This is a genomic window from Diplocloster hominis (genome assembly GCF_032380655.1).
Lineage (GTDB): Bacteria > Bacillota > Clostridia > Lachnospirales > Lachnospiraceae > Diplocloster > Diplocloster hominis.
Map to the genome: position 1 here is coordinate 1 of NZ_JAWDIY010000006.1, position 57,671 is coordinate 57,671.

Consider the following 57,671-nt stretch of genomic DNA (forward strand, 5'->3'; position numbering starts at 1 on the left):
TAGGGCAGAGGTGGAAGTGCAGCAATGTACGGAGCTGACTGCTACTAATAGGTCGAGGGCTTGACCAGAATGGTCTGAAGGTTCAAGATAAGAGGCTTTGAAAAGAGCCGAACGGATGGCAATGATTTTTACAGTGTGTAGTTTTGAAGGTACATTTTAAGGCCCAATGGCTCAGTTGGTTAGAGCGCCGCCCTGTCACGGCGGAGGTCGCGGGTTCGAGTCCCGCTTGGGTCGCTTTTTTTGACCTTCTTATTTATTTGGGATCTTAGCTCAGCTGGGAGAGCATCTGCCTTACAAGCAGAGGGTCACAGGTTCGAGCCCTGTAGGTCCCATTTTTATCGTATATGGATGGATTCCCGAGTGGCCAAAGGGGGCAGACTGTAAATCTGTTGGCAACGCCTTCGAAGGTTCGAATCCTTCTCCATCCACTGCATAATGCTCATATAGCCGGTTATGGCAAGGAGTTATGCACATAATTAAATAACGCGGGGTGGAGCAGTCTGGAAGCTCGTCGGGCTCATAACCCGAAGGTCATAGGTTCAAATCCTATCCCCGCTACTCAGGACAGATTTGTTGTCTGTCAAAAAACGCCCAGATAGCTCAGTTGGTAGAGCAGAGGACTGAAAATCCTCGTGTCACTGGTTCGATTCCGGTTCTGGGCATTTGTAAACTTAATATGGATATGGGATATTAGCTCAGTTGGTAGAGCACTTGACTTTTAATCAAGTTGTCCGGGGTTCGAATCCCCGATATCTCATTTGGACGATTAGTAATTTGTATTGCTAATCGTTTTTTTCTAGTTATAGAAATTTAACAGGTCAATAGATCATGTATTTGATACATAATAATGGAAGGTCACACTTGATCTATAAATTACTGATAAATATTAGTCTGATAAATATTTGTCTAATAAATATTATAAATTTAATTTGAAACCAAGTGTTTTATTTGCTTTTTATAACAAATATCCGTATAATTATTTTAGATCCGTATAATGAGAGACGTTTCTATAAGTTCAGGTATACATATACTAAAGTACAAGGAGATTTCAATATGGATTATAACCGATGTCCGGAATGTGGGATGCCATTGGAGCCCAATGCAAAAAAATGTACTTTCTGCGGAAAGAAATTAAGAACGAAGAAGGAATCACCGGCAACGTTTAAAACGTACGGCAACACGAATACATCCAATCCCCATAAATATGCAGGACCTCCGTATGAAAAACAAAATGCGCAGGGGTCGGCCGGAAATACTTCCGATTCGAATCGGTATTCCTCGAATCCGAGCCAGAATACCTCACATATGGGCAGTTCCGGACCGGCCAGACAGGCCGGCTCACAATATAATCCTTATGATTCCTTTCCGGGAAGAGGGGCGGCCGGCTCTAATGCCAGTAAAAGCAATAAATGGGTGCTTACGGTTATTCTGGGAATCTGTGTCGTAGTGGTTCTGATCGGAGCGACGGTGATGGCATTCCAGAATGCAGCCAATCGCTTTTATCATCAGGAATATACATTGACGGAGCCTCCGCAAAATAATTATCCATCCTCAGAATTCAGTTCAAATGATGGAATTGATCAAGTTATGGAGGCTATATTTGATAAGCCGTCGGCAGCCGTGACAGAGGAAGAAATCGGCGCGATCCGGTATTTAAAGATTTCAGATAACTATGATGACGGCAGTATTGACATTTTTTTCAGTGACAGGGATTATTATGATTATGGCGGCAGCGATGAGTATTTTGACGATTACGTAAACTATACCTATGTGGAAGACACGTACCTGGAGGCGGAGGATCTGGCCCGCTTTAAAGGCTTGACCAGGCTGGTGCTGGATGGTGCATATCTGGAGGACGTTTCCTCCTATAAGGCTTTGCAGAATTTAAGAGGATTATTTTTATATAACACGGTCTATGGTTACAGCGACCTGGATGTATTTCAAGATTTTCCCCAGCTGGAGGGGATCGGGATAGATTATATTACAGATTTAAGCGGTTTGGATCAATTTACGAATCTGAAAGAGCTGAATTTGTATAATTCAAGCTTTACAAATCTGGACGATATCCTTCCATTAACCAGTTTAGAAAGATTATCCATTGAAGAGAATTATGTAATCAATTCTCTGGAGGGTGTGCAGAATCTTCCGAATTTAAAATATCTGGACCTCTTCTATAATGAAGCACTCAAAGATTTGAGTCCCATCTCCCAATGTGAGGGATTGACAGAGCTCAGTGTGGATTTGGATTACGCTGAGGAAATTCCGGACTTAACTACTCTGACGAATCTGGAAAGTCTGGAACTGGGTTACTTTATGGATTTGTCCGCTCTGAATATAAATAATCTGCCCCAGTTGAAAGAAATCAGTTTCTACAGCGGCAGCTTTGATGATCATAATTTTGTAAATATCTGTTCCATGAGCCAGTTGGAGAGATTGAATATGAACTGGTGCACACTTTACTGTGATACGGACAGTTTGGCCAATCTGGTTAATCTGACGCATCTGGGTATTTCTGAAAATGGGATATCGAATATAGACTTTGTAGAAGGTATGGGGCAGCTGGAATACCTGGATATTTCCTTAAATAAGGTTCAGGATGTATCCAAACTGGCCGGACTTAGTAATCTGACATATCTGGATGTGTCCGGCAATCCGGTGACAGATACCAGTGTACTGGACCAGCTGAAGATGGAAGGTGTGGAAGTTTATAATTATGATGAATAGTGATCTGTATACCCGGCTAAAGGATTACGGCGGTTCGGACTTTTACGGGTTCCATATGCCGGGGCATAAAAGGCAGATGCTGTATCCTTTTGAGAATCCCATGGGTATTGACATAACGGAGATAGACGGTTTTGATAACCTGCATCATGCAGAAGGGATTCTGAAGGAAGCACAGGGCCGCGCGGCGCAGTTATATGGTTCTTCGGAAACTCATTTTCTGGTCAACGGCAGCACGGCAGGACTGCTCAGCGCGATCTCCGGCTGTACGGCCCGGGGCGGTAAAATAATTATGGCAAGAAATTGCCACAAGGCGGTATACCATGCCGCCTTTTTAAATGAGCTGGAAGTTATCTACTGGATGCCGGGAATCGATCCGGTATATGGTGTAAATTGTGGATTACCTGTGGATAACTTAAAAAAATTACTGGAAGAAAATCCTGAAACACAAGCAGTAGTAATGACTTCGCCCACTTATGACGGTGTTGTGTCAAATGTGGATAAAGTTGTGGAAATCGTCCACAAATGTGGAATTCCGTTAATTGTGGACGAAGCACATGGGGCGCATTTTGGGTTCGATCGGCGGTTTCCGGGGAATTCAGTCGGAAAAGGAGCGGATGTAGTTATCCACAGCCTGCACAAGACGCTTCCTTCCATGACCCAGACCGCACTGATCCATTTGAATGGGGTGTTTGCTGACCGGGAAAAGATCCGCAGGTATCTGGCTATCTACCAGACCAGCAGTCCGTCTTATGTATTAATGTCCAGTATAGACAGCTGTATCAGCCTGCTGGCCCAAAAAAGAGAGGAGTTATTCGACTCCTTTTATCATAAACTATCTGCGGTCAGGGATCAGTTGGGAGATATGAAGAAGCTGCACCTGTATACGAAGGAAGATGCCATGAAGCGGGGAGGCGAGGATCTGGACCCGTCAAAATTGCTGATCACTACCGCGGGGACGAATCTGAACGGGAAAGAATTAAGCAGCCTTTTGAGAGAAAGGTACCATCTGGAAATGGAAATGGAAGCGCCAGGGTATGTTTTGGCGCTCACCAGTATTGCGGACACGAAGGAAGGCTTTCAGAGGCTTGTTCAGGCATTAATGGAGATCGACCGGCAATGTGAGGAAGAAAGGAAGTATCGTTGTGTAGAGGATGTCAGGAACACTTCTGATGAGTTTCCATGCGTAAATGAAACCGCCATGTCCATCTGGCAGGCAGAACGTTACAGGAAAAAGAGTGTTCCGTTAATGGAGAGCAGCGGACATGTCAGTGGGGAATTCGTATATAAATATCCGCCGGGAATACCGCTGATCGCGCCTGGAGAGGTGATAAGCAATGAGGTCCTGGAACTGGTCAGCCTGGCGAAAAAACAGGGAATCAACGTCCAGGGTATGAAGGATTTTACTGCGGAATCCATAGAAATTCTGGAAGGGATCAGACCTTGAAAACCAGAAGGAACCGTCTTTTGCATACGTAAAATTCATTCGGTGAAAACTGATCATATTAACGAAAAAATACAATTATTATTGTATACTATGTCTCTTTCTAGTTGGAAAAAACTGTGCTATTCTGTATTAACTTCAATGAAATTCAGGAAGCAGTATTTCACTTCGATGAAGATCAGGAAGAATACATTTATATTGAAAGGATAGCGAGGGATTCACATGGAAAGGGATATGACCAAGGGGAGCCCGATGAAGCTTATTTTGTGGTTTACGGTTCCTCTTTTAATTGGAAATGTATTTCAGCAGTTATATAATATGGTTGACACCATAATCGTGGGCAGATATGTGGGAGTCCAGGCATTGGCGGCCGTGGGGTCCACCGGGACGATTATGTTCTTAATCCAGGGGTTTATGCTCGGACTGACAGCTGGATTTACGGTATTAACCGCACAGCGGTTTGGAGCCGGTGATGTGGAGGGAATGAAGAAGACCGTGGCTTCGGCCTATGTCTTATCGATCGTGATCACGATCGCGGTTACGGCGGTCAGTATAATCGGTATGCGTCCGCTTCTGGAGCTGATGAATACGCCGGAGGATATTATACAGGATGCCTATGATTATATAGTTATCATCTGTGCCGGCACAGGGGCAGTCGTGTTATATAATCTGCTGGCCAGTATTATGCGGGCAGTGGGTGACAGTAAGACACCGCTTTATTTTCTTATCATATCCGCAGTGCTGAATATATTTCTGGATCTGCTGTTTATTATTGTTTTTTATATGGGTGTCAAAGGTGCGGCTTACGCAACGATTCTATCACAGGGAATCGCCGGTGTGCTGTGTCTGATCTATATGCTTAAGAAGTTTCCGAATCTTCGGATACATAAGGAACACTGGCGTCTGGAGAAGAACTGTGTGAAATATCAGATTTCCCTGGGTCTTCCCATGGCGCTGCAGTTTTCGATTACAGCAGTAGGCGCAATTATCCTGCAGAGTGCATTGAATGTATTCGGTTCCACCGTGGTAGCGGCTTATACCGCGGCGAATAAGATGGAGCAGCTGGTGGTGCAGGCGCTTCCTTCCCTGGGTGTGACCGTATCCACCTTCTGTGCCCAGAATCTTGGCGCAGGACATATTCCCAGAATCAGGGAAGGGGTAAAGAAAAGCGTTCTATTGTCGTTTGTCTTCGGTTTCTTCGCTATGGCCATTATGCTGCTTGCCGGTAAATGGCTGGTACGTTTGTTTATAACAGACCCTACCGATGAAATCCTGCACTATGCCGGAATTTATCTGATGGCAAATGGTATTTTTGAATGGCTGCTGGGACTGCTGTTCGTGTACCGGAATGCTCTTCAGGGAATGGGGCGCGGCGTAGTTCCCCTGTTGGCCGGCGGATGTGAACTCTTTGCCCGTGTGGTCGTGGCATTCGTGGGCAAGGGGATCGGAAGCTATATGGTGATCTGTCTGGCAAGCCCGTTTGCGTGGCTCTGTGCGTCGATCCCTCTTATTATCGCTTACTATTGCCTTATGAAGGATTTTATGAAACGCTGGGATGAACGAGAGGCAAAAGAGGGAGCAGGAACAGCTATTAGCAGCAGCTAAGAGCTGATAGGAACGGGATATATGGGATAAATACAAGAGTAAGACCGCCGCAAATAGGAACGGGAATGTTCCTATTTGCGGCGGTCTTTTGATTCGGGTATGTTATCCTAAATGCGTATTTTTATAGCTATGAGTGATTTGGACTAAAGATTTAGTAAGTAAATAACTGTGTCCAATAATTTGTACCGGAACCGTTCTGATAATATCCGACACCGATGGAAGTATAGTTTTTATTTAAAATGTTAGCCCGGTGTCCTTCGGAATTCATCCATCCGGTTACTACTTCCTGAGGACTTCTCTGGCCCCATGCGATATTTTCTCCCGCTCCCCGGAAGTTGATTCCGGCTTCCGTCAGTACGGAACTGAAGGAGGAACCGTTAGGTCTGGTATGAGAGAAGGAAGTCTCGATTTCTTTGGCACGGGTCTGTGCCGCGGAAGAGATATTCAGATCAAAGGTAAGCGGCGCCAGTCCCACTTTCGCTCTTTCTTCATTTACCAGATCTGCGACCTGTTTCGCATAACTGTTTTCCGAAGGAGTCTCATCGGGGGATTCGGTACCTGGCTGATCTGTCTCCGGAGGAGTGATCTCGGGTTTGTCTGTTTCGGGTTTATTCGTACCGGGATTGTCTGTTTCAGGCTTGTCCGGTTTGGGTATGTCTACACCCGGAAAATTAAAGTCGGGACAATTATTCCAGTCAATCTGAATTCCCATCTCTTTTAACTGCTGTTTTAAATCCTCCAGACTCGTTCCGGTAACCTGCTGGACGATGGGACAATCTTTTGTTCCAAGCTGGTTGCAGATTTTATTTAAATCAGCGGTGGGCATTCCACCGGTTGCAGAAGAGCCTGCGATAGTAGTTGCCAGAAGCATAGCTGCCATTTGATACATATGTAGTACCTCTCTTTCTGTTAATTATTACATAAATGTTACATATTTGTTACAAAAAGATAGTAACACAAATTAGAAAGAGAGCCAATGGTAGTTTCTGGGAGCCACTTCAAGGTTTACAATTCTGGCAGGGTTCGTATCCTTCATCCAATGCTTCGTCCCGGGTGTTAAAGTATACCCGGTTCTTTTCCGCTGGCAGGGAAGGACATGAATCGGTGTGGAATTTCTTTGAGTTTACATTTCCAATATAGGAAGCTTCCGGGAGATCATAAAGGCCGTTGCCGTCACCGGTGTGTTCCCTGTCACTCTCAATACCCTGCTGGTCAAAGGTGATATGGGTTCCATCGCTGAAAGCTGTGACTGTTCCCATGGTATCGGTGCGGTAGACAGTGGCTCCTACGTCCCGGAAACGGCTGAGGGCGGCTTCGTGGGGATGGCCGTAGGAATTATCCCTGCCGCAGGAGATTACGACGTTTGGGGGATTTACGGCTCTCAGGAACACATAGGAGTTGGAATATTCGCTGCCATGATGGCCGGCCTGAAATACGTCCGCTTCCAGGGATACACCACCCTCCGCCAGGTCTTTTTCCGGTGCCTGCCCCGCGTCTCCTGTAAATAGGAAGCGGTTCTCTCCATGGGTCACTTTTAGGATCAGGGAGTTGTCATTCGTATCTTCATAATCGGTTCCCGTCTGCAGAAATTCCAGGCGGCAGTCTCCGAAGGATAAGGTATCGTGCTGCGAGGGATGTATCGGGGTAAGCCCTTTTTGTTCTGCAGCGCTGACCAGATCTTTGTATACTTTAGAATCGGGGGTATCCGTATTCATGTAAACGGAATCTGCAGGTATTTTGTCCAGGAGATCGGCTCCAGCCCCTATATGGTCTTCGTGGGGATGGGTAAAGATTATGGCATCCAGTGAGTCAATGGAGTGGGAGTCCAGGTATTGGAGGATGGTTTGGGCATCGTCTCTGTTACCGGCATCTATCATGACGGCGGCATCCTGTGAGAGCAGGAGAGTACAGTCTGCCTGGCCTACATCCAGATAGTGGACTTCCAGGGTTCCGGAAGGGATGGATGAGGCGGTGGATGTACCGGATGATGAGGGGGAGGCGGTGCAGCCTGTCAGGAGCAGAAACGAGGTTAAAAGGGTTATTATGTAGTAGAGGACCGGGGAGTGTCTCGGTCGTTTCTGAGTGTGTAATGGATTGGGAAACGGATTATAGAACGGATTGTCTAAATGGGATCTGTTGTTCATGATTTTCTCCTTGCGTGAGTGTTCTGCTTAAATAGATAGGGGTGTACATATGTTCAACCTTTTTTTGTATATTTTTATTTATGTAGTTGTTTATGATGGTCGTTTATTTTAGCCTATTATATTAGTCGTTTCTTATGATTCGGCGGATGATTGTGGATTATTATTTGGCAGGAAGATCTGAATGTGGAAAACTTGATCTTTCGGTATGATTTCCATAATCCCATTGTATTTGGCTGCTCTTTCCTGAATGGTGTTTAAGCCGTATCCGTGGTTGGAGGCATTGGATTTGGTAGTACGGTAGAGAGTTCCTTTTGGAAGCAGTTTTCCAACGTAGTGGTTTCTACAGGAGATTACGGTTACTTCTGCCGTCGCTTTGATTTCAAAGAGAATAAAGCGGTCGTCTGTGCTATCTTTTTCCAGAGCTTCCAGGGCATTGGTCAGAATATTACCGATAATGACGGAAGTGTCATCGTCATCCATCGGAATGTAATTCACATATACTTCCGGTTCAAATCTGTAATCCAACAATTTACATTTTGCCTGGATGTCGGATAGTATGGCAGAGACTACCGGGAGGCCCTCTATGTATATGATGTTTCGGTAACTGAGATGGCCAATGTTGGTATTCAGGTAGTCCCGGGCTTTTAAGGTCTGGCCTTGGTCCAGATAGGTGTCGATGACCTGGGCATGGTAACGCATGTCGTGACGGAATTTTCGGATTTCTTCGGTGTTGCCGGCTAGGTTTCTGTAGTATTCGGACATTCGTTCGGAGTTTAGGGCTTTTATTTCGGTTTCGTGCATTTTTAGTAGTTGGGCCTGGAGGCGGTTGAATAGTAATAGGGTTACGATAACAATTATAAAATTAGATGTAATAATAATTAGCACTAAATTTTCAAATGATATTTTAGATACACTAGATCTGGAATAATAATCAAAAGTAGATAATAACACAATTATATTAAGTACCATCAATACCATAATAGTAAATATATAGTTCTTTCTATTTATATTTCTATATTTAACCTTAGCCATTATAAATGATATAACTACGAAAACTACTATAAAATTTACATATTTTTGCATATATACATATACTAAATTATCAGAAAAATTATCAAATGACCACTCCATTAGTAATTCTAATAAGAAATTTACAAATAGAGTTATAATATTATTGAGAATAAAGATGAAAACCATAAGTTTAAATTTTTTCAATAAACTTTCTTTAAAACTAATAATTATATAAATAAAATGTATAAAAAGTATAATGAAATCAATAAGAATACTTAACGGAACACATATATTTAGAATAACTAAAATAATACACGAAGTTATAAATATACATACGTTTTTTATATTATTATATTTTTGTGTTAAATATGTATTTGCTATTACTATGCATAAAAAGAAATCAAGTAGTGTGTTAAAAATGATGGGAAGAAACTGTAGTAAGTTCAAAGGGAATTCTCTCCTTTTATTTTTTCAACTAATTATAACATAATATTAGTCAAAATTTATAAAAAGGTTTTTATATCATGTAATATTATTAATCTAACATTTATTTATAGCATCCTACTTTTTACCATGATATATTTTTCAAAAAGAAATGGAGGATAATAATAATGAATAAAAATGACTTTAAAGAATTAGAGAACAAGAAATTGCAGATTATGAATGAAGATGAAACTACCGAAATAAATGGTGGTGGTGCTTATGATCTTATTTTAGACATCATTAATTATTTTAGAGGTAAATAATAATAAAGCTAATTTTCAACCGTTATTACTATGTCCCAAAAGTAACCATAGTAGACTTTTGGGACATAAATATATTTATAAAAAAGGATTATTTTAGATATATCAATAAAAAATTTATATATAGAATATAACTTAGCCAACTTCTAAATTTTGCTCCCATGTCCCGAAAGTATCCGCTGCAAACTATACTTTCGGGACATATTTTTTGGAAATACGAAAGTAATCGCTTAAAAACCAGGCAAATGACCCGAAGCCGGCATCCTGGGACAGGCACCTTGCGCCTTTTGTGGCTTACTGTTTGGGGTTTCTGACGCAAGGAGCCAGTCCCCTCCCATTTTTCGCTTGCACGGGAGGAGTCCCGTGTTATAATGATCCATAGATGTTAGAAAATATTGGGGGGCAGGGTATGGTATACAGGATAGCTGTATGTGATGATTCTGAGATTCACAATATGGAGATTTTGAAGCTGATTCGGGAGTTTTCGCAGGGGAAGGATATTAAGACGCAGATCGATATTTTCCATGATGGTCTGGAATTTATTTCTGCGGCCACACAGGTGAGGTATGATGTGGCTTTGCTGGATGTCGATATGCCCAGGATGAATGGTATCGCTGCTGCTAAGATTGTTAGAAAGCAGGACCCGAATCTGGTGATCATATATATCACGAATTATGAAGGCTTTACGTACGATGCCTGTGAGGTAGAAGCGATCGGTTATATACTGAAACCGTTGCAAAAGGATAAATTGTTCCGGATTTTGGGAAGGGCTTATTCGATTGTCCACGATATCAGGACCAGCCATAAGGAGAACCTGATTACGATTACAACACAGTATGAAAATGTTCCAATCGATATGAATAAGATCGTACGTCTATCAAAATTCCGCAATACGATCCAGATCCTGATGGTATCCGGAAAGGAATATATCTGGTATCAGACTATGAAATACGCGCAGCAGGTTTTGGATGAAAGATATTTTGTAGAAGTCTATAGAGGAATTATCGTGAATATCCGGTTTATTAAAAATATAGCGGACGAATGGATTGAGTTGGAATTCAATAAACAAAAGGAGAATGTACCTGTCAGCAAAAGAAAAGCAGCGGAAGTAAAGAAACTTTATTATAAGAGAAAAGTTTATATATAATAATGAATAGCAGCGCTCGAAAAAACCTCGCTGACCATTTTTCATGCATCGCACATAACCGGCTATAAAACAGCCGCTAAGTGCCCATAGTTATAAAAAATAGCGGCGTTTGGGTTTGTACAGTCGGCTAATCCGCAACTTTTATGTTGCCGATCCGGAAGGCAACTTGCTTGAAATTGGTAGCACGCACGAAATGTAGGTTACAACTTCAAACGCGGCCTTGGCGAATAAGGCGGACTTGACAAGAATTGACATGGTGAGTAAATGGAAATACACGAAGTTGTCTTAATGGAATTGAATACAGGAGCTGAACTGACTACTCATGTTGAAGTTGATGAAGCGGAAATCTCTGAAAACATCTATATTAATGCCAAAATCAAAGAACGAGAAATTACTTCTTCAAATTATAATTACTTGCCTGCCTATCAAGAATTTAGGGATAAATTGCTTGAAATCGGATATGGAATCAAGTGTAACGGCTCACGGCTTAATGCTGTTCAATCTGGAATGATGGGCGCAACAGATAAAGTTTATCTCGTTGAAATAGGCAGGCAGGCTTTGATGAAAGACATTGTTCATATTTGGGATTATGCTGATATAGATACTTTTCCAGATACAAGTCAACAAAACGATTTTTTTGAGCATTGGATTAAGCGTTAAGTTCCAGTTTATCGGGCCGATTCAAGTACTCCTTATTGGTATAATGCGTACTTCCCTTTTAACCGCTCTTAATAGTGGCTAGCAGTGCAAAGTGGTACACACTTTGTGATTTTACCGATTTTCGCCCCGGCGAAAAAATGGAAAATCTGCTTGTTGGGGGCCTCCCCCAATCCCCCGGCAAGGGCCGCTTGCGCTGCCTTGCCAAACGCTCCACCTGTGGAGCGGCTACGCGCCTTTTCGGGCGCTGAATACGAGAGACTTGACCGGCTGGAAAGAAGTATGCTTACAGCGTCCGCTAGGACGCGCAGCCGCCCCGTTAAGGGTTAGTATCCCTTAGTAACCCGTTGTTAAGTTCGTAAATCCGATAGCTAAAATAACATACGAATAACACAAGCTGAAAGAAGATGGAAATGATTTGTATAAAATGTACAAAATCTGCCGTCATTGTTAAATAAATAACTTTTAACCACTCTTTTTCGACATTATATCCCTGGTTTGTTAGCAGCACTTGTCGAAACATGTAAAATGACACAAAAGGATAATGTAGAAGAGGTTGGGGTATGAGATATAATTTTGTCAAACAACTGGACAGTACGGATTGTGCTGCCGCTTGTCTCGCCATGATCTGCCTTTATTACAAAAAAGAAACCACAGTGACGAAACTGCGGGATCTTATGGGTACGGATATTAAAGGAACGAACCTGATCGGTTTGAGTAAAGCGGCAAAGGAACTGGGCTTTGTCAGTCAGGCGGTGAGAGTGGAAGAAGGCGGATTTTTTGTACCGTTTACTCTGCCCTGCATCGCGCATGTGATGACGAAGGAAGGTATTTACCATTTTGTTGTCGTATTTAAGAAATCTAAAACAGAAGTAGTGATCGGAGATCCGGCCAAAGATCTGATGCGCATGCCGGTAACTGAATTTCTGGAGATGTTTACCGGGAACATGCTGCTGATCAAACCGGCGGAAGGTTTCTCGGGAGGGAAGGAAAAGGGAAGCAGTCTGTGGACCCGTTTCCTGAAGCTTTTGCTGCCTCAGAAAAAACTATTTCTATTTTCTATATTGGCCTCTTTTATAATTACGGTCTTAGGTATTTTATCTTCCCTGTTTAACAAAATATTGCTGGATGAAATCCTTCCCTATGAACTGGAACAGTCTTTGGTGATCCTGGTTCTGATTTTTATTACGCTGCAGATTACACAGGTGGCTGTGGGATTTGTCAGGGAATGGATGATGATCTATCTGTCGCAGAAAATAGATATTCCATTGATTCTGGGATATTTTCACCATGTCTATAAACTGCCGATGAAGTTCTTCGCGGCACGCCGCACCGGTGATATTATTACCAGATTCAATGATGCCTTTACCATTAAGAATATGTTTACCAATGTGGCGCTGACGTTGATCATGGATATTTCACTGGCGGTGATTACCGGTATTATCCTCTATTTTATGAACCCGGAACTGTTTTTCCTGATTGCGCTTCTTGTACTGATTGAACTTATGCTGGTGGTTTTATTTAAGGAACCGTACCGCAGGATCAATGAGGAGCAGATGCAGCAGGTTTCCGTATTGAATTCCCAGATTATCGAGGGACTGCAGGCCGTCGAGACCATTAAGGGAAATGCTACGGAGGACCTGGAGCTGGAACAGGTGGAGCGGGAATATATAAAGACACTCAGAATGAATAAGAAGGAGAATATGCTTTCCAATGTACAGGAACATGTGTCCTCCCTGATTATTTCCGTTGGGAATCTCCTGCTTATGTATTTCGGTGGAAAAATGGTGATCCAGGGCGGGCTGACGCTGGGGTCCTTGATGGCGTTCGGAACATTATCCGTATACTTTATGGACCCCATTAACCGGTTGGCTAAACTTCAGCTGCAGATTCAGGAAGCTTCGATTTCCATGCGGCGTGTGGCGGAAATTTTGGACTGCGACAGGGAACAGGAAGACGGTTACTATCAGGATATGAAAACCGTGGAAGGGGATATCTGTGTGAATCATATCACATTCCGGTACGGGAACCGAAAACCTGTGCTCAAAGATGTGTCCTTCCATATAAGAAAAGGTCAAAAAGTGGCTGTAGTAGGCAGCAGCGGGAGCGGCAAGTCCACCATTGCCAAGCTTCTGCTCAAATACTATGAGCCAGAGGAAGGAGATATCCGAATTGATGGAATGGATTTGCGTGAGATACGTGTCGAAACATTACGAAAGCTTGTGTCTTATGTACCCCAACAGTTATCCCTCTTCTCCAGGAGTGTATTTGATAATATTCGTGTGACGAAGATGGACGCCACCAGGGAAGAGGTGAAGGCCGCGGCGAGAAAGGCGGATGCGGAAGGATTCATCAGCAAACTGCCGTTACAGTATGACACTTACCTGGAAGAAGCGGGAAATGGACTGAGCGGCGGAGAAAAGCAGAGGCTTGCTCTGGCCAGGGCTTTTTTAAAAGACAGCAATTTTTATATTATGGATGAAGCTACCAGCAATCTGGATTTTGGCGCGGAGAGCCTGATATTTGATATGATTTACAACAAATTCAAAGAGAAATCCATGCTGATTATCGCGCACCGGCTGGCGACGATCAAAGATTGCGACCAGATTCTGGTGATGGACGAAGGCAGTATCATAGAACAGGGGACACACCACGAACTGCTGGAGAGGAGAGGGCGGTATTACGAGCTCTGGAACATGCAGCAGGGTATCTTTAAAGGAGCTGGTGCGGATGAGTAGACAAGTACGGACTATGAAGGATTTAACGGACAGCGCCCTGTTATATCAGGCGAAGTTCCCCCGATTCGGATATATTCTGATTGTGGTGGTGATAGCCGCCCTTGCGCTTACCGGTTTCTGGATGACCGTTTTCCCCCGGGTATTGGTAATCAACGGGGAAGGGGTCGTCCAGGGAGCGAATAAAACTTCAATATTGGCCCAGGAATACGGGGAGATGGCAAATCTGCTGGTAAAAGAGGGAAGTTATGTAGACCGGGGAGACGCGTTGTTTTACCTGAAAGATAATTCAGAACCACAGCGGGCGCTGGAGTCGGGCATTATTCATCTGAATAAAGAGTATCAGGCGGGAACACAGATTCTCAAAGGGGAAGAGCTGGGCAGCATTAACAATGAAAGGGACAGCTATGTGATCGTGAGCCGGATCGGGGCCAAGGACAGGCCCAGGGTTCAAAAAGGGGATGAGGTACAGATAGTGGTAAAGGGGCTTTCCCAGAGTACTTATGGATGCCTGAATGGAACGGTAGAGTCCATAGACAGCGATGTAACCATCGACGATCAGACGGACAGCGCATTTTTTAAAATTCGGATTATACCCGATCATTCCTATCTTCTGAGCAAAGCCGGTGAGAAGGTTAACCTGATGAATGGCATGTTGGCCGAAACCAGAATAAAATATGCGCAGATGAGCTATCTGGATTATCTGAAAGGCCAGCTGGGGATTTCATTTTAAATTCTGATCAGAGAGGGGAGGGGGAATCCATTGGCGAATGTTATATATCGAGAACTGGAGGATCTGAATTACCTGGATAAACATCTGCTGAAAGCACTCAATAACAGCGGTGACACTCTGATCATCCAAGGGAAGGAGTACCAGGTACGCATTGACGGATCTGAGATCCTGAATCCCAACCATGAGGTGGACTTGAATTATCAGATATTAGAGAATGAATATGGATATCTGCTGGTGGTAAATGACGGCAGGGAACTTCCGGGGCCGATCCATCTGCTTATGAATCATGATCAGGAGGTACAGCTGACGGATTATAACGGTTATCTTTATATAGAAGAAAATGAACGGTATGAGCTTATGAGGCTGGTGAACCGGGAGAATGGGGAGATAACTATTGATGAAGGGGGAAGTTATCTGTTTTCGCAGGAGTATATGGCGGAAAGTATGGTTCCTCATGAGGTATTTGCAGGATTGGGGGGAGTCGCTGCTGTTATGCTGCTGGCATATCTTTTGATTAAAAAGAGATACTGGTTCTGGTAAAGGGCCGGAAGAGGCCAAAAGGGGCCAAAAGGAGCCAAAAGGGGACATGTCCAAATCGGTTTGGGACATGTCCATTTCAGTTTGGACATGTCCCAAACCGATTTGGACATGTCCCCTTTCGGCCCCTTTTGGCCCCTTTTGCCCGTGAATGATAGAGAATTATAGAAATAATTTTATTTTGTGTTGTGGAAGAAAGCGGAGTTGTCTATAATTTAAATACAATGACAAATGCGATTAGCCACCGGCGGTAGACTATAATACAGGCCCCAAAAAAGCCCAGCCTATTTACCAAACATAAAAGGGAGGGATAACATGAATAACAGTATGAAAGATATGTCTGATACAGGTATTCGTCCCACAGTTCTAAGCCAGATTAAAGACTTGGCCCGAAAATATAATATTGGCAGGGTCATTTTGTTTGGCTCAAGAGCCAGAGGGGATTATAAGCGGGTGAGTGACATTGATCTGGCGGTTACCGGCGGCGATGTGATCGGATTTACCCTGGCGGTAGATGAAGAGACGGATACCCTTCTGGAATATGATGTAGTGAATTTGGACCAGAGTGTCCAGGAAGAACTGGCCGTGGAGATTCAGAAAGACGGGAGACTGCTATATGAAAAAATACGATAATTTTTGCAGGGCATTGCAGAATTTAAGTGATGTCTTTTTATACGAGGAACCATATAAAATGTAGTTCTGACCGGGCTGGTAGCTTTGTTTGGGATTTGTTTTGAACAGGCGTGGAAGGCGATGAAAGAGATACTGGAACGGTACGGGTTTGACGAAAGCACCACAGGCTCACCCCGGCAGATTCTGAAAACTGCTTATAAAGCGGGCCTGATTAAGGATGAACAGCTATGGCTGGGGACCCTGGCGTGTGGGAATAATGTAGCTCATGCTTATAATAAGTCCGTTGCTCTGGATATTGTGAAGGCAGTCAAAGCAGATTATTATCATATGTTTGAAAATTTTAGTGAGGAAGTCAGGAATAATTGGCAGGATGATTTCCAAAAGCCATAACCCACACAGCCGACCCGAACGGCAGTCCTGCTCAGCAACATGACCCGTACAGCAGACTTTGACAAAGAGCCGCCGTATAGAGTATCATGTAGAAAAGATCAGAAAGGCAGAAGGAATACCACCACCGGTATGTCTTAATGCATACCCTTCAGGAGACGCAGCAGAAAATGCTCCATAAGGTAAGCCTTCCGGCTGCAAATCAACAATAAGAGGTACCAATGGGAAAAATATTTTATCTGATGGGAAAGAGCTCATCCGGAAAGGATACGATTTACAAGGATCTGGTATCCGACAAAGAGCTGCAGTTAAATACGATCGTCATGTACACAACCCGCCCCATCCGGGAAGGCGAGACGGACGGTGTAGAATATTATTTTTCCAGCGAGGATGAGCTTCGACGCCTGCTGGCGGACGGGAAGATCATAGAGCTGCGGGCTTACAATACGGTTCACGGGGTCTGGAAATATTTTACGGTCAATGATGAACAGATCCAGCTGGCTGCGAATAATTATGCGGTGATCGGGACACTGGTGTCCTACGAAAAAATGAGGGATTACTTTGGAGCCGGCCGGGTAATACCCATATATATAGAAGTGGAAGACGGTGTGCGCCTGCAGCGGGCCCTGGACCGGGAGCGCAGACAAAAGGAACCCAAATACGCGGAAATGTGCCGCCGTTTCCTGGCGGACAGTGAAGATTTCTCCGAAGATAAGCTGGAGAAACTGGGAATCGGCTACCGATTTGTCAACCAGGAACTTCCGGAGTGTATCAGCCACATAAAAACTTTTATTTCTAAAGAGATTATGATATAATTAATTGCACTGGGCGCGGCCTGACACAGATCGGGACCGCGTAATTTGAATAACCGGGAGCAATTCATTCAAAAAAGGAAAATAGCTTATGGCAGGATTTCAGGATGTAGTTGGACATGAACAGATCATCGATCATCTCCAGCGTGCAATAGAACTAAATAAAGTGTCCCACGCCTATCTGTTCTGCGCAGAAGAGGGAGCGGGGAAGAAACTGCTGGCCGGGATCTTTGCCCAGACACTGCAATGCGAGAAGGGCGGAGTGAATCCGTGCATGGAATGCCATTCCTGCATCCAGGCCGCGGGAAAGAACCAGCCGGATATCATATGGGTTACCCACGAAAAACCGAATTCCATCGGTGTGGAGGATATCCGTACCCAGGTCAACGGGGATATTCAGGTGAAGCCCTACAGCAGCCCTTATAAAATATACATGATCGATGAGGCGGAGAAGATGACCGTACAGGCCCAGAACGCCTTATTGAAAACTATCGAGGAGCCGCCGGCATACGGGATTCTGATCCTGCTTACGGAGAGCGCGGACAGGCTTCTGCCCACGATTCTGTCCAGATGCGTGACGCTGAATTTAAAACCGGTGGCAGATGAAAAGATACGGAAGTATCTGATGGAACAATTACAGGTGCCGGATTACAAAGCGGATTTAAGCCTGGCCTTCGCCCAGGGGAATGTGGGACGTGCGGTGAAGCTGGCCACGTCGGAGAATTTTAATGAGATCAAGGACTCGGCGCTGCATCTGCTGCAGCATATCCACGAGATGGAGCTGTACGAGATTATCAGCGCATTGAAGCAGATTACGGACTACCGGATGGATATCAACGATTATCTGGATATACTGATGGTGTGGTACCGAGATGTGCTGCTGTTCAAAGCGACAAAAGATATGAATCCGCTGATCTTCAAGGAGCATATCAACTATATACGGCAGCAGGCGGATAAGAGCTCCTATGAAGGGATCGAGACGATCCTGGAGCAGCTGGACAAGACGAAGGCCCGTCTGAAAGCCAATGTGAATTTTGAGCTGGCAATGGAATTATTGCTGCTGACGATAAAGGAGAACTGACATGAGAAATGTGATAGGCGTGAGATTTCGCAAAGCGGGCAAGGTATATTTCTTCGATCCGCTGAAGATGACCATCAAAATGGGAGATCACGTGATCGTAGAGACGGCCCGGGGGGTAGAATACGGGACCGTGGTTCTGGGGCCGAAGGAAGTGGAAGAGGAAAAAGTGGTGCAGCCGTTAAAACCGGTGATCCGGCTGGCGTCGGCGAAGGATGACGCGGCGGAGGAGCGCAACCGCAAAAAGGAAAAAGAAGCCTTCGGTATCTGCATGGAAAAAATCCGCAAGCACGGTCTGGAAATGAAACTGATCGACGTGGAATATACGTTTGATAACAACAAAGTGCTGTTTTACTTTACGGCGGATGGAAGGATCGACTTCCGGGAGCTGGTCAAGGATCTGGCCGGCGTGTTCAAGACCAGAATCGAACTGCGCCAGATCGGTGTGCGGGATGAGACCAAGATCCTGGGCGGCGTCGGTATCTGCGGACGGGCGCTGTGCTGCAACAGCTACCTCTCAGAGTTCGTGCCGGTGTCCATCAAGATGGCCAAAGAACAGAATCTGTCGCTGAACCCCACCAAGATATCGGGCGTCTGCGGAAGGCTGATGTGTTGTCTGAAAAATGAAGAAGAGACCTACGAGGAGCTGAACAGCCGCCTGCCCAATCCCGGCGACCATGTCACTACCAATGACGGTCTGCGCGGCGAAGTGCAAAGCGTCAGTGTCCTGCGCCAGCAGGTGAAGGTGATCGTGGAGGTCAACGATGAAAAAGAGATCCGCGAGTACAAAGTAAATGAACTGAAAACGAAGCCCAAGCGGAAAAAAGAGAAGATAAACATAGCCGACAAAGAACTAAAAGCCCTGGAAGCTTTGGAAAAAAAGGAAGGAAAGTCCAAACTGGATGACAATTAAGTTCGATGGAGATTGAATTAAAAGAGCAGGAACGTCTGGATGAGCTGCACCGGAACGGTTACCGGATCATCCAGAATCCATCCCGCTTTTGCTTTGGTATGGACGCGGTACTTCTGTCGGGATATGCTAAGGTAAAAGAGGGGGAGACTGCGCTGGATCTGGGAACGGGAAACGGGATTATCCCCATACTTCTGGAGGCCAAGACAAAAGGGAAGCACTTTACCGGCCTGGAGATCCAGGAGGAAAGCGCGGATATGGCCAGGCGCAGCGTCGCCTTAAACGGGCTGGATGAGAAAATCAAGATTATTACCGGTGATATCAAAGAGGCAGGTGAGATGTTCGAGGCTGCTTCTTTTGATGTAATTACATCCAATCCGCCCTACATGATCGGGCAGCACGGACTGGTCAATCCGGATTCTCCCAAGGCCATAGCCAGACATGAACTGCTGTGTACACTGGAGGATATCATTCGGGTCAGCGCCCGGTTACTGTGTACCGGCGGGCGGTTCTATCTGGTACACCGGCCCTTCCGTCTGGCGGAGATTATGACCATGCTGGTAAAATACCGGCTGGAGCCCAAGCGGATGCGTCTGGTATATCCGTTCGTGGATAAAGAACCGAATATGGTCCTGTTAGAAGCGTTACGGGGAGGAAATTCAAGAATCCGGGTGGAAAAGCCTCTGATCGTATATAAGGAGCCTGGGATTTACACCGATGAGATCTATGATATCTATGGATATTAGTTATTCGAATAAATCATAAAATTCTATGGTACAAAAAGGGGAACCAGGATGGAGCAGAACACACAGGGTAAATTATATCTCTGCGCAACCCCGATCGGCAATCTGGAGGATATCACTTTCCGGGTGCTGCGGACATTAAAAGAAGTGGATCTGATCGCCGCCGAGGACACCAGAAACAGCAGGAAACTGTTGAACCACTTTGAGATTCAGACGCCCATGACGAGCTATCATGAATACAATAAGATCGAAAAAGGCCGGCTTTTGGTAGAAAAATTGAAAGCCGGCAGTCATATTGCCCTGATTACGGACGCGGGTACGCCGGGGATCTCTGATCCCGGGGAAGAGCTGGTACGGATGTGCTATGAGGCGGATATCGAAGTGACCTCCCTGCCCGGGCCTGCGGCCTGCGTTACAGCGCTTACCTTGTCGGGGCTTCCGACCAGAAGGTTCGCGTTCGAAGCATTTCTTCCGATGGATAAAAAAGAGAGACAGCGCATTCTGGGTGAGCTGGCGGACGAAACCAGGACCGTGGTGCTGTATGAAGCCCCCCACCGCCTGGTGCGCACGCTGAACGAACTGCTGGAGGCGCTGGGGGACCGGAATGTGACTGTGCTGCGGGAGCTGACGAAGAGACACGAGACCGCATTTCGGACCACTTTGGCCGGCGCCGCAGCATTCTATGAAAGCACGGAACCAAAAGGGGAATGTGTGATCGTGGTGGAAGGGAGAAGCCCTCAGGAACTGGCGGAGGAAAGCCGCCGCCAGTGGGAGGAGATGCCGCTGGAGGAGCATATGGCACGCTACGAAAACCAGGGAATGCCACGAAAGGAAGCGATGAAGCAGGTGGCAAAAGACCGCGGCGTTTCCAAGCGGGACATCTATCAGGCGCTGCTGGAGACAGAGCGCTGATGGAAGCGGAACGCTAATGTAATCAGAACCCGGCGCGGCCCGGGTTTTTATAGGCAGATTCATCCAGCAGCCCCAGCCGTTTATCCACCATCAGTGCGTTGGTAAGCGAACCGGAGACATTCAGAAGAGTACGGGGCATATCGATAATGGGATCGATAGCCAGGATCGGGCTGATAGTGGAAAATGCCGAAGCCAGTCCCACACCGGAGAGGCTGACACTGGCCGCCATCGACGCGGTGCCCGGTATCCCGGCGATGCCCAGGGAACCGATCGTGACCACGATCACCGCCATGACCAGCAGGGAAAGATCGATGGGAGTACCGGTGATATGACATACATAGACAATCAGGAGCGCGGGAAATAATCCCGCGCATCCCTGCATTCCGGCCGTGGTGCCGAATCCGGCCACAAAGTTAGCGGTGGCCTCGGACACCCCCAGATCTTTCGTCAATGTCTCCACAGTCAGCGGCAGACACCCCACACTGGAGCGAGAAGTAAACGCCAGCAGAAGAGGTGCCGCTGACTTTTTCAGATATGGGACAGGATTCAGGCCGTGCACCATCAGCGCTGCCAGCTGGATAAGAAACTGGATGACAGTTCCCAGATACAGAGCAAAGATAAATTTACCGGCATCGAAGATCCCGGACAATCCACGCTGGGCGATGGTATTCGCCAACAGGGCCAGCACGGCGAAAGGCATATAATCCAGGATCAGCAGAGCCATATTGATCATCGTCCGGTGCAGTCCCCGGACTCCCTTATAGAGCGGCGCTGCTTCAGCGGGATGTTCCTTATTTACCCACCACAGGGCCAGGCCCAGGATCGAGGAGAAGATCACCAGTCCGATGATATTATTATTTACCATAGCGGATACGATATTATCAGGAATCAGGTTTTTCAGCGTGGTGGGAACATCGGTAATCTCAGAGGCTGACACGGCGTCAGAGATTCCGGCCGCAGCCCCCGAAGGGACAGAATCCCGTCCGAGTCCGAACAGCAGACCCAGAGCCAGACCTGTGACCGCGGATACTGCGGCCATACTCATGGTGACGGAGAGTGTCTTGCGGATCAGGTTCCCCATCTGATGACCTTGTTCCAGCTGAATGATGACCTGTAGGATAGAAATGATCACCAGAGGCACCACGATTACTTTGATCAGGTTCATATAACCGGTACCAAACAGCTGATACCAGGCGGTAGTTTCCCGTATAAACCGGATATCCGCCGGATGGTCGGGAAAGCCGGATGCAGCCTGGACCGCAAGTCCCAGAAGCAGCCCCAGCCCCGTTCCCACCAGGACGACCACCGAAAAATCCAGATGTTTCTTATGGTAAAGGACATGGATCAGGTAGAAACCGGCGGCCAGTAAAACTAAAAACAGTATGGTTCTTATATCGCTGATAAGCAGAAACTGCTGCAAAAATGGAAGGTCCATGATGATCTCCTAAAGGTTAGAGTGAATAACAGAAAATAAATATCTGGCGGTAAATGGAAACAATATCAGTATTTCCTGTTCGGTGATTCTCATACCTCTTTGAAGACTCAATTCATTTATAACCATAGCTTAACTGCAGCTGTCCCTTCTTATTTTGTGAAGCGCTGTAACGGATATGGCACCCGTGATATCTATATTTCGAACAGCTGCAGGATAAGTCAGGTTAAAGGAGAGCGCAGCATTGGACCCGGTAACTGGGATGGTGAAACTCCCGGATGCTGAGGCATTGCGGGATGCAGATCCGGTAGGGGCGAAAAATGAATATAACAGCCGGAGTGAGTTATTGATTTTGGGAGTGATCTGCATAAAACTGTCTGCTTCCGGAGTTGCCAGGAAGATGAAATCGACCAGATATAAATAGCCCGATGCCAGCAGTATTTCCGTGTTGTCTAAGGAAATCTCATCACCTTCCTGAAACAGGACCTGCATGGGAAGGTCTGAGTTTGAGGGCGGGTTGGACTGCACACTATATTGAGCATACGAATAGGACTCACGCCGTTTATTAGAACCGCAACGGCAGTCATTGAATAGCATATTTGTTTATTCCCTTTTTATTTACATTGTATGAATTCAGGCAGGTAATTGTTACATGATCCAAATAAACGACAAAGCTACAGGCGTTTCAGATACTCTGTAGGTGTACAGCCCATTTTCTTTTTGAAGCATTTCAGAAAGTAAATATAATCGTTAAAACCGCTTTTGGCCGCCACCTCCCGGATCGGGAGATGTTCACTGCGCAGAAGGCGGGCGGCGTGGTTTAAGCGCACCTGCATCAGATAATCCGGGAAGCTTACGTTAAGCTCCTGCCGGAACAGCTTGCTCAGATAGACGCTGCTGATATGGATCTGGGAGGCTGCCCCGGACTGGGACAGCGGTTCCGCAAAGTGTTCGTGGATATAGTTCAGTGCCTGGCGCATATAGACGGATAACTCCGGCACCTCCCTTTTCTGCAATCGGTCAATCAGCCGGTCGAAAAGGGAGGCGATCCATTCCTGAACCGTGGACAGGGATGGGAAGTCATACAAATATTGGCCGGACAGCGTATCATCGTCATAGATATCCTTAAAATTAATGGCCTGTTTCTTGCAGATCTGATTCAGCAGCCCAAGAAGATCCGTAAAGGCCATCTGCGTGACCGGCAGAGGCGGCTTTTGCCGGCGGATATCAGAGAAGATCTCATCCAAGAGCTGATGGGCTTTGTGGGAATCCCGTTGGAGAACGGCTTCTTTCAGCGCGTTTTCCCGGCTGATGCTCAGGAAATCGAAATCAGAGGAGGCGCTGGTCCCATTTCCCCGGGTGAAAATAGATCCGGGTTCGCAATAGAATTTCTGGCAAAGATTTTCCTCCGCCTGACGATAGGAAGCAGGCAGATCCGCAGGCTGGATACTCAAGGTGCCGAGGCTGAAGCTTACGGACAGATTCAGGAATTTTTTCATGCAGAAGGTAATGCGCCCGATGGTATTCTGAATGGTATCGTGGATGGCACTCTCACTGCGCGTATAACCAAAGCTTAAGACCATCGCGTATTTTTCATTGGAAATATGGCACATGGCGCCGTTTTTCTGATCGGTGAGTATTTCGGTAACGATATTCACGATAGAAAAGGTGATCAGGTTATTGTTGGCCAGGTCCCTGGCCTGATAATCGTCGATACACATTAACAAAGGCAGCATGCGGATGGGCTCTAAGGGGAGGGCCAGCACAAGGAAATGTGCCCGGATTTCCGCCGGATCAGAATAAAAACCAGTCAGCAGATGGATCAGAAAATCCTGGCGCAGGGCCGCCAGATTATTATCCGTCAGCCGGGAATGAGCCGGACGGTCCATAAGGCCGGCTGCCGCTTTTTCCAGGGCCGCCAAAAGCCCCTGCGGAGTCAGGGCGTGTTTTAGCAGATAATCCACCGCGCCGCCTTTCAGGGCGCCCCGGACATATTCGTAATCATCATAATTGCTGAGCGCGATAAACGGAACCTGGGGCATCAGCCGGTTTGCCTGTTCACACAGCAGGAGCCCGTCCATTTCCGGCATCTTCATATCGGTCAGAAGGATATCCGGACGGACCGTTGGCAGTTTATCAAGCGCCTCCTTTCCGTTAGAAGCCTCCGCGCACAGCACGAATTTCCGTTCTCCGGTGAAAGCCGGGATTTCTTCATTTAACATATATTTCAACGTGGTGCGCATCAGGACTTCATCATCTACGATCATCACATTCATCGAAAATCACCTGCACTTTCTGCTGTGAATAAGGGGAACGACAGCTCCGCGATGGTATACAAATCAGGCTTGCTGATGATGGTAAAGGACTGGCGGCTGCCGAACATCAGCTCCAGCCGGCTTCGGATATTGGCGATCCCGATATGGGAGGCGTCGCTGTCCACCGCATGAGACAGGGTATTTAGCTCCTCCTGGGTCATTCCTTTTCCGTTATCTTTGATCCTTATATATAGCTGGTCTTTATCCTGGAATATGCGGATCTGCAGATACCCCGGCCGGGTGGCGGGGGCGATTCCGTGCAGCAGGGCATTTTCCACCAGGGGCTGAAGCAGTAATTTGGGTATCAGGTAACTGTTCAGGGCGGTGTCCACGGAAAAGTAACTGGTAAATTTTCCGTTGAACCGGTATTCCTGGATTTCCAGATAGTGCTTCAGGTAATCGGTCTCCTCTGCCACAGTGACATACTTTTGGGGGCTTAGATTCACATGGAGCATATCGGAGAGAGCCTGCGTCACGCTCTGGATATTTTGCGCCCCCTGGACGGCGGCCAGAAACTTAATGGTGTTCAGGGTGTTGTACAGAAAGTGAGGATTGATCTGAGCCTGTAGGGCTTTGATCTCCAGATTCCGTTTTTCATTTTCCCGGCTGCGGATATCTTCGATCAATTCCCGTATTCTTCGGATCATGTAGGTGATCTGGCGGTATAGCTGGCCCACCTCATCTTTGGTCTGTATCGAGATGTTAAGTTCCAGCTGACCGGAATCGATCTTGCTGACGGCAGTGGACAGACGGGTCAGCTTCCGGGTGATAATGGAGATGAACAGGGTGACGGTGAGTATGAAGATCACCGCACACACCAGCGCGATACGAAAGACCACGGCGCGGGTGGTCATAAAGTCCTCCAGGATATTTTCATATGGTACAAAGCCGATCACGGTCCAGTCGGTGATGGATGCGTTCTGCTCGATGACCAGACAGTCCCTGCCGCCCAGCTCCGTGGTAAAATAACCGTCCTCCCGATGAGGGGACGCGGTCAGAAGTTTCAGCTCCTGATCGGTCAGTACCCGCTGTTCTTCCTCCTGCGGGAAAATCACACTTTCCGTATCCGGGTCCAGAATCAGCATAGAATAGCCGTTCACATTCTGCACGTGAAACATGTCCTCCAGAAGGGAACACTTGATGTCGGCGACCACGACTCCGATCACCTGACCCTGATGCCGTATCTTTCTCGCTATGGAAAATACCAGATCCCCGGGATAACCGCCTGCGGGATCATAATAATGCGGCGGTACAAAGAGCAGATCCTGGTCGGATTGAACAAGCTCCTGAAACCAGGGCTGCGCCGTCAGGTCCCTTCCGTTCATGAAGATCCCATAGGACAGGGTGTTCCCGCTCAGGTCGCTGACGGCCAGTCCGTTTAAGTAAGATTTAAAATTGCAAAGGCTGAAGATATAGTCCTCTGCGTCACGCCGGTATTGCAGCAGCAGCTGATCATCTTCATTTTCATTCGTCAGATAATTAAAGATCCGGGAGTTCAGGCCGAATCCCATATTGCTGGAGATCAGGGCGGTAATGCTGTTGATATCCTTTAAGGCGGTGCCAAAATTATTGTTGGACACCTGCATGATGGAATAAAGATCCCGGGAAGCGGTCTCGGAGGCCTGGCTGGTCATCCGCTGCGTCCATACCCGGGTCACGATTCCGGCGAAAAGGAAAAACAGGCAGACCGTGACGCAGAGCAGCTTCCATGTGAGACTGTGAAAGAATGATAGAACCTGTTGTTTGATATCGGATTTCGCTTTCATTTACTCCGCCCTCATGTGCTGTCGTAAAGCGCACTTTTATACTATAATAGAGTGAAGGGGGACATGTCCATTCCGGTTTGGGACATGTCCATTCCAGTTTGGACATGTCCCAGACCGAAATGGACATGTCCCCTTTCACTCATTATACATAGGAAAAGTCAGGCGTGCAATGTAGGGGCTGATACTTTATAAAAACAGACAGTCCAGTTTAAAAAATGACAATTCGGTTAACCGCCCGGGAATCTATAATAAGTGCAACGAAGCAATTATAACGTTCAATTTATAAGGAGGATTTGAGAATGAAGTTAAAACGAGTGATGAGTCTGTTTATTGCAGCGGTGATGACTTGTTCCCTGGCGGCCTGCGCAGGCAGCGGGAAAGAGGCGCCTCAGACGGCAAAGGAGGAAGCCGCAGCCGGTACACCGGCAGCAGCCCCGGCGCAGGATAAGGAGGAGGAAAGCGCCGGCAAAGAAGTAAAGACACTGACGATGCTGACCTTTACTGAGTGGTATACCGACGGCTGGGCGGCCCTGGACAAATATATCAATGAAAATGCGGATGAACTGGGTTTTAAACTGGATATTCAGAAGATCGCCGGGGGTTCCCAGGGGGAAGAAGTGGTGAAAGCACGGTTTGCCACCGGTGACCTCCCGGATATCATACAGAGCTACGGTGCCAAATGGATCGACACACAGGTCAATGCACTGGATAAAATGGTGGATATGGAATCCCTGCCCAGCGAGTCGGAGTATGACGCTGCGACCATGGAAGAGGGCGGATACCGCTATAATGGGAAACTGTACGGAATGCCCATCGGAACAACGAGCCTGCTGGGTGTGTTTTATAATAAGGATGTGTTTGAGGCGTCCGGTGTAACCGAGGTGCCGAAGGACTGGCAGGGATTTCTGGATGCCTGTGAAAAGATCAAAGCAGCCGGAAAGATTCCCCTGTATTATTCGGGAAAAGATGCGTGGACACTGCAATGCTTCAATCACTTCGGATTTAATAAAGAAGTGTTTGACAGCGGATTAAGCTATACCGAATTCTGGAATGAAATGAATACCAACAAACGGCACTACGCGGATTGCCCGCAGTTTAAAGATGCCATCGTAAAATCAAAAGAAATGCTGGATAAGGGCTATGTGCAGGAAACCTACCTGTCCGATACTTATGATATGGCGCAGACGGCACTGGCCAATGGGGATGCGGCTATGTATATCAATCCTTCCAATGTGCTGGATGAGATCGCCAACAAATATCCCGACGCCGTGGATCGTATCGGCGGTTTTGCCCTGCCCCTCTATGAGGACAGCCAGAATTATACCTGCCTGTCACTCCCAGGAGCGCTGGGCGTCACCTCCAGCTGCAAGGACGTGGAGGCTGCTAAGAAGGCGATTGATTTTATCAGTTCCTCGAAAGCGCAGCAGATCTATGCCGATGGCGCAGCCGGTGTATATCTGAACAAAAATGTGACCTGTACGCTGACACCTGGGCTGCAGGATCTGGTGGATCTGATGCAGGACGGCAAGTCCATCGCGCTGTGGCAGGGAGCCGGGAATAATTATGGCTACGGTGATTTCGGAGCAATGGTACAGGATTATTATGTGGGCTCTAAGACGGTAGATGATCTGCTGAAAACCATGGACGACGAAACCGCGAAAAATGCCATCGCGGCCGGTGACACAAACTGGAATAAATAGGCGGATCAGATTACGAATACCCGGAAAGGGGCTCTTGCTATTGAAACAAAAAAGGATCTATTCCTATTGGATGCTGATACCGTGTCTGGCTATTTTCGGCATATTCTTTCTGCTGCCTGCCGTGATGGGTGTGGGATTTTCCTTCCTGAATATCCGTAACGTGGACTTCCGTGCGGCCACTTTTGCAGGTATTGGAAATTATAAAAATGTGCTGACGGACAGCGGTATGAACATCGCTATCAAAAATTCTTTTCTCTTTGCGTTTGTCACCACCATTCTGAAGGTGACACTGGGCCTTTTGCTGGCTGTACTTTTGAACAATAAACTGAAAACAACCAATTTTATGAGAACCGTATTTTTTTTGCCGGCGGTCTTAAGCAGCGTGGCGGTTGGGCTGATCTTTACCGCCATGATGCACCCGACCAACGGGATCATCAATGTGGCGCTGCGGGCGATGGGACTGCCGATGCTGGCCCAGAACTGGCTGACAGACCCAAAACTGGCGATATTTTCCGTAGCCTTTGTGGAGGTGTGGAAATGGACCGGATTTACCATGGTGATTCTGCTGGCCGGCCTGCAGTCCATCCCGGAACATTACTACGAAGCGGCCAGAATCGACGGGGCAACCGGCTGGCAGAAATTCCGGTATGTGACATTCCCGTTGATCATGCCTGCATTCACCAATGCGCTGGTAGTCAACCTGATCGGCGGGCTGAAGGCTTTCGACGTGGTGCAGACCGTGACGGGCGGAGGCCCGGGGACTGCCACGGAAGTGTTCGGCACACTGGTATACAAATCATTCGGCAGCGGCCGTTATGGGGAGGGCTGTGCCGCCAGTATCATACTGTGCGTGGTTATCCTGCTGGTGGTCCTTCCCGTATACCGGTTTCTCACCGGTAAGGAGGTAGAGATGTGATGGCAAAGAAAGTATCCGGAATGTTGGCGGAGATTTTCGCGCTGATCTGCAGCCTGTTTATGCTGGTGCCGTTTTATATGATCCTGATCAATTCCTTTAAGAGCAAGGAGGAGGCCGCGCTGGTAAATCTGTCCCTGCCGGATCAGTGGCATATAGTGGAAAATTACACGGATATGTTCCGCGAAGGGGGGCTGGGCCTTGCGTTTCGGAACAGCGTGCTGCTGACCGTGCCCAGCGTCCTGGTCATTATCCTTGTGAGCTCGCTGGCGGCCTTTGTGCTGCAGCGCAGGGTGAGTAAAGCGTCGAAAAGGCTGCTGCTGCTGATTCTGATGGGCCTGTTTATTCCGGGGCAGATTATTCCTACCTATTTTATCTGTTATTATATCCATGTGCGGACGTTTCTGGCGGCGGGACTTGTGCTGATTGCATCCAATCTTTCCATGGGAGTTTTTCTGTATACCGGATATTTTAAGAGTATACCAAGAGAATTGGATGAGTCGGCCATGCTGGACGGATGCAATGGGCTTCAGCTGTTTTTCCATATTATATTCCCGCTGCTCAAACCGATTACAGTCACGCTCTTTATTATTACTTTTATGGGAATATGGAACGATTTCGGCACGACTATTTATTTCCTGAACAGTTCCAGGAACTTTACCCTGACGCTGACGATCTATAATTTCTTCGGGGTGCACAGTTCGGACTGGAACCTGGTGTTCGCGAATGTAATCGCGGTATCTCTGCCGGTGATTATCGTATACTTTATGGCGCAGAAACAGATTATGTCCGGGATGACTTCCGGTGCAGTGAAAGGGTGAGTGATAATGAAGACAGAGGTACAGGCGCCGCCGTTTCCGGAAGGTATTCAGAAATCCGGCGAGCCGTTAGAGTATATGAGGCATGGCGCGGACCCCACGGGTGCCTATCCGGATAACCTGGCTCTGTCCGGGGAATGGTGCATGTACGCCGGAGAAACAAAGATCCCGGTCTGTTCGGTGCCGGTGACCCATGGGGGACCGCACAGTTTCTGCCAGATCTTGCTGGAGCAGGAGCAGAAAGAGCTGAACATAACCGTATGCTGCTTAAGAGAGGTACACAGTGTTAAGATACACGCGCGAAAGGGGGATTTTCCATTTCAGATCCAGGGAAATGTGATACGGGGAACCATTTCGGAGCCGGGATATCTGACCGTGGAGGTCAATGACAGAATATACGCGCCGCTGACCATTATCATACGGCCGCCGCTTAAAATGCAGGTGAACGAAAATGCAGAGCAGCGCGTACGCATCTATAAAGCGGGAATCCATGAAGTGGAATCATTGGAACTAAAGGACAATGAAACCCTGTATCTGGAACCGGGGGCTATCTTGCGGGCTGTTCAGCCGGCAGCGGATGAAGCGCCAATGACAGAGAAAGACTGGGCCGGAATCCCCAATTACGCTGATTTTATCCGGGCAGATAACAGAAAAAATATAAGGATCATCGGCTACGGTATCATCGACCTGTCCGGCTTAGAGTGGCACGCCCGCAGGACGATCCGGCTCACGGGATGCGGGAATGTGGTACTGGACGGGCCGGTTCTGGTCGGGGCCGCGCACTGGACCACAGCCTTATTCCGGTGTGAGCATGTGAAAGTGAGGAATCTGGTTATGTTCGGCTACCGCCAGAACAGTGACGGCATCGATATCGTAAACTGCCGGGACGTCCATGTGGACAACTGTTACATAAGAACCGGGGATGACGCCATATGCATCAAATCCATGGAGGCACCGCCGGTCTGCGGCGGCGAGAAAATTCTGGTGGAGAACTGTACCGTCTGGGATGATAAAGTGAGGGGGATCGGAATCGCCGGGGAGTCCAAAAGTGATATCCATGATGTGATCTTCCGGGACTGTCTGGTACTGCACGGGCTGGCGGACTGGGCCTATGAGCTGGGCGCGCTGTGTATTACCCTGTGCGACAGCGGTACAGTGTCGGATATTCTGTTCGAGAATATACGGATCCTGCAGGAAAGCGCCTGTGCGGTCAACTGTATGCTGTACCGGGACCGGTGGTCTACGGACACTCAGGCAGGCCATATCCGGGATGTTTGTTTTCGGAATATCCAGATCCCGGAGAATACGCCCATCCGTATATGGGGATATGATGAGGATCATGCGGTGGAACATGTCTGTCTGGAACAGATCGATAATGGCGGGAAGCCATTGTGGATCGACCGGAATCCTTATGTAAAGAACATAACCGTAACCGGACATGAGGCAGCGGATAAGACGGCGGCCAGGTAAGCTATTATCATTAGGTAAAATTTAATGGGAAAGGATATAGGCTATGCTTTCTATAAATGAGATACAGATCCGGGACCCGTATGTACTGACAGATCCGGAGGAAGGATGTTACTACCTCTACGGAACCACGGACAAAGAGCCCTGGAGCGGGCAGGCGCAGGGGTTTCAGGCTTATAAAAGCAGCGACCTGGAACAATGGGAAGGCCCTTATCCGGTTTTCACCCCGCCCGCGGACTTCTGGGCGGACCGGAATTTTTGGGCGCCGGAGGTGCACCTCTACCGCGGAGCGTATTACATGCCGGCCAGTTTCAAATCGGCAGATCACAGAAGGGCCGTGCATATTCTGTGGAGCCAGAACCCCTTGGGCCCTTTTCTCCCGCTGTCCCGGGAACCGGTCACGCCGGCCGGGTGGGAGTGCCTGGACGGTACGCTTTATCTGGATGATGCAGGCTCTCCCTGGCTTATATTTTCCCATGAGTGGACACAGATCCATGACGGAGCGATGTGCTGCATGAGGCTTAAGGAGGATCTGAAGGCCGGCTGTTCCCTGCCTGCCGTAATGTTCCGGGCCTCCCGGTCCGGATGGAGTACCAATGACACCGGGGATGTGGTAAAAGGCGAAGGGGAGAATTATGTAACGGACGGGCCGTTTCTTATGCGACCGAAGGACGGCGGGCTGATGCTTCTGTGGTCCAGTTATTCAGCCTCGGGCTATTCGATCGGGACGGCGTACAGCGCCAGCGGTAAAATCACAGGCCCGTGGCGTCATGCGGCAAAGCCGTTTTTTTCAGCGGACGGGGGACATGGTATGGTGTTTTGCACTTTGGATGGCAGGATGATGCTGGCCATCCATCAGCCGAACAGGACGCCCTATGAACGCGCCCGTTTCATTCCTGTTCGGCTGCGGGGACAGGATCTCGAATTATTGGAATAGGACACGCACGAATGGAGGTAGAAATGAAAAATCTGAAAAAGGCAGCGTTGGCTGCTTTAGTCTGCGGCATGATAAGTCTCATGACTGCCGGTGCGGCATGGGGAAATGAATCATATGCCAGTAACGGATCGATGGATCATGCAGATACGTCTATTGTAAAAGTGTATCAAAAACCGGAGGCTATGCCGGCGAAATACAGTTCCGCTGATTTTCAGGTACAGGCGGGAGGACAGAGCGTCCCGGTCTACGTATCAGGGAACAACGCATGGGGAAATCCTGTGTCCTACAGTACTTTTGAGAGTTCCGGGCCGGTTGAAATTCAGATAAGCGCTGATTTTGTGTTTTCCGATTATGCATTGCTGCCGGAATCCCTGGGGCTAAGCGGACAGCGTGTGGGAAATAAAGTTACATGCACGGTACAGCCCGGAACGGATGTAACCTTTTTACCTGATAAAAACTATAATGGGAGGGTCTTACATCTGTTTGTCCGGGAACCTCTCACGGATATTCCTGATATACAGAGCAGCAGTGTGATTCACTATGGACCGGGATATTACGATATCTCGGAGCAACAGCCGTTAATGCTTAAATCCGGCCAGACACTCTATCTGGAAGGGGGTGCCGTTTTGAGGGGGCGTGTACTGGTCCGGAATGCAGATCACGTCACCATATGCGGCCCGGGGATTCTGCTGAACGATTACATGAGCCAGGACAGTTATGACGGCGTGGCGGTGGCGCTGAAAAATTCGGATGACGTGACGGTCAGGGATATTACTGTGATCCGCGATATGAATTCCTGGATTTCCTTTATGTGGAAATGCAGTAACGTAACGGTAAAAAACTACAAAGCAATCAATGCAAGATACGCGTCCTCTGACGGATTCAATGTGGCAAATTGTCAGGGAGTGCTGTTTGACGGAAGCTTTATCCACTCCTGCGACGACAGCGTGGCTGTCAAAGGGACAGGCAACAGCGGGTATAATCCTGCGGAAGATCCGTCCCAGGCCCTTCCCACCAGCAATATTACCTATCAGAATTCCCAGCTGTGGAGCGATGCCAACAATGCGATCGGCATCGGGGCGGAGACCCAGGCCAGCTGCTTTGACCAGATCCGGTTTCAGAATATTGATATCCTGAGAAATTATGACGATCTGAATTATCCGGATCAGCTCACGGAGCGATCGGCCATCAATATCTGCGCGTTGAACGCTACACAGATTCAGAATGTAACGTTTGAAGATATCCGGGTGGAAAAGGCTAAAAGGCTGATCAATATCACCATGGAAGACAGCTTCTGGTTCGGAAGCCTGGAGGGGAACTGGCAGTGGCCCGGTTCCATACAGAACATCACGTACCGCAATATCACATCCAAATCCGACGGTTCCAACCAGATCCGGATATCCGGCCGGGATACGGATCACCGGATATCGGATATCCGGTTCGAGAACATCCGGATCAACGATATGCAGTTAACGGATTTTGATACAGACATTTTTTCCGTGAATTCCTTTGGGAAAAACATCCGTCTCGTATCCGATCGGAACCCGGAGGGTATCACCGCGGACGGCCCTATAACGGCCTCGTCGAACCGTTATCAGGCGGCGGAACAGCTGTCGGATATACAAGGGGGAAACGGCTGGTATTACCGGACCTGGCAGGCGGGCGTCGGCACAAAGGATATGACCTGGAACCCGGATGGTTCCAACCATTGGCGCGGGCCGAAACAATGGGATGCCATCTGGGTGGAACAGGGTCAGCTGCTGCTCCATCCCGATGAGACCCAGATCCTGCTGGACTGGAAGGCTCCCAGAAGCGGCGCCGTATCAATCAGCGGAACAGTCAGGAAATATGCTTCTGAGGGCGGGGATGGTGTCAATGTCAGCATCTGGAAAAATAATCAGATGATCTGGCCTGTCAATGGGGCATGGCAGACCATCGCATATAACGATACGGTGGGTATGGCGGCAGAGATTTCCGCTCAGGTGGAAGCGGATGACGTGATATCATTTCGGGTGGATAAACGGGAGAATACCGCCTATGATTCAACGTCGTGGACGCCAACGATTCTATATGAGTAAGTAAAAAACGGGGCTGTCGGGAAATGAATGAGAAATACTGGATTCTATTTCCCGGCAGCCCTGTTTTACAGATTCCAATAGCTCCTGGAGCCTGCCGTTCATCCTATGGAATGACGCCCAATAGCAGAGGAATAGAAGCTTAATTGATCCCCAGGAATCTGCGGATTCCCGCAATCAGGATTTCATGATCCTGAAGATGCGGCAGACCGGACACACAGATCGAGCCGATCACGCTGCCGCCCTGTATCCGAACCGGAAAGCCGCCGCCGCAGGCGGCATACTCCGCCGGGTCCAACAGCCAGTCCTTTTGCAGATCTTCCTTCAAAACAGCCAGTTCCGCGAAGGCACGCAGCGTACTCATCTCCCTTACATCTATCAGATTACTTTTCCTGCGAAGCCACATATCGTGATAGGCGCCTGTCCCATCCGGCAGATACTTAAAGACCGTCACGTGGTTAATCCGGATCTCGATCCCCAGGATACCCGGATATTCTTCACTTACCTTAAGCAAATCCAATCCCAGCTTCAAAGCATCGGCGTGGGAAAAAGACCGAAACTGCAGTTCTGCTTCTTCCTTTTTACACTGCTCCAATAATTGTTCATCCATAACAAAATACCTCCTCTTTCATATGATTTGAAATACTTAACAATCGCGGACAGACATATAGTCGCGGACAAACACTTCATACGAAGTCCGGATACTTTCCCCTTCTTTTAGACGGGGCGCAGTACCTGCCGCCACAGCATGTTCCAGCCCGCCCGGAAGAGAATTCCACATTTCCAAAGCCAGTGTATACGCCCTGCCATAAAACGGGTAATCCGCCCCGCCGCCATACATCTGCCACACCCAGAGATAGGGAAAGACCTCCTTATCCCATTTCATGCCGAACCCCAGCTGCAGCCGGCGGTTCCTGACCTCAAACGCGCCTTCCTTTAAGCCGGACAGTCCGAACTCCCGATACTCCCGGCTATCCATACCGTGTACCACACTCAGATCCACAGCCTCTTTGTCCCTGCCCACTGCCGTGGGCCAGACCCCCTGCTGGCCCGGAGCCAGACAGCAGGTCTCTCCCAGATCTGTCTGAACCGCCTGAACCGCCGGATTCCCATCCACACAGATCTCGCAGGAATCATCCAGAAAGCCGCCGCCCAGAGCAGGGTGCTGTCCCCATTGATACGAAACTTCCTGTCGCCCCTCGTTGACAATCTGTTCCTCTATAGAAAGGGTACAGTCATTTTCCCGCAGCGTCAGTGTCCTGGAAAGCCGGAAGGGAAACCGCAGCGTCCGCACACTGAACCGCACGGAAATCTCAGAGGCATGATCCGTCAGCACCTCCATATCCCAGGCAAGGAGAGCGGCTTCCCCGTGCATACCAAGCGCGGCGCCATACACACAACCTCCGGTACTGATCCCTGGAAACATAACCTGCCACCCGCCCTCATAAAAATCCATAAAATTACCGGCTGGATTCGCAGCCGTGGGTATCACATCCTTCGCAAAAGGCAGCGGTGAGTGAAACATAAAATCCACATCCTGCGGTTTATAAACGAATTCAAAGATATCCGCCCCCTTATCCAGCAAAATACCCACGCGTATCAGATGATTCTCCAGACTGACACACCGCAGTCCATCGGCTGTGTACTCCCGTATCCGGCAGCCTTTATTTCTCACTCCAAAGAATTTATTTCCCACCTTTTCCCATCCTTTCAGCCATAACCCTGCCGTCTTTTGTATATGCCGTTTCGGCTTAATCCAAATATACCGTACACTCCTTATGAGAAGAGCGATAGATGGCTTCCACCACCTTCATGGTCTGACAGGCATCCGCAAGTGTAGTACAGGCCGGCCGCTTCTCCAGAATACACGAAGAAAATTCTTCCAACTGCCTGGCATACATATTAGTCTGTTCATACGAAAGTTTTCTTCCGCCATCCGTGTCACTGCGGACCTGGCTGCTGGCATACCCCTTTTCCGAATCTGACACGGTAAGAAAAATATCCCCTTTTCCATCCTGTCCAATCGTATCATAAGCCAGTATACTCCCCTTCGTGCCATAGATCTCCAGCGGACAATGAGCCGCTTCGTCGGGAATATTAAAATTCGCATTGATAAAACAATCCGCTCCTCTGCGCATCCGCAACACAGCGGAAACGCTGTCCTCCACCTCATAATCAAACGTCTTATGATCCACCATACCGCAGACCTTCTCCACCTCATCCCCCAGCAGGTATCTCATCAAATCGATGCAATGAATCCCCATATCCATCAAAGCTCCTCCGCCGGCAACCGCCTTGCTCTGCCGCCAGTTCCCCTCCATCTTCGGAAACCAGCAGGTCAGCTGGGCCCGGCAGGAAACAATATCCCCCAGCAAACCATCCCGGACAATCTCCCGGATCCTCTCATGTCCGCCATGAAAACGCATCACCATCCCGACACCGACACAAAGCTCCTTTCCCCCGGCATAGCGCAAAAGCTTCTCCGACTCCCAGGTATCCAAAGCCACCGGCTTCTCAATCAGCAGATGCTTCCCTGCATCCAGAGCCCGGCAGGCCTGTTCCAGATGAAACTTAACCGGCGAGGCGATATACACCGCGTCCACATCCGGGTCCCTTAGCAGTTCTTCTTCCTCCTGATAACAATGCTCAATTCCATACTCCTCCTGCAGTTTTGACAGCGTACCCGCATCCTTATCCATCACCGCCGTCACACAGGCATTCGGAATCAGACGCAGCGCCGGAATCGTCCTGCGCCTGGCGATACCGCCGGCTCCAATAATCCCCCATCTTACCATTCCGCTCATTCCAGTCTCCCTTCTGCTACACTTTTCGTATTCGAAACTATGAAAGAAAGAAGATGTGGCGGGAAGCACCCTCCCCGCCACATCCCTTAAAAATAACTTCATTACACTCCGCTGCCAATAAAAATAATCTTAATTACACTCCGCCACCAACGGACCGGCCAGCTCCTCCAGATAAAGCAGCGTCCCGGGAATCGTGGGCACATAAGAGGAAGTGACATAGCGGTCAGGTCCATACCGCAGTGTCATCCACAGGGACATTCCCTGCCACTGCATCCCTCTGGAAAGAGCGCCATCCGCCCCGCCGATCATCCGGTCAGACTGAAGGAACAGGCCTGGGCCTACCGTGTTAGCCGTACAGGATACCAGAGTCGTTCTGCTCTTAAAGCTGGTAATCGCGTTCTGCTCCACTGTAAGCGGATGCAGCCTGGCGCCTTTCCGGTAGCACTGCTGTCTCCATTCCTCATCGGTAGCGAATTCATCCGCAAAATGCGGCTCCCAGAAAGCAATATGGCACATTCTTCCGATTCCATATACGGTAATCAGTCTGGCCCCCTGCTCTTTTAAAGCTTTTATCTTATCCGGATAAGTGGGAAGGTTCTCTTTGGTTGCGAAGTTACGCTGGGAAACGGGAACGGTCAGTTCGCCCAGGGGATTGTAAAACGCGTGTTCCATGGCATACTGGAAAGAAGCGGGATTCGTACTTTCCAGGGTATTGCCGTCACCGTCCGCCCATTCATCCATGTTAAAGCAATAGAGATGCTCACAGGATACATTCCACTGTTTCAGAAAATAGACCACCCATTCATACATACCCATAGGACCCACAGGGAGAATCATAGCCAGAATCTGCCCGTTGTCTTTGGCGGTTTTGATTTCCAGTGCGATCTCATGTCCCAGCTTCACATTAAACTCTTCAATTGTTTTACAGGAAGCGATCTGAAAGTCTTTATTCCAGAACGGCTGGCGCTCACTGATCTCCTCGGGGGCATGGCTTACGCAAGCGTCGATTTTGGCCATATCCCAGCCGCGGGGATAGAAATTTTCCAATAAGCTTCCCTTTACAGTAGAATTAAAATCGATTTTCATAGATATTCATCCTTTCTTATATGTAATCTATTTGCAAACATCTCTTACGGCAACAGATGCTTCGTCGTCATTCTCGGATAAACGGTGCATGGACGGTAGCCCTCGGCATAAGGGACGCCGCACTGATATCCGCGGTATTTGGAACAGGTTCTCACCATATCGATAAAATCAATGTGATCATGTTCCAGCATCCATCTGAGCTGGGAATCATGACAGGAGAGGGCCTTTAACTTCGTCTCGATCTGATTGGTGATATCCACATAATGTGTGGGAGAAAAATCAACGCCGCCCACCGTATCCATATAATAGATCGGAATAAAATTCGGTATGGCCGTATATTTTACGGACTTGTGGGCCAGGGTGGCGATAAAGCTTCCGTTAAAGGCCAGCCGGTTGGTTTCAATATGATCCTGCATGTAATCTGCGTCGTTATGTGTAATGATCACGTCCGGCTTTACGTAACGAACCACATCGGCCATGGCATCTACCACGTCATTATCATATCTGGTGACCAGGACATCGCCTACATCCAGATTAAATACTTCTTTGGCGCCGATGATCCGTCCCGCCTCCTCAGCCTCCTTCGTTCTGATCTCCCGTAATGGTTCCGGCATAATCTGAACATGCCCCATGTTCCCGTTAGCTACATGGCACATATACACATCCGCGCCCTGCTCCACGTATTTGACTAAGGTGCCGGAGCAGGCTATTTCCAGATCATCCGGATGGCATCCCACTGCTAATACATTCATTCATGTCCCTTCCTTTCTGTTTTTTTCGGTCTTTCCTGTTGAATAATTTTAAAAATATTTTATTTAATGCTTAGTGCGGCGTTTTTATATGCTAATCATATATCAGCATCCGGTATATGTCAACGAATTTTATAAAATAATTTTATTATTTAAACATAAAAAAATAGGAAATATTTTGTGTTTATAGATAGATGCTCTATAAAATGCAGCAAAAATGGAAGAAATATATATAAAATATAAGATATAAAAGGTTGTTTAAGCAAAAAACGTTGTATTATAAAAATAATTTATTAAAATGACAAATTTTCCACAACTGTTTGTCGGTATGACGTTCCTCTTTGCTTTTCCTGCTGCTTCAGTTTAGCAAGCACCTGTTTTTGTGCATCACAGCATACCATAAAGCTCTCAAAGACTTCCTCGATCGAAGGGTTCGCCGCGCACCCTTCCTCAATCATCCGGATCAGATGGTCAAATTGGGCGCCGGTGGGCTTGCGGTCGCTCTGGAGGTTTATCATTTCGTATTCCTTCTCCGGATATTTGTAATATTCAATCAAATCGCCTTCTTCCTGATGCGTCTGCCGGTCTTTCCGGTAGATAATCCGGATGCTTCCCCCGGGGCCGACGAATTCTTTTAGATTATCCGAAGAAAAAGTGTTGCTCCAGCCGGCCTCATAGTAGCCCACGGAACCGTCGTCCAGTTCCAGGGTCATAAAACCGTAATTAAAGGAACCCTCCGGTACGCTGGCCTCTGTTCTGGAACCGGATGCCGTCACACGCTGTACCCGGGCGCCCGTGAACCACTGCATCACATCTACATAGTGGACCCCGCAGTCCAGCAGAGGCGAAGTTTCCTTCAGGATGGCCAGATATTTTTCCCAGTCCATGGTGTGATGATTCTGTACCATCCGAAAGACGATGGGCTTTCCGATAGCGCCGGATTGGATCATGCGGGCCACCTTTTGATAGGTGGCATTGTGCCGCAGGATGTGGCCTACCAGAACCCTGCACCCGGGGTTGGCTTTTACCAGCTGAACGAAACGGCGGCCCGCTTCCAGGTCCGGCGCAATGGGTTTCTCGCAGATCACGTGCTTTTGATGTAGAATACACTGCTGCGCCAGCTCCAGGTGGGTACTGGGATAAGTGGCGATGATCACGATATCGACCTGAGGGGAAGAGATACAGACCTGGCTGTCTGTACAGAAATGACGGGCCCCATATCGTTTCTGAAAGCTTAATGCCTTTGCCTCATCCAGATCGCACACAAACTCCAGCCTTACATTTTCTTTATAATATATCTGTGAAAGATGAGCCTCCCCCATATGTCCGCAGCCGATCAGCGCCACGCCATAGGTTTTTCTCATGACTGTCTCATACCTCCCGCCAGATCGATCTCCCGGAGCACAAGCCGGACGGAATCGACCGCCTCCTTCAGTGTGGCCACGGTCAGCGGGGTATGGTTTTTAACCCCCTGAGTGAAATACCGGAGCTCATTATAGTAGCCTCCCAGAGAGGAGATATTTCCGCCGATATCATTTTCGCTCTCGAATTCTTTGGCCAGCTCAGGGATAATCCGCCCGCCGGTCCTGGGATAGACAGCCAGGGAGGGAGCGGCGGAAGAATCGAATACTACTGTGGCCTCATCGAACTTCACCCGGTATTCCATGGTAAATGGAAATGCCTCAGGGTAATCCCAGCAGGCCTCCACAGTGACGGCCGCATCCTCATATCCGTAAGTGGCAAAGATCTGCTGGATGACGCCTTCGGAATCCCTGGCGGCCCGGGCGGTTACCTCCAGAGGATCGCCCAGCAGATACCGCACATAATCCACATCATGGACATGCATATCCAGGGCTACGGTACCGGAGCATTCGGGGCGGTGAAGCCAGTTCTCCCAGGCCCAGCCGGGCAGCGGACTGATCCGCTTAAAGACACCGGAGCGCAAGGCCCCATAGGTCTGCTTTTCCATCGTCTCTTTCAGCCAGGCGTACTCGCTCCACAGCCGGATACACTGTCCCACCATGACAGGGACGGAAGTTTCCCGCTGGACGGCCAGCAGAAGGTCCATCTCATCCGGGCGCAGGCAGACCGGCTTTTCTATGAATACGGCCCGGCCTTTTTTCATGGCCGCTACGGCATATTTCGTATGCAGGTAGGTGGGCAGGCAGATATCGATCACATCCACATCCGCCTGTTCGATCAGATCCATGCCCTCCCCGTAGACCCGGGCGGAAAATTTTAAAGCGGCAGCCTTTGCATACTCCGGCCGCAGGTCCGCCACCGCGGTAACTATTACATCCTCCTCCATCAAAGCCTGATAGCAGGCAGTGTGCATCCCGCCCATATATCCGGCCCCGATTAATCCGATTTTCAGCATAAGCATTTCTCCTTTCCGATGATGCGGTCCATAGAGGCCGCCGTGTTATAGAGAATCTGTTCCGGCCAGCAGGTGTAAGGCGGAAGCATTTCCGCGGTACAATAGCCGTCATATCCGATATCCCGGAAAGCCCGCATCACTTCAGGCCAGTCCACATCGCCGGCCAGCAGATCCACGAATCCATGCAGTCCGCCTGCCGCCCTCCGGTAATCTTTCAAATGAACCTTCTTAATCCGGTTTCCCAGAATCCTGATCCACTGCTCGGGATAACCGTTATACACCACATTTCCCACATCGAAGTAGGAGCCTATGTACGGGCTGCCCACCCGGTCGATAAAGTCCCGCATTTCCAGCGGAGACACCAGGAACTTATTCCACACGTTCTCGATACCGACCTGAATCTGCGCGTCCGCAGCCGCAGGAGCCAGCCTTTGAAATGAAAGAAGCGCTCTGTCATAAGCCACATCATAAGGCACCACATCCCGCTCCGGCAGGAAATCAACCCCCACTGCGCCGGGGACGATCAACACCGCATCCGCCTGCAGCGTTTTCGCTATCTGGATTTGTCTCAGGGCCAGTTCCTCTGCCCGATCTCTCTGCGCCTTATCATCCGATGTGAAGGAATAATCCCAATACAGGCCGCTGGCAATGCTGTGAATCCGGATTCCGGTCTCCCGGGAATCTTCTAAAATCCGGTTTAATTCCTGGTCTGCGGTATCCGGCGTCAATTCCCCGGTACCATCCATGGCCAGCTCGATTCCGTCAAATCCTGCGTCCCTGGCCAGCTCCATACATTTCCTAAGAGGCTGCCCGGCAAAAGACCAGATACTGATTGCTTTCTTCATGAAATCCACCTTTTTTCCTTTCTTAGTGACTGAATTGGTTACGAGGCTGCTATTCTATGCCTGCCGGTCCCCTCCCGGCGGGTTTGGAATAGCATGCACACTTTACATGAATGACTGAAAAGTATATACTTTTGATAGCTATAATTATAAACTCTTTTTAAGAATCGCACTTTACAATAAGCGTTCTCAAATTTATAGAATCGGATCATTTTCCTGAAAAGAAGGGACAAATATGCAACAATATTATAAATTAAAGCTGGAGACCGTGGTGTTCATCACGGACATTGTCAATATATCGTATTACGCCCTGCCTAAAAATTATATATTCGGGGGGGAGAGCCATGATTTCTGGGAATTTGTCTATGTGGATAAGGGGGAACTCATTATTACCGCTGACAGCCGGAGGTATCTGCTGAAAGCGGGAGAGCTGGTTTTTCACTGCCCTGGGGAATTCCATGACCTGCAGACCATCCGGAATTCCACGGCCAATATCGTTGTGGTGTCGTTTGCCTGCGACAGCCCGTGTATGGAATATTTCCGCAGCAAAATCCTGTTCCTGAATCCGTTTGAAAAGGAATGCCTGCTCCGGGTCGTCAGGGAATCCGAATCCGCCTATGAATTTTTTGAAAAATCAGCGCCCAGGATCAATATGCAGAAAAAGCCGGACGCGCCTTTTGGAAGCGATCAGCTTCTGAAAACCAGTCTGGAGCAGCTCTTTATCCAGATTTACCGAAGGCAGGACGGAATCGGTACCAGGGAAAGGCGGATCGGCTCCAACGCGCTGCAGAATCACGCGATCATCGCGCAGCAGGTGCAGACCTACATAAGGGACCATTATGCACAGAAGCTCACCCTGGAGATCCTGGCGGCGCAGGTCAACATCAGTGTATCCCAGCTGAAACGCACCTATAAAGATCAGACCGGTTCCTCCGTCATCGCTTACCTGACAAAGATACGGATCAAGGAGGCCAAGCGGCTGATCCGGGAGAGCAACCACAACTTTACGCAGATCGCGGAGTTAACAGGCTATGACAATATCTATTATTTCTCCAGGCGCTTCAAGGAAGAGACGCAGATGACTCCCACGGAATACGCCCTGTCCCTGAAACATTAGTGTACTGACAGGAACCTGTCGGTTCGCTGGAAAAGGATACTATTATAAAAGGAGAGCTTTAAAAAAGAAGAGTTTTAAAAAAGAAGGAGAAGTTCATGAATAAAATAGGAGTAATGCTGGAAGCCTTCAAAACCAATCCTCTGGAAGCCCTGACTCTGGCGCAGGACACCGGAGCCGATGCCGTCCAATTCTACGGCGGCACCGGCCCTCTGGACTGTGACCGCCTCATCCGGTCCGAACGCCGGGAGTTTGAGAAAGCCCTGCAGAAATCCGGCCTCGCGATCAGCGCTGTCTGCGCCGACCTGGGCGGCCATGGATTCGCCATCCCCCGGGAAAACCCGGAGCGGATCGCCAAAACCGGCCGCATTATAGAATGGGCTGCCGAACTGGGCTGCCGGGCGGTAACCACGCATCTGGGGGTTATCCCTGCCGATCCCGCCGATCCGGTCCGCCGTGTCCTGGCGGATGCCTGCCGGAGAATGAACGAACTTTGCGGGAACTTTGGGGTGTACCTGGCCATCGAGACGGGACCGGAGACGGTCTTTGTACTGAACAGCTTTCTGACCGGACTGGACTGTCCCTATATTGGAGTCAACTTTGACCCGGCGAATCTGGTTATGGTGACTGGTGATGATCCCATAGAGGGGGTCCGTATTTTAAAAGACCGTATCGTACACACCCATGTGAAAGACGGGAAAATGTTAAAACAAACGGATCCGGCTGTCATCTACCGTTACTTTGCCGAGGGCGGCATCGATGATATGCGTCTCAGCGATTATTTTCTGGAGACGCCATTGGGACAAGGCGGAGTAAACCTGCCCCGATGGCTTCAGGCTCTGCGTGACATCTCTTACAGCGGCTATCTGACGATCGAACGGGAGACCCTGAATAACTGCTTCGAAGAGATCCTGGGCTGCGTCCTGCTGGTGAGAGAACTGCTTAAATGACAGTTTTGTAAACAATTTACTTTTTTTTAACTTTTGTTTGATTTAAACTTGAAGATAATATGCTATTTCTATTTAGACTTGAAAATTCAGGAATAACCAGGAGAAAAGAAAGGGCATATTATGAAAAGAAGTAAGAAGAGCATATGGATTCGCGCACTTTGCATGCTGGAATTGGTTTTCATGGTATCATCACCGATGCAATATGCGCAGGTAGTAAACGCAGCGGAGACCGAAAATACCGTATTTATCAATGAGATTGAATCCGATGACGCGAATGGCGGAAATGACTGGGTAGAGATCATGAATACGGGTGATCAAGAGGTAAATATCAGCGGATGGTTTCTATCAGATGATAAGGAATTGGAACGCCTGACAGATGGCAGCGCATGGCGCATAGCCGAGGGCACCGTGTTGGAAGCGGGAGCGGTTCTGGTTTTAGAGGACGGCCTGAATTTTGATTTTGGTTTAGGAAAGAATGACAAAGCCGTACTGTATGATGCTGACAGCCAGGTTCTGGATTCCTATGAGTGGTCCGGCCATGCGGCCGGGACTTATTCCCGCGTTCCGGACGGCACAGGCGGTTTCCTGGATCAGGATGCGACGAAAGGGCAGTTAAACATTGCCGGCGGCGGTGACCAGGAGCCAGATCCCCAGTATGGTCAGATGGTGATAAATGAGATCAATTCCGCGCCGGATGACTGGGTTGAATTTACAAATGTGGGTACGGAGGCCATGGACATTTCCGGTTATGAAATCCGGGACAATTCGGATGACCACCGATGGAGATTCCCGGACGGGACGAGTCTGAATCCGGGTGAATTCCTGCTGGTGAATGCGGATACGGCAGGCCGGGTATACCAGGACCAGTCGGATACCTATGAGGACGGACAATTTCAGGAGGCGATCGGAATCGGTTCCGGGGACTCTATCCGGCTGTATGACGCAGCGGGAACTCTGCTGGATGAGTACGCATGGACGGAGCATGCCAGTTATGAGGGAAATCAGTCGGCAGCGTCCTTTGGACGCTATCCGGACGGAACAGGGTCCTTCACCCTGATGCCTGAAACACCGGGTGAGGGCAATAGCTGGTATACGCCGTCCATCGTGATCAATGAAGTGGAATCTAACGGGGATGCCACAGACTGGGCGGAAATCTACAATGCGGGAACGACACCTGTGGATTTGAGCGGCTGGTATCTGATGGACAATGATCCGGTGGGACATGCTGCGGACGTGACCCCCGTGGCTGAAGGAACGGTTCTGAATCCGGGAGAGTTTTATGTATTCGATCAAATGGAACATTTTACATTCGGCCTGGGAAAAGCGGATCAGGTGACTATTTATAACAAGGATCGTATTGTGGTTGCGGAATTTGCCTGGGAGGATCACGCAAACGGGGTTTTTGCGCGTATCCCTGACGGAACCGGGGAATTTATTGATTTTGCGGTGTCTACAAAAGGGGAGGCAAATATAGTTAAAAATCCGGTGGTTTTGAATGAGATACAGTCTAAGGACCCGCAAGGCGGACCGGATTGGATAGAACTTGCCAACAATACGGCAACTGAGCTGGATATATCAGGAATCGTGATCAAGGATGACGATGATACCCACGAATATACCATACCTGCAGGAACAAAGATTCCGGCCTATGGATTTATCGTGTTTACGGAGAATGATTTTGGGTTTGGCCTTGGGAAAAATGACAGGGTACGTATGTATGAAAACGATCTGCTCCTTGCGAGTACAACCTGGGTGGATCAGACAAGCCCAACCTGGGGCTTATACCCGGATGTGAACGGGAAGGAGTATAGAAATACGAAAGAACCAACTCCCGGCGCAGCCAATGTATTTGACGGGATTCCTGAGGTTATTGCATGGCCGGGGAAAGGGGAAGTGGTTCCCTTTGACACAGAACCCACTTTTTTGGAAGATTCTTCCGGATTAGATTTCTATAACGGCCAGCTGTATGCGGTGGACAATGGCACAGGGAAATTTTGGATATTGGATGCGGCGCAGGATGGAACGCTTACTTTTGCAGAAGGCTTTGAGAACGGGAAGCGGGTCCGTTTCCAAAAGGACGCAGATCATGCTTTTGCTGCCGGGCCGGACGCGGAAGGAATCAGCGTGGATGCGGAGGGGTTTGTATATATTGCTTCAGAACGTGACAATTCCGCGAAGGGTGTGAACTACAATGTAATCCTGAAGGTGGACCCGGGGGAAGAAGGAACAGATGTGATTGCGCTGCAGGAGTGGGATTTGACAGCGTCCCTGCCCCAGGTTGCGGCCAATACCGGAATAGAATCGGTAGAGTGGGTCTCTAATGAGGACGTGACGGACATGCTCTATGATCAGAACACGAATGCCGGATTTAACGCAGAGAATTATCCGGACGCTATAGCGGACGGCGTATTCTTCGTAGCATTGGAAGATAATGGACATGTATATGCTTACGTGTTAAATGAGGATGGGAGTGCCGTACAGATCGCGGACATCGACAGTAAGCTGGGCGGCGCCATGGCACTGGATTATGATACTTATGAAAAGGTATTGTGGGTGGCGGCGGATAATGGATTCGGCAACCGCGCGGCTGTAGTAACATTCACCGGTGAGGCGGACCCTAAGATCGTTCATGTAATGCCCGCGGGCGGTGTCGATGTATCAGGCAATAACGAGGGCTTTGCAATTGCCGAAGCAGGATATACCAGGGACGGCCAAAGACCGGTATATCATTTTCAGGATGGTGTAAAAACCGGAGCGTTAACCATTGGCTCTATCGCATGCGATTACAAGGACACGCCGCTGCCTGTGACATACCCGATTCTTGAGGGCGCGGATCAGACAGTTGTTCCTCAGGCTGACGGGACCGTTTTCATTCGGGTGCATGCAGATATACGCAAGTTTGTAAATGTAGCCGTAGACGGCAATACGTTGGATGGTACAAATTATAAAGTGACAGAAGGCTCAACAATCGTTACGTTTACATCGGAGTATCTGTCAGCATTATCCGTTGGTACCCATTCGGTTGTAATTAACTTTACGGACGGGGCAGCTGCCACATCGCTGACCTTGGCAAAGGCTTCTGACGGCGATAAGCCTTCAGGTGATGACAATGCAGGTACGGTTCCTGATGATAATAATGCCGGCACGTCTCCTGATACCGATAATAGTACCGGTACCGCTCCAGACACCGATAATAATACCGGTACTGCTCCTGATACTGACAATAATACCGGCACAGACAGTAATACGAATAATGGCAATAATACGGATACAAAGAACAAGTCCACGGAAAAAGCGTCGGCGCCTGACACGGGAGATCATACGCCTATCGTGTGGCTGTTCCTGTTGGCTATAGGAGCGGGAAGTATCACATTGGCATTTTTGCGGTTTTCAGGTAGGAAAAAAGAGGAAGGAATAGGATAGCAGAATAGAAATACGGAATACCAGTTCCTTATGAGCCGCAGGTAGAAGCCCGGGATACGGGCACATTGCTCAAAGTGTAAAAGATAATCCGAAAGGCGAATAACCATAAAGGAAATAAAACATCAGATAATAATTTATGTGAAAAAAATTTAAGCAAAATTCTTAGTAAAATAATATACAAAAAATCCATAAGATGTAATAAATACAGGACAGCCGGAGATTCCAATCTTCGGCTGTTCTCAAGCATAATATATTTCGTTGTCAGCAGAGGTTAGAGCATTACGGATTCGGTACGCTCAGCCCTCTTCAATTTTCAAGCCTGCCAGTTGTGCCAATTTACGGATAGAATTTTTTGATACTTTCTTTCCGTTGTAGTCAACCAAATCTTCCGACTCACCTGTAAAAATATCGCAGGGTTCATAGCGCTGCAGGATAATTTTATCCTCCTGCACGAAGATCTGTAAAGCATCACGTTCCTGCAGATGCAGTGTTTTGCGCAGCTCCATAGGTAAGGTTATACGGCCTAGCTCATCCAGGCGACGGACAACTCCAGTATCTTTCATAAACGCACCTCCCTATATTTAGTGTTAGATCCCTATATTTTTATTATAAATTTATTTGTTTTATATGGCAACCACATATTTGACATGTAATTTTCATATAGTGTAAAAAAATAGCAGCGGGAGTCTCTATGCTGAATTATTTATGGGGATTTATGATTGTGATCGGTGTCGTTTACGGCGCGATTAACGGCAAGATGCCGGAGGTTTCCAACGCGGCGCTGGACTCTGCCCAGGAGGCCGTCACGTTATGTATTACCATGGTGGGAATTATGTCGATGTGGGTGGGCCTTATGGAGATTGCCAAAGATTCGGGCCTGATCCAGGCCGCGACGAAAAAAATCCAGCCGCTGATCGGATTTCTGTTTCCGGACGTTCCCAAAGACCATGAGGCCCGGGAGCATATTACGACAAATATCATAGCGAATTTCCTGGGACTGGGCTGGGCTGCCACGCCGGCCGGGCTTAAGGCCATGAAGTCTCTAAAGGAGCTAAACGGGGACAGCAAGGTGGCCAGCGTTGATATGTGTACCTTTTTGATTGTTAACATCTCGTCCCTGCAATTGATCCCGGTGAATATCATCGCGTACCGGAGCCAGTATGGATCGGTGAATCCCACGTCCATTGTGGCGCCGGCCATTGTGGCTACCCTGATTTCCACTATCGTTGGGGTAGCCTTCGCTAAGATCATGGGCAGGAAAAGACATAAACAGGGCCATAGCTGACACTAAGAAAATCCGGGAAGGGATCTTTAACGGAATGGGACTGTAGGAAATAAATCAGTCATAGCAGATAGGAAACACGATTGAGGGTCTCACATGAATATCTGGTATGCAAATTTTATTACCTGACAGCCCCATATGATTTATAGTCAGATTCTTCTGGCGGCGTGGAATCCTTCATGTACGGCCTGCATAATTTTTCTTGGTTTGTTTACATCCCCTACAGGAATAATTTCCACACCTTTACATTTGGTGCGCAGCTCTTCCACCAATGCTTTTCTGGATTTTAATCCCAACGCACATATGACGGAATCGGCTGCATAAGACACTTCTTTTCCTCCGGTCTGGCAGACCACTTTGGCTCCGGTCATTTCTACAATTCTGTGATTCATCTTCAAATGAACTCCCAGCTCGGCTAGTTTCGCGTCCAATACCCATTTCGTATATACCGCCAGTTCCGGTGCTGCGGCAGGAAGCAGATCAATCATTGTCACCTCTTTGCCCTCTTCGGCCAGCACCATGGCCACTTCGCAGCCGACCAGACCGGCGCCGCAGACGATCACGGAATTACCGGTGCTTTCTTTGTGATCCAGGACTTTCAGCGGGTCCAGAATGGTGCTATCCTGTGCGCCGGGGATACCCGGCCTGAAAGTATCTGCACCGTTGGCGGCGATTACTGTGTCATAGCCGCCTTCCAGGATCATTTCCGGTGTCGCTTCGACATTCAGCCGGATATCCGCACCGCAGGACATGACGGCCTGAATCAGATAGCTGGTATAATCCCGGTAATCGATCTTAAAGTCCGGTAAAGAGACATAATAGAGCTGCCCGCCCAGTTCATGGTTCCTTTCAAACAGGGTAACCTTGTGGCCCCGTTCCACAGCGGTAAGGGCAGTCTGCATACCGGCGGGACCTCCGCCGATAACCGCTATATTTTTCTTCTTCATAGCCGGTGTAACCTGCGTGAAACCTTCGAATTCTTTTCCGGCTTCGGCGTTTACCGCACAGGAGATTCCACAGTTGCGCATGACTTCGCCAAGACATTCGTTACAGCGCAGGCAGCGCCGTATGGTATCGGCTTTTCCTTCTTTGATCTTATTGGCGTAATCGGGATCAGCTATGGTCTGCCGTCCGAAAGCAATAAAATCTGCGCCATTGTTTTCCAGTATTTCCTCCCCTTTTTCCGGAGTGATACTGCACACCGCAATGACTGGGACGGAAACATGTTTTTTCACTTCGGCGGCCAGGTCTGCAAGACTGGCTCTGGGAGTATAGTTCGGCGGGACCCACATGGAGGTGGCGACACCGCGGCTTAAGTTTAGACCCTCCGGGGATTTTTTCCCGGCCATCACCTCGTTATAGTTGTGGAGCCTGGAGTCCCAGGTCCCGGCAGATACGTGAATAGCGTCTGCGCCGGCCTCTTGTGCCATTACGGCAAATGAACAGGCTTCCTGCAAGGAGACCCCGTTCGGCACATCCTCATCTGCCGACAGCCGGTAGATCAACGGAAAGTCAGAACCGGTATATTCTTTAATCTTATGTATGGTTTCCAACGCGAAACGGGCGCGGTTTTCCAGGCATCCGCCGTATTCATCGGTTCTATGATTGGTATAGGCCGACAGGAACTGTAACGGCATATAACCATGTGCCCCGTGCAGTTCGATGGCGTCGAATCCACAATCTTTGGCCCTTGCTGCTGCCTGGCCATATTTTTCGATCAGTTCATGGATTTCATCGATAGTCATCTCCTTAGGGTTCTCTCCGGGAAGCTGCATGGTTCCAACTCCGGAGGGGGTGAGGGGCCGCTGGCCGGTAACGCCTTCCCCGGCAAAGCAACCGCCGTGAGCCAACTGCAGACAGACCTTGGCTCCGCCGGAGTGTACGGCGTGAGGAATCCGGCTTAAGCCGGGCATGAAGCTGTTTTTCGTGGCTTCAATTTCTCCGGGAATCACGCGCCCGGAGGGATCGGGACAGCATACCTCCGTGATAATCAGGCCCATACCGCCATTGGCGCGTCTGGCATAGTAGTTGACGATGACGTCGGACACTGTTCCGTCCGCAGCGGCCAGATTTGTACCCATACCGGGCATGACCATCCGGTTTTTCAGCTCCATAGTCCCTATTTTACCGGGTTCTAACAATTTGTCATAGTTCATGGGAATCCTCCTTATACAGATGAGTGTGTTAAAAAGATTTGATAATAGTTTAACAAACAATTCGGGGATTTTCATTGATGAGAGAGAAAAATAAACGGCCTTAAATTGTGCATTTGAACAATTTGAGGCCGTTATAGATTCATATCATAGGACATTATGGACAATTGCAGATTCAGGCGTACTTGAAAATCATCAAAATCTTCTTCGAGAAGCTCACGTATCTTATTCAGACGATAATTAATTGTGTTGCGATGGACATAGAGAGAGTCGGCGGTTTCACCAACATTCTGATTGTGCCGAAAATAACAGCGGAGCGTATCGACATAGGAACTTTTTTCACGAAGATCCGTTTCCAGCAGTATTTCAAATGAATGGCAGCGGTAGAGTTGGCGGTCGTCTCGGGTATAAGCGTGCTCCAGCAGCAGATTCGGCAGATATCTTTCATAAGGATACAGGTGCCGCGGGCTGACTAAGCGCAGATGGGGAAAAAGGCCGCATAGGCGGCGGGTCTCCCGGAAAGCCAGGGCCAGGGCTGACAACCCTTCTACGGGATGGCTCAGTGCGCAAAGCATCTGATGAGTTTCCATATAATGATCCACTGCATCACTGAAAAGGTACTGATAAGCTTTCTGACTGCGGAAACTTAAGATGAAGTAACCGGTGGTTCCATCAAAGGTATAGATACACAGATCCGCAGTTCGCAAAAAGAACTGACGCAGATCATCCAGATAGCGGCCGATATAGATCTGGTTATCTTCTCCGCATACACCGGCAACAGCATTCCACTGCCGGAACTGTAAATGCATGGACTCGGCACGGTTGTGTATCATAGCTTCCGACTGCATGTTGCCCAGAAGCAGATCTTTGGTAAATTCACTTTTCATCTGACCGACCGCAGCAGAGATGGTATTACTCTCACTGATTTTAACTGCGCACACTTCCGCTAACATCTGAAGAACGTACAGGTCCGGGGAGGTGATTCTTTTTTCGATTTCCAAAAGGGCAATATAACCTTTCGTCTTTGATCCGATCTTAATACGAGCCACAACCCGCTTGCTGCAGCCTTTGAATGCCTCATCGTCAACAAATAGAGGAATGGAGGAGTTCTCCAGACGTTCCCAGAATGCATTGACATCTGTCTGGTTCACTAATTTCATGGGGCTGTAGCTGGCGTTTATGATTTCATTCCAGATGGGATCGTCAACGTCCTGATTTTGGGTATAGGCTAAGAGCATGAAAGATTCGTCCGTGATCATCAGCGGGTTCTGTAACAAACGGCGCCCGAACTGCTCAAGCTCATGTAAGGAGGCGCCTCTCGAAACCATGGAAACCAGATCGATATATTCAGAACGAAGAAGTTCTTCCTGACGGACGGATAGCCTGTGAAGTTCCTGCAGCAGCAGACGTTCCAGGATTGGCACCGTATAGGAAGAATCCCTGAGCTGGATCTGGCAGCAGGATGATTTTGAATTATGACAGCTGTCCAATAGGAGGGATTCTCCTGCCGGATAGATGATTATACCAGCCTGCACGGGAAGGGAACCGGAAAACGGGGATTCACCGGGGGCGGCCAGGTATGCATAATGCTCGCCAGACTCCGGCGACAGGGGAGAGCCTGCGGACATTACTCCTGCAATGTCCGCAGATGTGGCTGGATCTCCGGTTATCAGCCGATAGGGAATCTGTTGTTCTTCCATAAATAAAAAGATATTCAGCATTGGTTTGCTCCCCTGCCATTAGAATGGAATCCCTGATTATAATCGGGCATTCCACATAGTTTCTTTAATTCCGGCCGCATGTTTACCTCGGGTTTCTTTGTTTTTGCGTCATTCATATTTTATCCTTTCCCGCCGGATATTACAATGTTCTTCTTTTGATTGTACCGATAAAAAACGCCCAGCCCATAGATTCCGGCGGAATAGACCCATTTCAGCGTCCTACGGTCAGTACGCCCAACTCATACAGCTCCCGGATATGGAACAGGAAATAATAAATGGGGTATGAGAGGAAGCTCCATTAGCTGGAATCAGAAGGATAGGTATGCGCTGATGTTAAGGCTCATATAATATATCAATGGAAACAAGGGACTTAATCAAATGAAATTTCTGGTCTTTATCTCTGATTTTATAATACCGCTTATGATATTTTACATAGTCGGGCATGGCATTTTGATGAAAAAAAACGTGTATGATGATTTCGTCAAAGGAGCAAAAGACGGATTCAAGACGGTGATACGGATCATGCCTACGCTGATCGGGCTGATGGTAGCGGTAGGTATTCTAAGGGCATCGGGGTTCCTGGATATGATTGCCGATGTTCTGGGGAGATTCACTAATGTAATCCATCTGCCGTCGCAGCTGGTACCGTTAATTATTGTCCGGATGTTTTCCTCCTCTGCGGCTACCTCTCTGGTACTGGATATCTTCAAGCAGTACGGGCCGGATTCTGTCCTGGGGACGATCACTTCGATTATGATGAGCTGTACCGAGACGATCTTCTATACCATGAGCGTATACTTTATGACGGCTAAGGTGACCAAGACAAGATATACGCTGGCCGGAGCGCTGGTGGCGACCTTTGCCGGGGTGGCGGCGAGCCTTATACTGGCTGGGATGCTTTAGAATGAGCGGAGACGGAGAGGGCGGCGAAAAAATTTGCCTGCGGATACTAAAGAGCCGCCGCTCCCCTCTCAGCCCTGCACTAAGACAAGTATATAACGTTACTAAAATATGATTGTAAGGGTTAGGTATGATTGGAATAATTAGAATAATTAGAACTGTTGGAATTATTGGAAAAGATGATAAGGAAAGTCTTTCGCCGTATATTGTTATCTGGTACAATTAAAAAAGCGGGGTTTACGAAGCAGCGTTGGCTGTTTTGGGCGGCGCATGTAAGCTGCAGAATGGATTTTTGGACAAAGGAGTATGTATCATATGCGGATAGAGAAAATGTTTCAGCCGGGGAAGCCGGTGCTTTCTTTTGAAATCTTTCCGCCTAAGCGGAACCGGGAATTAGAGGAGATCGACGATACATTGAAAGTATTATGTGAGCTGGAGCCGGATTTTATCAGCGTGACATTCGGGGCCGGCGGCAGCGGGATCAGCAGCCGAACGGTGGAACTGGCGAAGAAAATCCGTAAGGATTATCATGTGGAGCCGCTGGTTCATCTGACCTGTCTGAATTATTCGAAGCGGGAGATCTGTGAGATTCTGGATGAGCTTAAGGAGGCGGGACTTGAGAATATTCTCGCGCTGCGGGGCGACCGGAATCCGGAGGTGGAACCGAAAGAGGATTTTGCTTATGCCAGCGATCTGGTGAGATTTATCCGGGAATACGGAGGATTCCATATCAGCGGCGCCTGTTATCCGGAAGGGCATATGGAGGCGGAGAACCAGATCCAGGATATACGGAATTTAAAACATAAGGTCGACGAGGGGGTCAGTCATCTGGTTTCCCAATTGTTCTTCGACAATGAATTTTTCTATGGATTCCAGGAGAAGGCCCGGATCGCCGGGATCGATGTCCCCATCGAGGCCGGTATTATGCCGGTTATCAATAAAGCCCAGATCGAGCGGATGGTGTCCCTGTGCGGCGCGTCCCTGCCCCCGAAGTTCAGACGGATCATGAGCAAGTATGAAGACCGGCGGGATGCCCTCTTTGACGCGGGGATGGCCTATGCGGTGAGTCAGATCGTGGAGCTGTTATCCAATGATGTGGATGGGATACATATATTTACCATGAATAATCCGAAGGTGGCAAAGAGGATATGTTCAGAGATCAGGAATTTGATATAGTCGAAAGGGGACATGTCCATTCCGGTTTGGACATGTCCCCTTTTTACTCTGCACGAGTCAGCATCCGGGGACAGGCCCCTTCCGCCATTTGTTACCTAATAAGCCTATTTTATTGACGGAATGTGCCAGTCCCCTTTCTATTTGGACATGTCCCCCTTTCGATGTCCCTTTTGTCTTTACAGCCATCCAAGGGCCTCCACCCCGAGATAGATCATTTCCTCGTCCGCGGTATCCGGATGCAGCTGATTGCCGATCACACGCTTCAGTTCATGGTAAGGTATCATGCAGGACTTGATTCCGGTGGTGGTCATAGGGCATACATCAAAATAATGATGCTTGACTATTTCAAAGTTTTCTTCATTTAACTTCTTCAGTTCTTCCAGAAGAGCGGTCCGTTTTTGGGGAGCTTTTTCAATCAGCAGTTTCAGGTCCGCCAGCGCCATCCGGTAAATCACAGCGTTTCTGCGGTTTGCGCACAGCAGTTTCTGTATGTGGTTGACATTGGATTGGCGGGCGCCGCCCTTTTTAAGCTGATCCAGCAGATCGGACAGATCACGGATGATGTCTTCCGTAACCGCCATGGCTTCCCGGATTGCCGGCTCATCCTGGGGTTCCACCTTGTGGGCGGCGAAGGGCAGGTACTGGGGGAAGATATTTAACTGACTCTCATGTATGGTCAGCATATGCTGTAAAGCAAAGAGCACCCGGTCTGCGTATTCTCCGTACAGATGCTCGCAGCAGGCCCGGTAGAATGCGTCCTCCTCCATCTGTCCGCCCCAGGGGTAATTCGCGTGTACCATCAAATGCAGGAAGAAGCCGTACCACTCGAACATAAAGCCATTGGAACCTCCCACCATAAGCTCGGCGGCTTCCCTGTGCTGGCGCACGTCCTCCTCGATGTACTGCTGCAGCGGCTCGCTGTCACAGCGCAGACCGTTGCTGCGGAAGGTGCGGATCAGACGGCCGAAGCAGGCGGAGATGCCGTTGGATTCTGTGTCCCGGCCTACGATGCGTTCCGGTCCGAAGGCGTCGATCCATTTCAGGAATTCGCTTTTGGGAACGTAGAGGCCCGGTGACCAGAAGAACACCACGTCCTCTGGAATGGCGGCTTTGATGCGTTCCATATCCTCCGCAGACTTGATCAGCGGATTCTGGCGGAAAGCCCGGATTCCGATGACGCAGTCCGGGTTTTCCTCCTTTACCAGCTCGTAGACCTCCTGAAACAGAGAAAAGCTGGCCTGGAACATGGCCTCCGAAGGCGTCTGGCCATTCTTCAGGAAATTCTTTTTGCAATCGTCACAGCCGCAGAACCAGGACGCTTCTTCGCTTTCCTCAAAATCGATCCCGTCAAATCCCAGCTGTACCACTCTGCGGATGCAGTCCTTCATATAGCGGATGTTCTCTTCTTTGGAAAAGCACATCCGGTCAAAATCATTGATATAAGAGGAGCCCTCCGGCAGAACCATCCGCTTTTCCTTATGCACACACGGATAACCGCCGGAGTAGCTGTTCAGGCCCATATAGGCGTATACCTTTACACCCAGGTCATGGGCATCTGCGATCAGTTTCGAGAGAAATTCATCCGCCAGGTTCGGATGGGTAAAGGTGGTGGACAGGAAAGCGTCCGCCTCCGCATTGTACAGCTGCACCTGTACATCCCGGAATTCGGACTCCGGATAACCAGGCATGTGAAAGGGCCAATAGCCATAGATGCATAAGTTAAACTGGTTGATTTTCAAGTCCGCGCAGACGTTCAGATACTCCAGCCACTCCTCATAGCCAAACAGCTGCATGTCAAATCCGATCCGTCCGTATCCGGAATACCAGGTCAGGCAGTTGGACAGGCTGCGTTTTTCTATAAGCGGCCAGTCTGTGATCTCGCACAGGCTCAGGGCATAGCCATCCGGTTTCTCAATCAATAGCTGTTTTAAAGTAGACAGGCCGTGTCCCAGTCCCTCTCTCGTGCCGCACTGCAGGTACGTCCTGTCCCGGCCTACCAGCAGCCGGTAGCCCTGCAGCCGGAACAGCCGCTTCGGCGCTTCCCCGGGTATGGAGGCGAAGGGCGTAACCTGGATCTCATAGTCATTTCCAACGGAAAGGCCGGGTAGATCCCAAAGCTTGCGTTTTAAAAGTCCATCGGCGTTATATTCCCTGCTTCCGGTCACACATATGCTTTGGAAAACCTTGGATGTACCATCCAGGTTTTGTATTTGTTTTGGTTCTGGTATCAGCATAGCATCCCTCCTGTTTTTATTTCTCTGCCTTTTTACGGAAAGGTTGGCTTAAGGGACGGCATCCGCCGTCCCCGCCAAACCATTTGGGGCTGTTTCCCGGTTAATTATAATAATCTTTCAGCTCTTCTACCTGCGCGGCCTTCTCGCTCATATAGTCCGCTACGTTGTCTCTCGTCACCAGCACCACGTCCGGATTGTAGGTGTCGGATTCGAAGGTTTCCCCCCGGTACAAGGCCAGACCAGCCGTGACCGCCTGTACGCCCATAGCGATGGGATCCTGCACCACAGTACTCTGCAGTGTGGAATTGGGATCTTTGAGGGCTTCATAGATCGCGTCGGAATCATCTACGCCGAAGAGGGCCACATCCTGTCTTTTAGCCGTGACGATGGCGGAATTGGCTCCCTCCACCTGGGTCTGGTTGGAGGCGAAGATCACATCCAGGGTATCCTTCCCGTATACCTGCAGGATATCATCGGTCAGCGTC

The 57,671-nt window shown here is 48.7% G+C and carries 49 protein-coding genes and 6 tRNA genes (1 of these 55 running past the window's edge); 36 read left to right on the top strand and 19 right to left on the bottom strand.

The window, feature by feature from the left end; all coding sequences use genetic code 11:
- Window positions 1-160 precede the first annotated feature (160 nt).
- The 10 genes from ABC831_RS07120 to ABC831_RS07165 all read left to right on the top strand — a co-directional run bounded on the left by ABC831_RS07120 (window position 161) and on the right by ABC831_RS07165 (window position 5,770).
- Window positions 161-234: transfer RNA gene (locus ABC831_RS07120), tRNA-Asp, on the top strand.
- A 25-nt stretch (window positions 235-259) separates the two neighbouring features.
- Window positions 260-332 (top strand) — tRNA-Val (locus tag ABC831_RS07125).
- Between the two features lie 14 nt (window positions 333-346).
- A tRNA-Tyr gene (locus tag ABC831_RS07130) sits at window positions 347-428 on the top strand.
- Window positions 429-484: 56 nt separating this feature from the next.
- A tRNA-Met gene (locus ABC831_RS07135) sits at window positions 485-558 on the top strand.
- Between the two features lie 31 nt (window positions 559-589).
- A tRNA-Phe gene (locus ABC831_RS07140) sits at window positions 590-662 on the top strand.
- 22 nt (window positions 663-684) lie between these two features.
- A tRNA-Lys gene (locus ABC831_RS07145) sits at window positions 685-757 on the top strand.
- Window positions 758-1,053: 296 nt separating this feature from the next.
- A complete protein-coding gene (locus ABC831_RS07150) occupies window positions 1,054-2,724 on the top strand; it encodes a leucine-rich repeat domain-containing protein (RefSeq protein WP_343247535.1) in 1,671 nt (556 codons plus the stop codon).
- The gene (locus ABC831_RS07155; protein ID WP_343247536.1) at window positions 2,714-4,168 is read left to right on the top strand and encodes an aminotransferase class I/II-fold pyridoxal phosphate-dependent enzyme; all 1,455 of its coding nucleotides are present in this window, start codon (window positions 2,714-2,716) and stop codon (window positions 4,166-4,168) included. The genes ABC831_RS07150 and ABC831_RS07155 overlap by 11 nt, the downstream gene beginning before the upstream one ends.
- A gap of 104 nt (window positions 4,169-4,272) precedes the next feature.
- The gene (locus tag ABC831_RS07160; protein ID WP_343247537.1) at window positions 4,273-4,482 is read left to right on the top strand and encodes a hypothetical protein; all 210 of its coding nucleotides are present in this window, start codon (window positions 4,273-4,275) and stop codon (window positions 4,480-4,482) included.
- Between the two features lies 1 nt (window position 4,483).
- The gene (locus ABC831_RS07165) at window positions 4,484-5,770 is read left to right on the top strand and encodes an MATE family efflux transporter (protein ID WP_343247538.1); all 1,287 of its coding nucleotides are present in this window, start codon (window positions 4,484-4,486) and stop codon (window positions 5,768-5,770) included.
- Between the two features lie 151 nt (window positions 5,771-5,921).
- Here the strand turns inward: ABC831_RS07165 and ABC831_RS07170 are convergent, their stop codons facing one another.
- The 3 genes from ABC831_RS07170 to ABC831_RS07180 all read right to left on the bottom strand — a co-directional run bounded on the left by ABC831_RS07170 (window position 5,922) and on the right by ABC831_RS07180 (window position 8,676).
- On the bottom strand, window positions 5,922-6,659 hold the full coding sequence (locus ABC831_RS07170; protein ID WP_343247539.1) for a CAP domain-containing protein: 738 nt from the start codon (window positions 6,657-6,659) through the stop codon (window positions 5,922-5,924).
- Window positions 6,660-6,768: 109 nt separating this feature from the next.
- Entirely contained in the window at window positions 6,769-7,914 is a 1,146-nt protein-coding gene (locus tag ABC831_RS07175; RefSeq protein ID WP_343247540.1) for a ComEC/Rec2 family competence protein, read from the bottom strand.
- Window positions 7,915-8,046: 132 nt separating this feature from the next.
- On the bottom strand, window positions 8,047-8,676 hold the full coding sequence (locus ABC831_RS07180) for a sensor histidine kinase (protein ID WP_343247541.1): 630 nt from the start codon (window positions 8,674-8,676) through the stop codon (window positions 8,047-8,049).
- Window positions 8,677-9,536: 860 nt separating this feature from the next.
- Here ABC831_RS07180 and ABC831_RS07185 point away from each other — a divergent pair.
- From ABC831_RS07185 to rsmI, 13 genes are all read left to right on the top strand, one after another.
- Window positions 9,537-9,671 (top strand): hypothetical protein, encoded by a 135-nt coding sequence (locus tag ABC831_RS07185; protein ID WP_343247542.1) that lies wholly within the window; start codon window positions 9,537-9,539, stop codon window positions 9,669-9,671.
- A 406-nt stretch (window positions 9,672-10,077) separates the two neighbouring features.
- A complete protein-coding gene (locus ABC831_RS07190) occupies window positions 10,078-10,815 on the top strand; it encodes a LytR/AlgR family response regulator transcription factor (RefSeq protein ID WP_343247543.1) in 738 nt (245 codons plus the stop codon).
- Between the two features lie 264 nt (window positions 10,816-11,079).
- On the top strand, window positions 11,080-11,475 hold the full coding sequence (locus ABC831_RS07195) for a hypothetical protein (RefSeq protein ID WP_343247544.1): 396 nt from the start codon (window positions 11,080-11,082) through the stop codon (window positions 11,473-11,475).
- Between the two features lie 560 nt (window positions 11,476-12,035).
- Window positions 12,036-14,210, top strand: a complete 2,175-nt coding sequence (locus ABC831_RS07200; RefSeq protein WP_343247545.1) for a peptidase domain-containing ABC transporter — start codon at window positions 12,036-12,038, stop codon at window positions 14,208-14,210.
- A complete protein-coding gene (locus tag ABC831_RS07205; protein WP_343247546.1) occupies window positions 14,203-14,940 on the top strand; it encodes a beta-barrel domain-containing protein in 738 nt (245 codons plus the stop codon). The genes ABC831_RS07200 and ABC831_RS07205 overlap by 8 nt, the downstream gene beginning before the upstream one ends.
- A gap of 30 nt (window positions 14,941-14,970) precedes the next feature.
- Entirely contained in the window at window positions 14,971-15,480 is a 510-nt protein-coding gene (locus ABC831_RS07210) for a hypothetical protein (RefSeq protein WP_343247547.1), read from the top strand.
- Window positions 15,481-15,792: 312 nt separating this feature from the next.
- Window positions 15,793-16,110: a nucleotidyltransferase domain-containing protein gene (locus tag ABC831_RS07215; RefSeq protein ID WP_343247548.1), complete on the top strand. Its 318-nt coding sequence runs from the start codon at window positions 15,793-15,795 to the stop codon at window positions 16,108-16,110.
- A 120-nt stretch (window positions 16,111-16,230) separates the two neighbouring features.
- Entirely contained in the window at window positions 16,231-16,500 is a 270-nt protein-coding gene (locus ABC831_RS07220) for an HI0074 family nucleotidyltransferase substrate-binding subunit (RefSeq protein WP_425524573.1), read from the top strand.
- Window positions 16,501-16,718: 218 nt separating this feature from the next.
- Window positions 16,719-17,312, top strand: a complete 594-nt coding sequence (locus ABC831_RS07225; RefSeq protein ID WP_343247549.1) for a nucleoside/nucleotide kinase family protein — start codon at window positions 16,719-16,721, stop codon at window positions 17,310-17,312.
- Between the two features lie 88 nt (window positions 17,313-17,400).
- Window positions 17,401-18,390, top strand: coding sequence for a DNA polymerase III subunit delta' (holB, locus tag ABC831_RS07230; protein WP_343247550.1), 990 nt, complete (start codon window positions 17,401-17,403; stop codon window positions 18,388-18,390).
- A gap of 1 nt (window position 18,391) precedes the next feature.
- A complete protein-coding gene (locus ABC831_RS07235; protein WP_343247551.1) occupies window positions 18,392-19,300 on the top strand; it encodes a PSP1 domain-containing protein in 909 nt (302 codons plus the stop codon).
- Window positions 19,301-19,305: 5 nt separating this feature from the next.
- The gene (locus ABC831_RS07240; RefSeq protein ID WP_343247552.1) at window positions 19,306-20,043 is read left to right on the top strand and encodes a tRNA1(Val) (adenine(37)-N6)-methyltransferase; all 738 of its coding nucleotides are present in this window, start codon (window positions 19,306-19,308) and stop codon (window positions 20,041-20,043) included.
- Between the two features lie 48 nt (window positions 20,044-20,091).
- A complete protein-coding gene (gene rsmI / locus ABC831_RS07245; RefSeq protein WP_343247553.1) occupies window positions 20,092-20,952 on the top strand; it encodes a 16S rRNA (cytidine(1402)-2'-O)-methyltransferase in 861 nt (286 codons plus the stop codon).
- Between the two features lie 22 nt (window positions 20,953-20,974).
- Here the strand turns inward: rsmI and ABC831_RS07250 are convergent, their stop codons facing one another.
- The gene (locus tag ABC831_RS07250) at window positions 20,975-22,387 is read right to left on the bottom strand and encodes a cation:dicarboxylate symporter family transporter (RefSeq protein WP_343247554.1); all 1,413 of its coding nucleotides are present in this window, start codon (window positions 22,385-22,387) and stop codon (window positions 20,975-20,977) included.
- Between the two features lie 241 nt (window positions 22,388-22,628).
- Here ABC831_RS07250 and ABC831_RS07255 point away from each other — a divergent pair, with 241 nt between their 5' ends.
- Window positions 22,629-22,808 carry a hypothetical protein gene (locus ABC831_RS07255; protein WP_343247555.1) on the top strand — a complete coding sequence of 60 codons (180 nt, stop codon included), beginning with the start codon at window positions 22,629-22,631 and terminating at the stop codon, window positions 22,806-22,808.
- A 250-nt stretch (window positions 22,809-23,058) separates the two neighbouring features.
- Here the strand turns inward: ABC831_RS07255 and ABC831_RS07260 are convergent, their stop codons facing one another.
- Together ABC831_RS07260 and ABC831_RS07265 are read right to left on the bottom strand one after the other, a co-directional pair.
- Window positions 23,059-24,660 (bottom strand): response regulator, encoded by a 1,602-nt coding sequence (locus ABC831_RS07260; RefSeq protein ID WP_343247556.1) that lies wholly within the window; start codon window positions 24,658-24,660, stop codon window positions 23,059-23,061.
- Window positions 24,657-26,465 (bottom strand): cache domain-containing sensor histidine kinase, encoded by a 1,809-nt coding sequence (locus ABC831_RS07265; protein ID WP_343247557.1) that lies wholly within the window; start codon window positions 26,463-26,465, stop codon window positions 24,657-24,659. Before ABC831_RS07265 ends, ABC831_RS07260 begins: the two co-directional genes overlap by 4 nt.
- A gap of 299 nt (window positions 26,466-26,764) precedes the next feature.
- On the opposite strand from ABC831_RS07265, the gene ABC831_RS07270 reads away from it, so the two are divergent.
- The 6 genes from ABC831_RS07270 to ABC831_RS07295 are packed head-to-tail and all read left to right on the top strand — an operon-like array spanning window position 26,765 to window position 34,378.
- Window positions 26,765-28,165: an ABC transporter substrate-binding protein gene (locus ABC831_RS07270; RefSeq protein WP_343247558.1), complete on the top strand. Its 1,401-nt coding sequence runs from the start codon at window positions 26,765-26,767 to the stop codon at window positions 28,163-28,165.
- Between the two features lie 40 nt (window positions 28,166-28,205).
- A complete protein-coding gene (locus ABC831_RS07275; RefSeq protein ID WP_343247559.1) occupies window positions 28,206-29,081 on the top strand; it encodes a carbohydrate ABC transporter permease in 876 nt (291 codons plus the stop codon).
- Window positions 29,081-29,899: a carbohydrate ABC transporter permease gene (locus ABC831_RS07280; protein ID WP_343247560.1), complete on the top strand. Its 819-nt coding sequence runs from the start codon at window positions 29,081-29,083 to the stop codon at window positions 29,897-29,899. The genes ABC831_RS07275 and ABC831_RS07280 overlap by 1 nt, the downstream gene beginning before the upstream one ends.
- Before the next feature lie 6 nt (window positions 29,900-29,905).
- On the top strand, window positions 29,906-31,366 hold the full coding sequence (locus tag ABC831_RS07285) for a glycoside hydrolase family 28 protein (RefSeq protein WP_343247561.1): 1,461 nt from the start codon (window positions 29,906-29,908) through the stop codon (window positions 31,364-31,366).
- Between the two features lie 43 nt (window positions 31,367-31,409).
- On the top strand, window positions 31,410-32,300 hold the full coding sequence (locus ABC831_RS07290) for a glycoside hydrolase family 43 protein (RefSeq protein ID WP_343247562.1): 891 nt from the start codon (window positions 31,410-31,412) through the stop codon (window positions 32,298-32,300).
- A 23-nt stretch (window positions 32,301-32,323) separates the two neighbouring features.
- Window positions 32,324-34,378 carry a glycosyl hydrolase family 28 protein gene (locus ABC831_RS07295; RefSeq protein ID WP_343247563.1) on the top strand — a complete coding sequence of 685 codons (2,055 nt, stop codon included), beginning with the start codon at window positions 32,324-32,326 and terminating at the stop codon, window positions 34,376-34,378.
- 139 nt (window positions 34,379-34,517) lie between these two features.
- Here the strand turns inward: ABC831_RS07295 and ABC831_RS07300 are convergent, their stop codons facing one another.
- From ABC831_RS07300 to ABC831_RS07335, 8 genes are all read right to left on the bottom strand, one after another.
- Window positions 34,518-34,985 carry a heme-binding protein gene (locus ABC831_RS07300; protein WP_343247564.1) on the bottom strand — a complete coding sequence of 156 codons (468 nt, stop codon included), beginning with the start codon at window positions 34,983-34,985 and terminating at the stop codon, window positions 34,518-34,520.
- 36 nt (window positions 34,986-35,021) lie between these two features.
- Window positions 35,022-36,071 carry an aldose 1-epimerase gene (locus tag ABC831_RS07305; protein WP_343247565.1) on the bottom strand — a complete coding sequence of 350 codons (1,050 nt, stop codon included), beginning with the start codon at window positions 36,069-36,071 and terminating at the stop codon, window positions 35,022-35,024.
- A 55-nt stretch (window positions 36,072-36,126) separates the two neighbouring features.
- Window positions 36,127-37,179, bottom strand: coding sequence for a Gfo/Idh/MocA family protein (locus ABC831_RS07310; protein ID WP_343247566.1), 1,053 nt, complete (start codon window positions 37,177-37,179; stop codon window positions 36,127-36,129).
- Window positions 37,180-37,308: 129 nt separating this feature from the next.
- Complete coding sequence (locus ABC831_RS07315) at window positions 37,309-38,265, bottom strand: sugar phosphate isomerase family (protein ID WP_343247567.1); 957 nt, start codon at window positions 38,263-38,265, stop codon at window positions 37,309-37,311.
- Between the two features lie 44 nt (window positions 38,266-38,309).
- Complete coding sequence (locus tag ABC831_RS07320) at window positions 38,310-39,017, bottom strand: PIG-L deacetylase family protein (protein ID WP_343247568.1); 708 nt, start codon at window positions 39,015-39,017, stop codon at window positions 38,310-38,312.
- 290 nt (window positions 39,018-39,307) lie between these two features.
- Complete coding sequence (locus ABC831_RS07325) at window positions 39,308-40,378, bottom strand: Gfo/Idh/MocA family protein (protein WP_343247569.1); 1,071 nt, start codon at window positions 40,376-40,378, stop codon at window positions 39,308-39,310.
- The gene (locus tag ABC831_RS07330; protein ID WP_343247570.1) at window positions 40,375-41,391 is read right to left on the bottom strand and encodes a Gfo/Idh/MocA family protein; all 1,017 of its coding nucleotides are present in this window, start codon (window positions 41,389-41,391) and stop codon (window positions 40,375-40,377) included. The genes ABC831_RS07325 and ABC831_RS07330 overlap by 4 nt, the downstream gene beginning before the upstream one ends.
- Window positions 41,385-42,236: a sugar phosphate isomerase/epimerase family protein gene (locus tag ABC831_RS07335; protein WP_343247571.1), complete on the bottom strand. Its 852-nt coding sequence runs from the start codon at window positions 42,234-42,236 to the stop codon at window positions 41,385-41,387. Before ABC831_RS07335 ends, ABC831_RS07330 begins: the two co-directional genes overlap by 7 nt.
- Window positions 42,237-42,468: 232 nt before the next feature.
- Between ABC831_RS07335 and ABC831_RS07340 the strand changes: the two genes are divergently transcribed.
- The 3 genes from ABC831_RS07340 to ABC831_RS07350 all read left to right on the top strand — a co-directional run bounded on the left by ABC831_RS07340 (window position 42,469) and on the right by ABC831_RS07350 (window position 47,720).
- On the top strand, window positions 42,469-43,350 hold the full coding sequence (locus ABC831_RS07340; RefSeq protein ID WP_343247572.1) for a helix-turn-helix domain-containing protein: 882 nt from the start codon (window positions 42,469-42,471) through the stop codon (window positions 43,348-43,350).
- Window positions 43,351-43,445: 95 nt separating this feature from the next.
- Window positions 43,446-44,297, top strand: coding sequence for a sugar phosphate isomerase/epimerase family protein (locus ABC831_RS07345; protein ID WP_343247573.1), 852 nt, complete (start codon window positions 43,446-43,448; stop codon window positions 44,295-44,297).
- Between the two features lie 120 nt (window positions 44,298-44,417).
- Complete coding sequence (locus ABC831_RS07350) at window positions 44,418-47,720, top strand: lamin tail domain-containing protein (protein ID WP_343247574.1); 3,303 nt, start codon at window positions 44,418-44,420, stop codon at window positions 47,718-47,720.
- A gap of 296 nt (window positions 47,721-48,016) precedes the next feature.
- Here ABC831_RS07350 and ABC831_RS07355 read toward each other — a convergent pair whose 3' ends face one another.
- Window positions 48,017-48,283, bottom strand: coding sequence for an AbrB/MazE/SpoVT family DNA-binding domain-containing protein (locus tag ABC831_RS07355; RefSeq protein WP_343247575.1), 267 nt, complete (start codon window positions 48,281-48,283; stop codon window positions 48,017-48,019).
- A gap of 128 nt (window positions 48,284-48,411) precedes the next feature.
- Here ABC831_RS07355 and ABC831_RS07360 point away from each other — a divergent pair, with 128 nt between their 5' ends.
- Window positions 48,412-49,005, top strand: coding sequence for a nucleoside recognition domain-containing protein (locus tag ABC831_RS07360; protein ID WP_343247576.1), 594 nt, complete (start codon window positions 48,412-48,414; stop codon window positions 49,003-49,005).
- A 146-nt stretch (window positions 49,006-49,151) separates the two neighbouring features.
- On the opposite strand, the gene ABC831_RS07365 is transcribed toward ABC831_RS07360, so the two are convergent.
- Together ABC831_RS07365 and ABC831_RS07370 are read right to left on the bottom strand one after the other, a co-directional pair.
- Window positions 49,152-51,158: an FAD-dependent oxidoreductase gene (locus ABC831_RS07365; RefSeq protein WP_343247577.1), complete on the bottom strand. Its 2,007-nt coding sequence runs from the start codon at window positions 51,156-51,158 to the stop codon at window positions 49,152-49,154.
- A gap of 131 nt (window positions 51,159-51,289) precedes the next feature.
- A complete protein-coding gene (locus ABC831_RS07370) occupies window positions 51,290-52,855 on the bottom strand; it encodes a PucR family transcriptional regulator (RefSeq protein WP_343247578.1) in 1,566 nt (521 codons plus the stop codon).
- Window positions 52,856-53,254: 399 nt separating this feature from the next.
- On the opposite strand from ABC831_RS07370, the gene ABC831_RS07375 reads away from it, so the two are divergent.
- Entirely contained in the window at window positions 53,255-53,779 is a 525-nt protein-coding gene (locus ABC831_RS07375; protein ID WP_158351293.1) for a nucleoside recognition domain-containing protein, read from the top strand.
- 312 nt (window positions 53,780-54,091) lie between these two features.
- Window positions 54,092-54,952: a methylenetetrahydrofolate reductase [NAD(P)H] gene (gene metF / locus ABC831_RS07380; RefSeq protein WP_343247579.1), complete on the top strand. Its 861-nt coding sequence runs from the start codon at window positions 54,092-54,094 to the stop codon at window positions 54,950-54,952.
- A gap of 176 nt (window positions 54,953-55,128) precedes the next feature.
- Here the strand turns inward: metF and ABC831_RS07385 are convergent, their stop codons facing one another.
- Both ABC831_RS07385 and ABC831_RS07390 read right to left on the bottom strand, forming a co-directional pair.
- Complete coding sequence (locus tag ABC831_RS07385) at window positions 55,129-57,186, bottom strand: glycoside hydrolase family 20 zincin-like fold domain-containing protein (RefSeq protein WP_343247580.1); 2,058 nt, start codon at window positions 57,184-57,186, stop codon at window positions 55,129-55,131.
- Window positions 57,187-57,286: 100 nt separating this feature from the next.
- Window positions 57,287-57,671, bottom strand: the 3' portion of a protein-coding gene (locus ABC831_RS07390) for a sugar ABC transporter substrate-binding protein (RefSeq protein ID WP_343247581.1). It continues 704 nt past the right edge of the window; the window shows 385 of its 1,089 coding nt (coding positions 705-1,089); its start codon lies off the right edge, out of view; the stop codon is at window positions 57,287-57,289.

Bases quoted from the DNA above. Each gene is read 5' to 3' on its own strand.
- ABC831_RS07350 (WP_343247574.1), top strand. From the start codon at position 44,418: ATGAAAAGAAGTAAGAAGAGCATATGGATTCGCGCACTTTGCATGCTG.
- ABC831_RS07155 (WP_343247536.1), top strand. From the start codon at position 2,714: ATGATGAATAGTGATCTGTATACCCGGCTAAAGGATTACGGCGGTTCG.
- ABC831_RS07150 (WP_343247535.1), top strand. From the start codon at position 1,054: ATGGATTATAACCGATGTCCGGAATGTGGGATGCCATTGGAGCCCAAT.
- ABC831_RS07185 (WP_343247542.1), top strand. From the start codon at position 9,537: ATGAATAAAAATGACTTTAAAGAATTAGAGAACAAGAAATTGCAGATT.
- ABC831_RS07235 (WP_343247551.1), top strand. From the start codon at position 18,392: ATGAGAAATGTGATAGGCGTGAGATTTCGCAAAGCGGGCAAGGTATAT.
- ABC831_RS07370 (WP_343247578.1), bottom strand. From the start codon at position 52,855: ATGGAAGAACAACAGATTCCCTATCGGCTGATAACCGGAGATCCAGCC.
- ABC831_RS07250 (WP_343247554.1), bottom strand. From the start codon at position 22,387: ATGGACCTTCCATTTTTGCAGCAGTTTCTGCTTATCAGCGATATAAGA.
- ABC831_RS07165 (WP_343247538.1), top strand. From the start codon at position 4,484: ATGGTTGACACCATAATCGTGGGCAGATATGTGGGAGTCCAGGCATTG.
- ABC831_RS07205 (WP_343247546.1), top strand. From the start codon at position 14,203: ATGAGTAGACAAGTACGGACTATGAAGGATTTAACGGACAGCGCCCTG.
- ABC831_RS07325 (WP_343247569.1), bottom strand. From the start codon at position 40,378: ATGAGAAAAACCTATGGCGTGGCGCTGATCGGCTGCGGACATATGGGG.
- ABC831_RS07220 (WP_425524573.1), top strand. From the start codon at position 16,231: ATGAAAGAGATACTGGAACGGTACGGGTTTGACGAAAGCACCACAGGC.
- ABC831_RS07170 (WP_343247539.1), bottom strand. From the start codon at position 6,659: ATGTATCAAATGGCAGCTATGCTTCTGGCAACTACTATCGCAGGCTCT.
- ABC831_RS07320 (WP_343247568.1), bottom strand. From the start codon at position 39,017: ATGAATGTATTAGCAGTGGGATGCCATCCGGATGATCTGGAAATAGCC.
- ABC831_RS07200 (WP_343247545.1), top strand. From the start codon at position 12,036: ATGAGATATAATTTTGTCAAACAACTGGACAGTACGGATTGTGCTGCC.
- ABC831_RS07270 (WP_343247558.1), top strand. From the start codon at position 26,765: ATGAAGTTAAAACGAGTGATGAGTCTGTTTATTGCAGCGGTGATGACT.
- holB (WP_343247550.1), top strand. From the start codon at position 17,401: ATGGCAGGATTTCAGGATGTAGTTGGACATGAACAGATCATCGATCAT.
- ABC831_RS07355 (WP_343247575.1), bottom strand. From the start codon at position 48,283: ATGAAAGATACTGGAGTTGTCCGTCGCCTGGATGAGCTAGGCCGTATA.
- ABC831_RS07180 (WP_343247541.1), bottom strand. From the start codon at position 8,676: ATGTCCGAATACTACAGAAACCTAGCCGGCAACACCGAAGAAATCCGA.
- ABC831_RS07295 (WP_343247563.1), top strand. From the start codon at position 32,324: ATGAAAAATCTGAAAAAGGCAGCGTTGGCTGCTTTAGTCTGCGGCATG.
- ABC831_RS07375 (WP_158351293.1), top strand. From the start codon at position 53,255: ATGAAATTTCTGGTCTTTATCTCTGATTTTATAATACCGCTTATGATA.
- ABC831_RS07280 (WP_343247560.1), top strand. From the start codon at position 29,081: ATGGCAAAGAAAGTATCCGGAATGTTGGCGGAGATTTTCGCGCTGATC.
- ABC831_RS07310 (WP_343247566.1), bottom strand. From the start codon at position 37,179: ATGAGCGGAATGGTAAGATGGGGGATTATTGGAGCCGGCGGTATCGCC.
- ABC831_RS07340 (WP_343247572.1), top strand. From the start codon at position 42,469: ATGCAACAATATTATAAATTAAAGCTGGAGACCGTGGTGTTCATCACG.
- ABC831_RS07335 (WP_343247571.1), bottom strand. From the start codon at position 42,236: ATGAAGAAAGCAATCAGTATCTGGTCTTTTGCCGGGCAGCCTCTTAGG.
- ABC831_RS07195 (WP_343247544.1), top strand. From the start codon at position 11,080: ATGGAAATACACGAAGTTGTCTTAATGGAATTGAATACAGGAGCTGAA.
- ABC831_RS07190 (WP_343247543.1), top strand. From the start codon at position 10,078: ATGGTATACAGGATAGCTGTATGTGATGATTCTGAGATTCACAATATG.
- metF (WP_343247579.1), top strand. From the start codon at position 54,092: ATGCGGATAGAGAAAATGTTTCAGCCGGGGAAGCCGGTGCTTTCTTTT.
- ABC831_RS07315 (WP_343247567.1), bottom strand. From the start codon at position 38,265: ATGAAAATCGATTTTAATTCTACTGTAAAGGGAAGCTTATTGGAAAAT.
- ABC831_RS07300 (WP_343247564.1), bottom strand. From the start codon at position 34,985: ATGGATGAACAATTATTGGAGCAGTGTAAAAAGGAAGAAGCAGAACTG.
- ABC831_RS07260 (WP_343247556.1), bottom strand. From the start codon at position 24,660: ATGAATGTGATGATCGTAGATGATGAAGTCCTGATGCGCACCACGTTG.
- ABC831_RS07175 (WP_343247540.1), bottom strand. From the start codon at position 7,914: ATGAACAACAGATCCCATTTAGACAATCCGTTCTATAATCCGTTTCCC.
- ABC831_RS07225 (WP_343247549.1), top strand. From the start codon at position 16,719: ATGGGAAAAATATTTTATCTGATGGGAAAGAGCTCATCCGGAAAGGAT.
- ABC831_RS07240 (WP_343247552.1), top strand. From the start codon at position 19,306: ATGGAGATTGAATTAAAAGAGCAGGAACGTCTGGATGAGCTGCACCGG.
- ABC831_RS07345 (WP_343247573.1), top strand. From the start codon at position 43,446: ATGAATAAAATAGGAGTAATGCTGGAAGCCTTCAAAACCAATCCTCTG.
- ABC831_RS07290 (WP_343247562.1), top strand. From the start codon at position 31,410: ATGCTTTCTATAAATGAGATACAGATCCGGGACCCGTATGTACTGACA.
- ABC831_RS07330 (WP_343247570.1), bottom strand. From the start codon at position 41,391: ATGCTGAAAATCGGATTAATCGGGGCCGGATATATGGGCGGGATGCAC.
- rsmI (WP_343247553.1), top strand. From the start codon at position 20,092: ATGGAGCAGAACACACAGGGTAAATTATATCTCTGCGCAACCCCGATC.
- ABC831_RS07215 (WP_343247548.1), top strand. From the start codon at position 15,793: ATGAATAACAGTATGAAAGATATGTCTGATACAGGTATTCGTCCCACA.
- ABC831_RS07385 (WP_343247580.1), bottom strand. From the start codon at position 57,186: ATGCTGATACCAGAACCAAAACAAATACAAAACCTGGATGGTACATCC.
- ABC831_RS07265 (WP_343247557.1), bottom strand. From the start codon at position 26,465: ATGAAAGCGAAATCCGATATCAAACAACAGGTTCTATCATTCTTTCAC.
- ABC831_RS07360 (WP_343247576.1), top strand. From the start codon at position 48,412: ATGCTGAATTATTTATGGGGATTTATGATTGTGATCGGTGTCGTTTAC.
- ABC831_RS07365 (WP_343247577.1), bottom strand. From the start codon at position 51,158: ATGAACTATGACAAATTGTTAGAACCCGGTAAAATAGGGACTATGGAG.
- ABC831_RS07285 (WP_343247561.1), top strand. From the start codon at position 29,906: ATGAAGACAGAGGTACAGGCGCCGCCGTTTCCGGAAGGTATTCAGAAA.